The organism is Streptomyces sp. CB01635 (assembly GCF_002803065.1).
Taxonomy (GTDB): domain Bacteria; phylum Actinomycetota; class Actinomycetes; order Streptomycetales; family Streptomycetaceae; genus Streptomyces.
This window is the reverse complement of sequence record NZ_NNBL01000028.1, coordinates 56429-98242: the sequence shown is the minus strand read 5'-3', so window position 1 is coordinate 98242 and position 41814 is coordinate 56429. Positions and strand designations below refer to the sequence as shown.

General features: G+C 70.5%; 37 protein-coding genes. 24 read left to right on the top strand and 13 right to left on the bottom strand.

Translation table 11 applies throughout. From position 1 onward, the window contains the following. The first annotated feature begins 264 nt into the window (after positions 1-264). The 5 genes from CG723_RS38785 (at position 265) to hutH (ending at position 6355) form a co-directional block, all read left to right on the top strand. The gene (locus CG723_RS38785; RefSeq protein WP_100598251.1) at positions 265-1146 is read left to right on the top strand and encodes a biotin--[acetyl-CoA-carboxylase] ligase; all 882 of its coding nucleotides are present in this window, start codon (positions 265-267) and stop codon (positions 1144-1146) included. Between the two features lie 445 nt (positions 1147-1591). Next, the gene (locus tag CG723_RS38780; RefSeq protein WP_100598250.1) at positions 1592-2704 is read left to right on the top strand and encodes an adenylate/guanylate cyclase domain-containing protein; all 1113 of its coding nucleotides are present in this window, start codon (positions 1592-1594) and stop codon (positions 2702-2704) included. Between the two features lie 39 nt (positions 2705-2743). Next, a complete protein-coding gene (locus tag CG723_RS38775) occupies positions 2744-3535 on the top strand; it encodes an enoyl-CoA hydratase/isomerase family protein (RefSeq protein ID WP_100598249.1) in 792 nt (263 codons plus the stop codon). 65 nt (positions 3536-3600) lie between these two features. Continuing rightward, positions 3601-4752, top strand: a complete 1152-nt coding sequence (locus CG723_RS38770) for a GGDEF domain-containing protein (RefSeq protein ID WP_100598248.1) — start codon at positions 3601-3603, stop codon at positions 4750-4752. Between the two features lie 64 nt (positions 4753-4816). Beyond that, positions 4817-6355: a histidine ammonia-lyase gene (gene hutH, locus CG723_RS38765; RefSeq protein ID WP_100598247.1), complete on the top strand. Its 1539-nt coding sequence runs from the start codon at positions 4817-4819 to the stop codon at positions 6353-6355. Between the two features lie 58 nt (positions 6356-6413). Here hutH and CG723_RS38760 read toward each other — a convergent pair whose 3' ends face one another. Next, positions 6414-6698 carry a hypothetical protein gene (locus tag CG723_RS38760; protein WP_100598261.1) on the bottom strand — a complete coding sequence of 95 codons (285 nt, stop codon included), beginning with the start codon at positions 6696-6698 and terminating at the stop codon, positions 6414-6416. Positions 6699-6807: 109 nt separating this feature from the next. Here CG723_RS38760 and CG723_RS38755 point away from each other — a divergent pair, with 109 nt between their 5' ends. From CG723_RS38755 to CG723_RS38730, 6 genes are all read left to right on the top strand, one after another. Next, positions 6808-7152 (top strand): hypothetical protein, encoded by a 345-nt coding sequence (locus CG723_RS38755; RefSeq protein ID WP_199842068.1) that lies wholly within the window; start codon positions 6808-6810, stop codon positions 7150-7152. Positions 7153-7427: 275 nt separating this feature from the next. Next, complete coding sequence (locus CG723_RS38750) at positions 7428-8696, top strand: L,D-transpeptidase (RefSeq protein ID WP_100598246.1); 1269 nt, start codon at positions 7428-7430, stop codon at positions 8694-8696. Between the two features lie 138 nt (positions 8697-8834). Then, positions 8835-10292, top strand: coding sequence for an ABC transporter permease (locus tag CG723_RS38745; RefSeq protein WP_100598245.1), 1458 nt, complete (start codon positions 8835-8837; stop codon positions 10290-10292). A gap of 50 nt (positions 10293-10342) precedes the next feature. Then, on the top strand, positions 10343-11029 hold the full coding sequence (locus CG723_RS38740) for an ABC transporter ATP-binding protein (protein ID WP_100598244.1): 687 nt from the start codon (positions 10343-10345) through the stop codon (positions 11027-11029). A 152-nt stretch (positions 11030-11181) separates the two neighbouring features. After that, positions 11182-14487, top strand: coding sequence for a S8 family peptidase (locus tag CG723_RS38735; RefSeq protein WP_234374729.1), 3306 nt, complete (start codon positions 11182-11184; stop codon positions 14485-14487). A 137-nt stretch (positions 14488-14624) separates the two neighbouring features. After that, on the top strand, positions 14625-15395 hold the full coding sequence (locus CG723_RS38730; RefSeq protein WP_100598242.1) for a group II truncated hemoglobin: 771 nt from the start codon (positions 14625-14627) through the stop codon (positions 15393-15395). A gap of 6 nt (positions 15396-15401) precedes the next feature. Here the strand turns inward: CG723_RS38730 and CG723_RS38725 are convergent, their stop codons facing one another. Then, positions 15402-16325 carry a helix-turn-helix transcriptional regulator gene (locus CG723_RS38725; RefSeq protein ID WP_100598241.1) on the bottom strand — a complete coding sequence of 308 codons (924 nt, stop codon included), beginning with the start codon at positions 16323-16325 and terminating at the stop codon, positions 15402-15404. Positions 16326-16473: 148 nt separating this feature from the next. Here CG723_RS38725 and CG723_RS38720 point away from each other — a divergent pair, with 148 nt between their 5' ends. The 4 genes from CG723_RS38720 (at position 16474) to CG723_RS38705 (ending at position 19544) form a co-directional block, all read left to right on the top strand. Then, complete coding sequence (locus tag CG723_RS38720) at positions 16474-17514, top strand: NAD(P)-dependent alcohol dehydrogenase (protein WP_100598260.1); 1041 nt, start codon at positions 16474-16476, stop codon at positions 17512-17514. A 126-nt stretch (positions 17515-17640) separates the two neighbouring features. Then, the gene (locus CG723_RS38715; protein ID WP_100598240.1) at positions 17641-17994 is read left to right on the top strand and encodes a DUF1330 domain-containing protein; all 354 of its coding nucleotides are present in this window, start codon (positions 17641-17643) and stop codon (positions 17992-17994) included. 72 nt (positions 17995-18066) lie between these two features. After that, a complete protein-coding gene (locus CG723_RS38710; protein ID WP_100598259.1) occupies positions 18067-18462 on the top strand; it encodes a helix-turn-helix domain-containing protein in 396 nt (131 codons plus the stop codon). Between the two features lie 143 nt (positions 18463-18605). Next, the gene (locus CG723_RS38705; protein ID WP_100598239.1) at positions 18606-19544 is read left to right on the top strand and encodes a hypothetical protein; all 939 of its coding nucleotides are present in this window, start codon (positions 18606-18608) and stop codon (positions 19542-19544) included. Between the two features lie 211 nt (positions 19545-19755). On the opposite strand, the gene CG723_RS38700 is transcribed toward CG723_RS38705, so the two are convergent. After that, the gene (locus CG723_RS38700; protein ID WP_100598238.1) at positions 19756-20172 is read right to left on the bottom strand and encodes a hypothetical protein; all 417 of its coding nucleotides are present in this window, start codon (positions 20170-20172) and stop codon (positions 19756-19758) included. A 297-nt stretch (positions 20173-20469) separates the two neighbouring features. On the opposite strand from CG723_RS38700, the gene msrA reads away from it, so the two are divergent. Further along, positions 20470-20982 (top strand): peptide-methionine (S)-S-oxide reductase MsrA, encoded by a 513-nt coding sequence (gene msrA, locus CG723_RS38695; protein ID WP_100598237.1) that lies wholly within the window; start codon positions 20470-20472, stop codon positions 20980-20982. A 197-nt stretch (positions 20983-21179) separates the two neighbouring features. Here msrA and CG723_RS38690 read toward each other — a convergent pair whose 3' ends face one another. Continuing rightward, positions 21180-22289 carry a hypothetical protein gene (locus tag CG723_RS38690; protein WP_100598236.1) on the bottom strand — a complete coding sequence of 370 codons (1110 nt, stop codon included), beginning with the start codon at positions 22287-22289 and terminating at the stop codon, positions 21180-21182. A gap of 91 nt (positions 22290-22380) precedes the next feature. Between CG723_RS38690 and CG723_RS38685 the strand changes: the two genes are divergently transcribed. Continuing rightward, positions 22381-23553 carry a cystathionine gamma-synthase gene (locus CG723_RS38685; protein ID WP_100598235.1) on the top strand — a complete coding sequence of 391 codons (1173 nt, stop codon included), beginning with the start codon at positions 22381-22383 and terminating at the stop codon, positions 23551-23553. 33 nt (positions 23554-23586) lie between these two features. Here the strand turns inward: CG723_RS38685 and CG723_RS38680 are convergent, their stop codons facing one another. From CG723_RS38680 to CG723_RS38670, 3 genes are all read right to left on the bottom strand, one after another. Continuing rightward, on the bottom strand, positions 23587-23838 hold the full coding sequence (locus CG723_RS38680; protein ID WP_100598234.1) for a hypothetical protein: 252 nt from the start codon (positions 23836-23838) through the stop codon (positions 23587-23589). Continuing rightward, positions 23835-24326, bottom strand: coding sequence for a sigma factor-like helix-turn-helix DNA-binding protein (locus CG723_RS38675; protein WP_100598233.1), 492 nt, complete (start codon positions 24324-24326; stop codon positions 23835-23837). The genes CG723_RS38680 and CG723_RS38675 overlap by 4 nt, the downstream gene beginning before the upstream one ends. 106 nt (positions 24327-24432) lie before the next feature. Further along, on the bottom strand, positions 24433-24933 hold the full coding sequence (locus tag CG723_RS38670) for a MarR family winged helix-turn-helix transcriptional regulator (RefSeq protein WP_100598232.1): 501 nt from the start codon (positions 24931-24933) through the stop codon (positions 24433-24435). Between the two features lie 166 nt (positions 24934-25099). On the opposite strand from CG723_RS38670, the gene ilvA reads away from it, so the two are divergent. The 3 genes from ilvA (at position 25100) to CG723_RS38655 (ending at position 28347) form a co-directional block, all read left to right on the top strand. Beyond that, positions 25100-26329 (top strand): threonine ammonia-lyase, encoded by a 1230-nt coding sequence (gene ilvA, locus CG723_RS38665; RefSeq protein WP_100598231.1) that lies wholly within the window; start codon positions 25100-25102, stop codon positions 26327-26329. 165 nt (positions 26330-26494) lie between these two features. Then, positions 26495-27508, top strand: coding sequence for an ATP-binding cassette domain-containing protein (locus tag CG723_RS38660; protein ID WP_100598230.1), 1014 nt, complete (start codon positions 26495-26497; stop codon positions 27506-27508). After that, positions 27505-28347: an ABC transporter permease gene (locus tag CG723_RS38655; RefSeq protein WP_100598229.1), complete on the top strand. Its 843-nt coding sequence runs from the start codon at positions 27505-27507 to the stop codon at positions 28345-28347. The genes CG723_RS38660 and CG723_RS38655 overlap by 4 nt, the downstream gene beginning before the upstream one ends. A gap of 95 nt (positions 28348-28442) precedes the next feature. Here CG723_RS38655 and greA read toward each other — a convergent pair whose 3' ends face one another. Beyond that, positions 28443-28940, bottom strand: coding sequence for a transcription elongation factor GreA (gene greA, locus CG723_RS38650; protein WP_100598228.1), 498 nt, complete (start codon positions 28938-28940; stop codon positions 28443-28445). Positions 28941-29138: 198 nt separating this feature from the next. Continuing rightward, positions 29139-29543, bottom strand: coding sequence for a DUF4307 domain-containing protein (locus CG723_RS38645; RefSeq protein WP_100598227.1), 405 nt, complete (start codon positions 29541-29543; stop codon positions 29139-29141). 172 nt (positions 29544-29715) lie between these two features. Between CG723_RS38645 and mca the strand changes: the two genes are divergently transcribed. Then, a complete protein-coding gene (gene mca / locus CG723_RS38640) occupies positions 29716-30576 on the top strand; it encodes a mycothiol conjugate amidase Mca (RefSeq protein ID WP_199842069.1) in 861 nt (286 codons plus the stop codon). Continuing rightward, positions 30569-30814 carry a hypothetical protein gene (locus tag CG723_RS38635; RefSeq protein ID WP_199842066.1) on the top strand — a complete coding sequence of 82 codons (246 nt, stop codon included), beginning with the start codon at positions 30569-30571 and terminating at the stop codon, positions 30812-30814. Before mca ends, CG723_RS38635 begins: the two co-directional genes overlap by 8 nt. 434 nt (positions 30815-31248) lie before the next feature. On the opposite strand, the gene CG723_RS38630 is transcribed toward CG723_RS38635, so the two are convergent. Next, positions 31249-34452, bottom strand: coding sequence for a tetratricopeptide repeat protein (locus CG723_RS38630; RefSeq protein WP_100598224.1), 3204 nt, complete (start codon positions 34450-34452; stop codon positions 31249-31251). Positions 34453-34571: 119 nt separating this feature from the next. On the opposite strand from CG723_RS38630, the gene CG723_RS38625 reads away from it, so the two are divergent. Next, positions 34572-36590 carry a thioredoxin domain-containing protein gene (locus CG723_RS38625; protein WP_100598223.1) on the top strand — a complete coding sequence of 673 codons (2019 nt, stop codon included), beginning with the start codon at positions 34572-34574 and terminating at the stop codon, positions 36588-36590. A 33-nt stretch (positions 36591-36623) separates the two neighbouring features. Here the strand turns inward: CG723_RS38625 and CG723_RS38620 are convergent, their stop codons facing one another. The 3 genes from CG723_RS38620 to trhA form a co-directional block, all read right to left on the bottom strand. Continuing rightward, complete coding sequence (locus CG723_RS38620; RefSeq protein WP_100598222.1) at positions 36624-37241, bottom strand: TetR/AcrR family transcriptional regulator; 618 nt, start codon at positions 37239-37241, stop codon at positions 36624-36626. Positions 37242-37245: 4 nt separating this feature from the next. Then, on the bottom strand, positions 37246-38802 hold the full coding sequence (locus CG723_RS38615) for a DHA2 family efflux MFS transporter permease subunit (RefSeq protein WP_100598221.1): 1557 nt from the start codon (positions 38800-38802) through the stop codon (positions 37246-37248). Positions 38803-38919: 117 nt separating this feature from the next. Then, positions 38920-39600, bottom strand: coding sequence for a PAQR family membrane homeostasis protein TrhA (gene trhA / locus CG723_RS38610; RefSeq protein ID WP_100598220.1), 681 nt, complete (start codon positions 39598-39600; stop codon positions 38920-38922). Positions 39601-39841: 241 nt separating this feature from the next. On the opposite strand from trhA, the gene CG723_RS38605 reads away from it, so the two are divergent. Further along, positions 39842-41704 carry a phosphoenolpyruvate carboxykinase (GTP) gene (locus CG723_RS38605; RefSeq protein WP_100598219.1) on the top strand — a complete coding sequence of 621 codons (1863 nt, stop codon included), beginning with the start codon at positions 39842-39844 and terminating at the stop codon, positions 41702-41704. The last annotated feature ends 110 nt before the right edge of the window (positions 41705-41814 follow it).

The window sequence follows — 41814 nt, the reverse complement described above, 5'->3', positions numbered from 1 at the left end:
GGCCTCTTCGATCCGGCGCTGCAGGTCCGCGAGCTTTCCCGCGGTCGTGTGGATGTCGATGGCGCTGGACACGTTGGGCTCTTCCGGAACGGACATCGGGATGCGGCTCCCTGGCTGCTCAATGGGGACGTGAGGATGGGGCGGGGCGATGTGGCGCGGCGGTGAGGCGGGGGTTGGGGCCTGGCCCTGTAGCTACTGGCTCGTAGCGTAGTGGCGTGGATACCGTTCGGCAGTGCGGCGTTTACCACACCTAGGGTGGGTTGCATGACGCCCCGAAATGCTTCAGACGATCCCTCCGACGCGAACGACGGTCAGCAGTGGTCGGACCTGGACCGGCCGCCGCTGAACGCCGCCGCCCTGCGGCGCGCCCTCGTGCGTGGCGGGCTCTGGTCCTCCGTCGACGTTGTTCCCGCCACCGGGTCCACCAACTCCGATCTCGTTGCCCTCGCCCTGGCCGGCAAGGCCGAGGAAGGGGCTGTCCTCGTCGCCGAGTCGCAGAGTGCCGGGCGCGGGCGGCTCGACCGGCAGTGGACCGCTCCTGCGCGGTCCGGGCTCTTCTTCTCCGTCTTCCTGAAGCCCGGCGCCGATGTGCCCGTGGAGCGGTGGGGGTGGCTGCCGCTGCTCACCGGAGTGGCCGTCGCGACGGGGCTCGCGCGGGCCGCCGGGGTCGACACCGCCCTCAAGTGGCCCAACGACCTGCTGGTGAATGTCGGCGAAGAGGAGCGCAAGGCCGGGGGCATCCTCGCCGAGCGCGCCGGGGACGGTGTGGTCGTCGGGATCGGGCTCAACGTCTCGCTGCGCGCCGACGAGCTGCCTGTGCCGGGGGCCGGGTCGCTTGCCCTGGCCGGGGCCGTTTCCACTGACCGGGACCCGCTGCTGCGGGCCGTTCTCCGGTCGCTGGAGGAGCGGTTCGTCGAGTGGCGGGCCGCGGGTGGGGATCCTGCCGTGTCGCGGCTTCAGGAGACCTATGCGGCGGGGTGCGCGACGCTCGGGCGGAATGTGCGGGCCGAGCTTCCTGGGGGGCAGGAGCTTGTGGGGGAGGCAGTTGCCGTTGACGGGGACGGGCGGCTCGTCATCGCCTCTGCGGACGGGGTGCAGCAGCCTGTGGGGGCGGGGGACATCGTTCATCTGCGGGCGGGGGGCTGACGGGGCCCTTCCGGTGCGGGCTGCTGCGTTTCGGGTGCCGGCTCGGTGGGGGCTGCTCGGCTTCTTTGCCGGGTGCGGGCTCGGCAGGTGCGTTTTTGGGTGCGGGGCCGTGGGGGCATGTACGTGCTCGCTGTTCTATGGGTTTTCGTCAGCCGGCTGATTGCCTGTGCGTGGTGCTGGTGGCTGCGCGCACATGCCCCCACGTCCCCTTCCGTTTCGTACGCGGCTGTCCGCCCGGTGGGACTTCGCTGTCCCCGGCCTGTCTCGTACGCGGCTGATCGCCGGTGGGGGCTCCAGACATCCGGTCCGGTGGGGCGTGTCCTTTCGGTTTGTACTTGGGTGGGGGTCGGGACTCGTGTGTGCTGGGGGAGTGAGCTGCGGCACACCTGCCGTAAAGTTGAGGCCGGTCGATACATGACCGTGGCAGATCGGAAGGGCAGCAGGCGTGACCGTCGACGACTCGGGCTCCGGCGCGGGCACCCCATCCGACATCGAGTCTGTCGAGGACGGTGCCGGCGGTGAGGATCCGCTTGCCCTCCGGCTCGAGGGGCTCATTCTTGGTGCGGAGCGGCGGTATACGCCGTTTCAGGCCGCCCGCAGCGCCGGTGTTTCCATGGAGCTCGCCTCCCGGTTCTGGCGGGCCATGGGTTTTGCCGACATCGGGCAGGCCAAGGCGCTGACCGAGGCCGATGTGCTCGCCCTGCGGCGGCTTGCCGGTCTTGTCGAGGCAGGGCTGCTCAGCGAGGCCATGGCCGTGCAGGTCGCCCGGTCCACGGGACAGACCACCGCCCGGCTTGCCGAGTGGCAGATCGATTCCTTTTTGGAGGGGCTCACCGAGCCTCCCGAGCCTGGGATGACCCGTACCGAAGTCACGTATCCCCTGATGGAACTGCTCCTGCCCGAGCTGGAGGAGTTTCTCGTCTATGTGTGGCGGCGGCAGTTGGCCGCGGCCACGGGGCGTGTGGTGCAGGCCGCCGATGACGAGGAGATGGTGGACCGGCGGCTTGCCGTTGGGTTTGCCGACCTTGTCGGCTTTACGCGGCTCACTCGGCGTATGGAGGAAGAGGAGCTCGGGGAGCTCGTCGAGGCCTTCGAGACCACGGCCGCCGATCTTGTTGCCGCCAATGGCGGGCGGTTGATCAAGACCCTGGGCGATGAGGTGCTGTACGCCGCCGATGACGCGGGGATCGCGGCCGAGATCGCCCTGCGGCTCATCGAGACCATGGCCAATGACGAGACCATGCCCGAGGTGCGGGTGGGGATGGCCTTCGGGACCGTGACGACCCGGATGGGCGATGTCTTCGGGACGACCGTGAATCTGGCGAGTCGGCTCACCTCGATAGCTCCTCGGGATGCCGTGCTGGTCGACGGTGCGTTTGCGGAGGAGTTGCAGCGTGCCGGAGAGGCGCCCGTTTCCGAGGCGGAGACCGCCGCTCTTGCGGAGAAGGAGGGCGAGGACGCGCCCTCGTACCGCTTTGCTCTGCAGCCCATGTGGCAGCGGCCCGTGCGTGGGCTCGGTGTCATCGAGCCCTGGCTTCTGACGCGGCGGCCGCTCTAGGATTCTGCCGTTGTTAACTGTCGTTAACCGGGAGGGTCTGTGAGCGAGCGGTTCGGAGAGTTCGTCGAGGTGCGGCGGCACGGTTTTGTCGCCGAGCTCGTCCTCGATCGGCCCAAGGCGATGAACGCCGTGTCCACCGCCATGGCGGTGAGCGTGGGGGAGGCTTGCGCCTCTCTGGCGGGTGATGGTGGTGCTCGGGTTGTTGTTCTTTCGTCGTCTGCCGCCCGCGCCTTTTGCGTGGGGGCCGACCTGAAGGAGCGGAACTCCTTTTCCGATGCTGAGCTTCTTCGTCAGCGGCCTTTGACCCGCGGCGCCTACGGGGGCGTTCTTGAGCTTCCTATGCCCGTCATCGCCGCTGTGCACGGATTCGCCCTCGGTGGCGGGTTCGAGCTCGCTCTTGCCTGCGATCTCATCGTGGCCGACGAGACCGCCGTCGTGGGGCTGCCCGAGGTGTCTGTGGGGGTGATTCCCGGTGGGGGCGGTACGCAGTTGCTGCCCCGGCGGGTGGGGGCTGCGAGAGCTGCTGAGCTGATCTTTTCTGCGCGGCGCGTCGAGGCCCGGGAGGCCCTGGAGATCGGGCTTGTCGATCAGGTCGTGGGGGTGGGTGACGATCGTGAGGCTGCCCTTGAGCTGGCGGGGCGCATTGCCGCCAATTCGCCTGTGGGGCTTCGCGCTGCCAAGCGCGCCCTGAGGGTGGGGTACGGGCTCGATCTGCGGGCCGGCCTCGAGGTCGAGGATGCCGCCTGGCGGTCCGTGGCCTTCTCCGGCGACCGGGCTGAAGGAGTTGCCGCCTTCAATGAGAAGCGGGCGCCCCAGTGGCCCGGTGAATGACTATTCCTGGCCTCGTATGGGTCCTGAATGTATCGACCTGGGCTTTTCTTTCCTAATCTTGGCCTATGGGAGAGGAAGTCCGGTTGCGGGCCGTGGTCGCGATGGCGCAGGGGATGGCCGCGGCGCAGTCTCCGCGTGAGTCCTGGCGGGCCGCCGCCCTCGGGGCATGCCGCGCCCTGTCCGGCACCTTCGCGGCTCTGTCCGTGTGGGAGCGGGAGCGCGGGCGGCTGCGCGTCCTCGTGAACGTGGGGGAGTGCGCCGAGGGAGAGGTCGAGTTCCCCGAGGACGAGGCCTATCCCGTGCACCAGTTCCCCGAGATCACCGAGTTCCTGCACGAACAGTGGGTGGGCGGGGGCGCTCCGCGCGCCTGGGTCGAGACGGCCGCCGGGACCGTGGAGGGCGGCGGCTACTGCCATCAGCGCGTCGCCGCCCTGCGCCGGCGCGGGCGCGGGTGCTGCGTCGTCGCGCCGATCGTGCTCCACGGACGCGCCTGGGGCGAGTTGTACGTCGCCCGGCCCGTGGGCGCCGAGGTCTTCGGCGCCCACGATGCCGCCTTCGCCACCGTGCTCGCCGCTGTGGCCGCTGCGGGTATCGCCCAGACCGAGCGGCTCGAGGAGGCGCGGCGGCTCGCCTTCACGGATGCCCTGACCGGGCTCGCGAATCGGCGTGCCGTTGATATGCGGCTCGACGAGGCCATTGAGCGGCACCGGGTCGGGGGGGATGTCGTTTCTCTTGTCGTGTGTGATCTGAACGGGCTCAAGCGCGTCAATGACTCGTTGGGGCATGCGGTCGGGGATCGGTTGCTGGAGCGGTTCGGGTCCGTTCTCTCGTTGTGCGGCGCGATGTTGCCGGGGACCCTGGCCGCGCGGCTCGGGGGTGACGAGTTCTGTCTGGTGGCCGTGGGGCCCGACGCCGATGACGTGGTGCGGGCGGGCGAGGAACTGTGCTTGCGCGCCTCCGAGTTGGAGTTGGGTGAAGGGGTTGCCTGTGGGATTGCTTCCACCGGCGATCCGATTGGGGAGGTGCTCAGTGCGCGGCGGCTCTTCCGGCTTGCCGATGCAGCCCAGTACCGGGCCAAGGCGCTGCGGGCCGTGAAGCCGGTGGTGGCCGGGCGGGACGGTCCCGACGATCCCGTCGTGCGCCTCGCCGACTCTCCTCCGCCCGCCGTCGGTGACAGTGAGCGGCGCCGGCTCCGGGGGCGGGGCGCGGGGGCGTAAGGGGTCCATCCCGAACTCGGTCGTGACATTGAGCTCTTCACCTCGTACGCTCCTGAATATGGATATGCACACTGTGGTGGTGGGGACGTCCGGCGTCAGCGCGGCCGATGTAGTCGCCGTGGCGCGGGCGGATGCCCGGATCGAGCTCTCCGAAGAGGCGGTGGCCGCCCTCGCCTCGGCCCGCGCGATCGTGGACGCGCTGGCTGCGAAGCCCGAACCCGTGTACGGGGTCTCCACCGGGTTCGGCGCGCTCGCCACCCGGCACATCAGCCAGGACCTGCGGGCTCAGTTGCAGCGGAACATCGTCCGCTCGCACGCCGCGGGAATGGGCCCGCGCGTCGAGCGGGAAGTCGTACGGGCGCTGATGTTCCTGCGCCTGAAGACCGTCTGCTCCGGACACACCGGTGTGCGGCCCGAGGTCGCGCAGACCATGGCCGACGTGCTCAACGCCGGGATCACGCCCGTCGTGCACGAGTACGGGTCCCTCGGGTGCTCCGGCGACCTCGCGCCGCTCAGCCACTGTGCTCTCACGTTGATGGGGGAGGGTGACGCCGAAGGGCCCGACGGTGTTCTTGCCCCTGCCGGCGAGCTGCTCGCCGCCCACGGCATCGCGCCCGTCGAGCTGCGCGAGAAGGAGGGCCTCGCCCTTCTGAACGGCACCGACGGCATGCTCGGCATGCTCGTCATGGCGCTCGCCGATCTCGAGAGCCTGTACAAGTCCGCTGACATCACTGCCGCCTTGTCGCTCGAAGCGCTCCTCGGCACCGAGAAGGTCCTCGCCCCCGAGCTGCACGCCATCAGGCCGCACCCCGGGCAGGGCGCCAGCGCCGCCAACATGCTGGCCGTGCTGAAGGGTTCGGAGCTCACCGGGCACCACCAGGACGACGCGCCGCGCGTGCAGGACGCGTACTCCGTGCGCTGCGCCCCGCAGGTCGCCGGCGCCGGGCGGGACACCATGGCCCACGCGCGGCTCGTCGCCGAGCGCGAGCTGGCGTCCGCCGTGGACAACCCTGTCGTGCTGCCGGACGGGCGTGTGGAGTCCAACGGCAACTTCCATGGCGCGCCCGTCGCTTACGTGCTCGACTTCCTCGCCATCGCAGCCGCCGACCTCGGGTCCATCGCCGAGCGGCGCACCGACCGCCTGCTCGACAAGAACCGGTCCCACGGGCTGCCGCCGTTCCTCGCCGACGACGCGGGCGTCGACTCCGGCCTGATGATCGCCCAGTACACGCAGGCCGCCCTGGTCAGCGAGATGAAGCGGCTCGCCGTGCCCGCCTCCGCGGACTCCATCCCGTCCTCCGCCATGCAGGAGGACCACGTGTCCATGGGCTGGTCCGCCGCCCGCAAGCTGCGTACCGCGATCGACAACCTGACGCGGATCGTCGCCGTCGAGCTGTACGCGGCCACGCGCGGCATCGAGCTGCGGGAGGGCCTCACGCCCGCCCCCGCCTCGCGCGCCGTGATCGATGCCGTACGGGCCGCGGGAGTTCAGGGCCCCGGCCCCGACCGGTTCCTCGCGCCCGACCTCGCGGCCGCCGACGCCTTCGTGCGCGGCGGGCACCTCGTTGCCGCTGTGGAGCCCGTCACGGGGCCGCTGGCCTAGGAGTTACGGAATCACGAGCCGGGCCGCACCTTCGGGGTGCGGCCCGGCTCTGTTGTGCTCAGAAGGCGGCGGCGCGGCTCTTCCTGGCCGAGTACGTCAGGAAGCCGGCGCCGATCCCGAGGAACGTCGAGCCGCCGATCACGTACGGCGTCGTATCGACCGTTCCCGTGTCGGCCAGGCGCAGTTGGCCCTCGGCCTGTGTGTGTACCGCTGTCGCGGTCTGCTGCTGATCTGCCTCCGCTGTCTTCTCGGGCGTCGCGGTGGCGGACGGAACGAACCACAGAGCAGCCAGGAGTGTCCCGGCGGCAGTGGCGGTGAGCAGCGATCGTCGTGCGACGGACACGGAATCGATCCCCCTTGTGGAGCTGGCGAATTGGCCGTGTGAGGCGATGTTAGTGAAAGGTGCGGGTCACAGGAAAGTCACGGGTGGGGTGAGGCATACGCTCCGTCGTATGAGCACCCCTGAGACATCACGATTTGTTCGGCTCCGCGTGGAATTGGTCCTGGAGATCGAGGACTCCGCCGCCATCACCGGGGCTGCGTTGCAGCGCATCGCCGAGGACGACGACATGGCGGCCGACGAGCGGACCCACGCGGAGGCCGCCGTCAACGAGGACGAGGCGGAGGCACTCGCCTATCTGGTCGACCCGTTCGACCTGGTCAGCGAGGTGCCCGGGGCGGAGCTCGTGCAGGCCTCCTGGTCCAGCGAGCAGGTCGACTACGATCCCGATTCGCCCGACTGGGACCTCGACGTGGATGATGACGACTCCGGCGACGCTCTCGACGCGGACGACTAGGACGGGATGCGGGGCCGGGTAGGAGCACACGGACTCGGGAACCCCGGGTGGCAACCGCCGGCCGGGGTTTCCCCGTCCCACAGGGGGCACCAGGAGGGTTCCGTTACCACTGGTGCATGCCTGGTCACGGCAGTTCGGACGTGTCATCCCCCACATCGGGGACGGAATTGGAACGGGACGAACCGGTCATGGCGTTACATGGGCTCATGGGGATTCCCGCTTGGCGGGGATCGAGGGCCCGCAGGGCCTTCGGGGTTGTTGGGAAATCGGCGACGATGGAGATGCGTGTGATGACGGACAGTAAGCGGCGCAAGGGTCTGATGGCCGCGTCCGCTCTGGTCGGAGGAGTGCTGGTGCTCTCCGCGTGCAGCGGCGGTGGCAGCGAGGCCCGCGGTGCCGATGGCGGCGGCACGAAGTCACAGGCCGCCGTCGACGAAGCCGCTGCCAAGAAGACGTCGGAGGCGCTGATCAAGATCGCGCCGAAGAACGGCTCCGACAACGCCAGCATCAACAACGCCGCCGCCGTCACCGTGAGCAAGGGTTCGCTCACGAACGTGAAGATGACGACGGTCGAGGGCGCGGCGGTCCAGGGGCAGATATCCGCTGACAAGAAGAGCTGGAAGCCCGCGGGCCAGCTCCAGCGCGCCACTGTCTACAAGATCGCCGCCGAGGCCAAGGACTCCAGCGGCCGCGCGGCCCACGAGAACTCCACGTTCACGACGGTCTCGCAGGCCAACAGCTTCATCGGCAACTTCACGCCCGAGGACGGCTCCACCGTCGGCGTCGGCATGCCGGTCTCGATCAACTTCGACAAGGCGATCACGAACAAGGCCGATGTCCAGAAGGGCATCACCGTCTCCTCCAGCAGCGGCCAGGAGGTCGTCGGCCACTGGTTCGGCAACCAGCGCCTCGACCTGCGCCCCCAGGACTACTGGACCGGCGGCTCCACGGTCACGCTGAAGCTGAACCTCGACGGCGTCGAGGGTGCGAACGGCGTCTACGGCGTGCAGCAGAAGACGGTCACCTTCAAGATCGGCCGCAACCAGGTCTCGACCGTCGACGCGGCGACCAAGACCATGACGGTCACGCGGGACGGCAAGGTCGTCAAGACCATCCCGATCTCGGCCGGTTCGCCGGAGAACAAGACGTACCAGGGCCAGATGGTGATCTCCGAGAAGTTCAAGGAGACCCGCATGGACGGCTCGACGGTCGGCTTCAAGGACGACGACGGCAAGGGCGAGTACGACATCAAGGACGTGCCGCACGCGATGCGCCTGTCGAACTCCGGCACGTTCATCCACGGCAACTACTGGGGCGCCAAGTCGATCTTCGGTGGTGCCAACACGAGCCACGGCTGCGTCGGCCTGTCCGACGCCAAGGGTGCCAATGACCCGAACACGCCGGGTGCCTGGTTCTACGACAACTCCATGGTCGGTGACGTCGTCGTCGTGAAGAACACGGGCGACAAGACCATCCAGCCCGACAACGGCCTCAACGGCTGGAACCTGGACTGGGCGCAGTGGACGGCCGGTTCGGCCGCCTGACGGTCCTCCGTCCGACAGTCCTCGCAGAAGGCCCGCACCCCGGCGACGGGGTGCGGGCCTTCGGGCTTTCCGCGAGTTCTCATCGGTCTCTTATCCCCGGCTTATCCGAACATCACGGTGTGTCCCTAGCTTCACGGCATGTTCTTCACCTATCTGAGGCGCGAACTGCGCCGCCGCAGAAAGGCGGCGCTCGTCGTCGCCTCCGGGCTCGCGCTCGGCATCGCGCTGGTCATCGTGGTCAACTCCGTGTCCTCCGGCATGAACCAGGCCCAGGACAAGGTCCTCCAGTCCCTGTACGGCCTCGGCACCGACATGACCGTCACCAAGGCCGCCGAGGCGCCCAAGAGCGGGGAGACCGGGCGGCCGCGATTCGAGTTCGGCGCCAAGGACGACGGCGAGGAGCAGAGCAGCGACCGCGTCATGGTGCAGGGCTTCCAGACCCTGGCCTCGTCGACGGTCACCAAGGTCGCCGGGCAGAAGGGCGTCACCGACTCGGTGGGCGGCCTCAGCCTCCAGGTGATGAAGGTCAGCGGCGAGTTCAAGCGCGGCCAGTTCAAGCAGGACCAGAGCGGCGGCGCCACCCGCCAGGGCGGTCCGGGCGGCTCCGGCGGCGAGCCGCAGGGCCGGGTCGAGGGCGGCGGCGCCTCCTTCGACGTCAACTCCTACAGCGTGTACGGCACCGACGTGGCCAAGCAGGGCCTCGGCCCCCTCACCTCCTCCAAGGTCACCAAGGGCCGTACGTTCAAGACGTCCGAGACCGACGCCAAGGTCGCCGTGGCCGACACCTCGTACGCCAAGGAGAAGAAGCTCGCCCTCGGCGGCACCGTCAAGATCAAGGGCGTCAAGTACAAGCTCATCGGTATCGCGACACCCGACAGCGGTGACGCGGCCGCCAATCTGTACGTGCCGCTGAAGCAGGCGCAGACCCTCGCCGGCGCCAAGGACAAGATCACCACGGTCTATGTGAAGGCGACCGACTCGCAGCAGATCTCCGCGGTCAAGGCCACCATCCAGAAGAACATCTCCGGTACGACGGTGACCACTTCGGCCGATCTCGCCGACACCGTCTCCGGCTCCCTCTCCACCGCCTCCGACCTCGCGGCGAACGTCGGCAAGTGGCTCTCCATCGCCGTGCTCGTCGCCGCGTTCCTGGTCGCGGGGCTGCTCACCTCGTCGGCGGTCTCCCGCCGCGTACGGGAGTTCGGCACGCTCAAGGCGCTCGGCTGGAAGTCCGGACGGGTCACCCGCCAGGTCGTCGGCGAGGCCGTCGTCAACGGGCTCGTCGGTGGCGTGCTCGGCATAGCCGTCGGCCTCGCGGGCGCCTACGCCGTCACCGCGATCAGCCCCACCCTCACCGCCGAACTCGGCTCGGGCGCGGGCGGCGGCGCCAGGAGCGGCGGCCTGGCCATGGGCGGCCCCGGCATGCGCCAGGCGGCCGGCAAGACCCTCGACATCGCCCTCAGGGCGCCCGTCAGCGCCACCACCATCACGCTCGCCGTCGGCCTCGCCGTCGCCGGAGGCCTGATCGCCGGCGCCTTCGGCGGCTGGCGCGCCTCCCGCCTCCGCCCGGCCGACGCCCTGCGCCGCGTCGAGTAGCCGCACCGCGCGGCCTCCCGAACACCTCTACGTACCGCAGGAGTTGCACCATGTATCAGCTGAGAGGCGTCACCAAGCAGTACCGGCGCGGCAAGGACACCGTCGACGCGCTCGCCGGGGTGGACCTGACCATCGGCGACGGCGACCGGCTCGTCATCCAGGGCCCCACCGGCGGCGGCAAGTCCACCCTCCTCCAGATGCTCGGCGGGCTCGACCGGCCGACCGCGGGCAGCATCGAGCTCGACGGCGTCGACCTGGCGAAGCTCCCGGAGGCGCGGCTCACCAAGTTCCGCGCCGAGTCCATCGGGTTCGTCTTCCAGAGCTTCAACCTGATCCCGACGCTCAACGCCCAGGAGAACGTCGAGACGGCCCTCGTGCCGCTCGGCCTCAAGGCCGCAGACCGCCGCGAACGCGCCGCGCAGGCCCTGAACTCGGTCGGCCTCGGCGAACGGCTCGGCCATCTGCCCGGGGAGATGTCCGGCGGCCAGCAGCAGCGCGTCGCCATCGCCCGCGCCCTCGTCAAGAACCCCAAGGTGCTGCTCGCCGACGAGCCCACCGGCAACCTCGACGAGTCCATGCGCGACGAGATCATGGACGTGCTCGAGACCATGTGGAAGGAGCACGGGCTGACCTTCATCATGGTCACCCACGACTCGTCGATCGCCCGCAGGGCGCCCCGGCTCGCGACCATCCGCAAGGGCCGGATCACCATCACGGAAAACTCAAAAGCTGGCTGATTTCGATCGCTTCGGTGCACAACCGGTGACCCCCCTGCATCATCTCTTTGCAGGGGGGTCCGCCTGGGCCTCCCACCGGTGAACTACCGTCACCAGGGGGAAAGTTGCACAGACAGGCACGAATAACCTCGAAGAGACTGAGCGCCACGACTGTGGCCGCCGCAGCGGCCGTCGTCCTCACCGCGGGTCTGACCGCCCCGGCCGTGGCCGCCGCCCCCGTGGCGCAGTCCGGCGAGACGGCGAAGGCCTCGCCCGACCAGCACATCACGCTCATCACCGGCGACCGCGTCACCCTCGACGCGAAGGGGAAGCCGGTCGGCTACCAGCACGCCAAGGGCCGTGAGCACATCCCCGCGCAGACGCGCACCGTCGGCGGCCACACCCTCGTGGTGCCGGCCGACGCGCAGCGGCTGGTCGCGAGCGGCAAGCTCGACCAGCGGCTCTTCGACGTCACCGAGCTCTCCAAGTCGGCCAACCGCAAGGCGCAGAAGCACGGCCTCAAGGTGATCGTCGGCTACAAGGGCACCGCGACCGCAGCCCGAGCCGACGTGCGCGACGCCGGTGACACGACGGTCCGCAGGACCCTCAAGTCGCTGAACGCGGACGCCGTCACCACGCCCAAGCAGGACGCCACCCGCCTCTGGGACGCCGTCACGACCTCCCGGGGCTCTGCCGCCTCCGGCATCAGCCGCATCTGGCTCGACGGCGTGCGCAAGGCCAGCCTGGACAAGTCGGTCCCGCAGATCGGCGCCCCCAAGGCGTGGGCGGCCGGCTACGACGGCAAGGGCGTCAAGATCGCCGTCCTGGACACGGGCGTCGACGCGACCCACCCCGACCTCAAGGGCCAGGTCGTCGGCGAGAAGAACTTCTCCACCTCCGCCGACGCCGTGGACCGCTACGGCCACGGCACGCACGTCGCGTCCATCGCCGCCGGTACGGGCGCCAAGTCGGGCGGCAAGTTCAAGGGCGTAGCCCCTGGCGCCAAGCTGCTCAACGGCAAGGTCCTCAGCGACGACGGCTTCGGCGACGACTCCGGCATCCTCGCCGGCATGGAGTGGGCCGCCGACCAGGGTGCCGACGTCGTCAACCTCAGCCTCGGCGGCGGTGACACCCCCGAGGTCGACCCGCTCGAGGCCGAGGTCAACAAGCTGTCCGCCGAGAAGGGCATCCTGTTCGCCATCGCCGCGGGCAACGAGGGCGAGTTCGGCGACTCGACCGTCGGCTCCCCGGGCAGCGCGGACGCGGCCCTGACCGTCGGCGCGGTCGACGGCAACGACAAGCTGGCCGAGTTCTCCAGCCGCGGCCCGCGCATCGGCGACGGCGCCGTCAAGCCGGACGTCACCGCCCCCGGCGTCGACATCACGGCCGCCGCCGCCCCGGGCAGCGTCATCGACAGGGAAGTCGGCGAGAACCCCGCGGGCTACCTCACGATCTCCGGTACGTCGATGGCGACCCCGCACGTCGCGGGCGCCGCCGCGATCCTCAAGCAGGAGCACCCGGACTGGAAGTCCGCCCAGCTCAAGGGCGTCCTGACCGGCTCCACCAAGGGCGGCAAGTACACGCCCTTCGAGCAGGGTTCGGGCCGCATCCAGGTCGACAAGGCCATCGGGCAGACCGTGTTCGCCGAGCCCGTCTCGGTGAGCTTCGGTGTCGCTCAGTGGCCGCACACCGACGATGCCGCGATCACCAAGAAGGTGACGTACAGGAACACCGGTGACAAGGACGTCACCCTCGACCTGACGGCCACCGGCACCAACCCGAAGGGCCAGGCCGCCCCGGCCGGCTTCTTCAAGCTCGGCGCGGCGAAGGTGACCGTCCCCGCGGGCGGCACCGCCTCCGTGGACCTGACCGCGAACACGAAGCTCGGCGGCACGGTCGACGGCGCGTACTCCGCGTACGTCGTGGCGACGGGCGGCGGCCAGTCCGTGCGCACCGCGGCCGCCGTGCAGCGCGAGGTCGAGTCGTACGACGTGACGCTCAAGCACATCGGGCGCGACGGCAAGGACGCCCAGGGCTACGAGACGTCCCTGGCCGGCATCGGCACGGACGCGTACTTCAACGCCTACGACCCGGCCTCGGGCACCGTCAAGGTCCGTGTCCCCAAGGGCAGTTACATCCTCAACGAGTACCTGGTGGCCGACCCCGAGGACTTCTCCAAGGGCGCCGACTGGCTGGTGCAGCCGAAGCTGGACGTCACCCGGAACACGACGGTCACGCTCGACGCCCGTACCACCAAGCCCGTGTCCGTGACCGTCCCCGACGCCGCCGCCAAGGGCGTCCTCGCCGCGCCGGAGTTCACGGTCGACACCGCCGACTCCTCGTCCAGCTACGGCTGGCTCCTGGACTCGTACACCACCAACTTCCGCACCGCCGGCATCGGCCCGGAGCCGACCGGCATCAAGCTCCAGCAGCAGTGGACCGGCGTGTGGACGAAGGGCGCCGACACCGAGTACGACACCGTCTCCGGCGGCACCGTCAAGAAGCTCGCCACCGGCTACACCAAGCACTACACGGCGAACGACCTGGCCACGGTGAAGGTCGGCCTCGGCGGAGCGGCCAAGGACAAGACCGGCTCCATCGGCGCGATCGGCATGCTGCCCGTCAGCTCCGGCGGCTGGTCCGCCGCCGTCGACCAGAAGCTCCCCGGCACCCGCACCCTGCACCTGTCCACCGGCGACAAGGTGAAGTGGGGCCTGGAGTTCTCGCAGAACGGCCCCGAGGACAGCGACGGCTTCCCGACCCAGGAGGCCTCCTACACGCTGGGCACGCCCCAGTCGTTCCAGGGCGGCAAGGCGTACGAGAAGACGTTCAACACCGGCGTCTTCGGCCCCCGCATCGGCGGTGACTACGGCGTCTACCGCGACGGCAACGAGATCTACGGCAACCTGCCGATGTACGCCGACGGCAAGACCCACGCCGGCTACTCGCAGTACCTCTCGGTGAAGACCACGCTCTACAAGGGCAGCACCAAGGTCGGCGAGAACGACGACCCGCTGGTCGGCGAGAAGCCCTTCAAGGTCACCTCCGGCGACGCCGAGTACAAGCTGTCGACGTCCATCAAGCGCAGCGTCAAGATCGCCGCGGCCTCCACCCGCGTCGACGCCAGCTGGACGTTCCGCTCGAAGAAGCCGGCCTCCTCCGACGAGGCGGCCAGGCTGCCGCTGTCCACGGCCCGCTTCGACGCGGCCGTCGGCCTCGACAGCACCGCCCCCGCCGACAAGACCCAGTCGGTCCCCGTCACCGTCCAGGGCGCGGCCGCGGGCAGCAACCTCAAGTCGCTGTCCGTGTACGTCTCCTACGACTACGGCCAGACGTGGAAGAAGCTGGACGTCAAGAACGGCAAGGTCACCGTGAAGAACCCGGCCAAGGGCAAGGCCGTCTCCTTCCACGCCAAGATCGCCGACAAGAAGGGCAACAAGTCGACGATCTCGGTCTACAACGCGTACTACGGCAAGTAGCCGCGGTCGTGTGGCGTAGGCGCACTACGCCCGCCGGCGTAGTGACGGGCATGGCCCGTTACGCCCAGCGCTGACAGCCCGGGTGGCCCGTCCCGGCCTCATGGCCGGGGCGGGCCACCCGTGTTGTGATGACTGCCATGACGACGCAGACAGTCGAGTACATCCGCTACCGGATCCCCGAGAACCGGTCCGCAGAGTTCCTCGCGGCCTACACGCGCGCCGCCGTCCGGCTCGCCGCCGCGCCCCAGTGCGTGGACTACGAACTGGCGCGCTGCGAAGAGGACTTCGAGCACTTCATCCTGCGCATCACCTGGACCTCGACCGAGGACCACATCGAGGGCTTCCGCAAGTCCGAGCTCTTCCAGGACTTCCTCGCCGAGATCAGGCCGTACGTCGGGAACATCGACGAGATGCGCCACTACAAGCCCACGTCGGTGCGCGGCACCGGCGCGTCCGTCCCGAGCCTGTACGACTGGGCCGGCGGCGCCGACGCCTTCGCGCGGCTCACCGACGTGTTCTACGCCAAGGTCCTCAAGGACGACCTCCTCGGCCCTCTCTTCGCGGGCCTCCCGCCCGAGCACGCCGGGCACGTCGCCCTGTGGATCGGCGAGGTCTTCGGCGGCCCCGCCGCCTACTCCGAACAGCAGGGCGGTCACAGCCACATGGTCGCCAAGCACATCGGCAAACACATCACGGAGCCGCAGCGCCGCCGCTGGGTCAACCTGATGCAGGACGCGGCGGACGAGGCGGGCCTGCCGGCCGACGCCGAGTTCCGCTCCGCGTTCAGCGCCTACATCGAGTGGGGCACCCGGCTCGCCGTGTACTTCTCGGGCCCCGACGCGGCCCGGCCCGCCGAGCAGCCCGTACCGCTGTGGAACTGGGGGGCGGCGCCGCCCTACCAGCCGTAGAGCCGCTCAGTCCTTGGCCTGATCCTGGCCCTGGCCGGCCCGTACCGCGTCCGTGCCCCAGCTCGCGAGGAGGCGCAGCGCCTCGGCCGACGGGGAGCCCGGTTCCGCGTGGTACATGACCAGGAACTGCTCCTCGTCGTCCGGCAGGTGCAGCGTCTCGTACATCAGCGCCAGGTCACCGACGAGCGGATGCCGCATCTGCTTCACGCCGTGGCTCTTCTCCCTGACGTCGTGCGTCGCCCACAGCCGCCTGAACTCCTCGCTCTTGACGGAGAGCTCACCGACCAGTGCCGACAGCTCCGGGTCGTCCGGGTGGCATCCCGCATACAGGCGCAGATAGCTGACCATGTCGGACGCCTTGGAGTCCCACTCCAGGAACAGGTCGCGGTAGGCGGGGTCGAGGAAGACGAGCCGCGCCCAGTTCCGCTCGCGCGGCGGCAGCTCGCTCCAGTCACCGAAGAGCGCCGCCGCCATCCGGTTCCACGCGAGGATCTCCGAGCGCGGCCCGCCGATGTACGCCGGGACGCCGTCCAGGGTCTCCAGGAGCTGACTCAGCGCGACCCGCACCTGCTGGGGCCTCGCGGACCGCTTCGTCTTCTTGTGCTGCTTCGGCTTCGCGAGATGCGTCAGATGCGCGTGCTCGGCGTCCGTGAGGCGCAGGGCGCGCGCGATCGCGTCGAGCACCTCCGCCGACACGTTCCGCCCGTTCCCCTGCTCCAGGCGCGTGTAGTACGCCACCGACACGCCGGCCAGCTGCGCCAGCTCCTCGCGGCGCAGGCCCGGCACGCGCCGGTGCCGCCCGAAGTCCGGCAGCCCCACGTCCTGCGGCTTCAGCCGGGCCCGCCGGGTGCGCAGGAACTCGCTCAGCTCGGCACGCCGGTCCAGCGGCTCGCCGGCGGCCGGGGTGGCGCGGGTCCCGTCATCGTCCATGCCTCAAGTATCGCCGGGCAGCCACAGGCGTACGAAGGTGATCCTGACCCCGCCAGTAGTAGGACCAGTGGGCGTACGCAAAGCGGGGCAAGGCCCTGAGCTCGGAAGATGCCTCCGGCTGGGGCAGGCTTGACGCATGACCTCAGAGATCACCACCGTCAGCGCCTACGCCGCACCCTCCGCAAAGGCCCCGCTGGAGCGCACCACCATTCCGCGCCGCCCGGTGAGCGAGTTCGACGTCCTGATCGACATCAAGTTCGCGGGCATCTGCCACTCCGACATCCACCAGGCCCGCGACGGCTGGGGTGAGGGCATCTTCCCGATGGTCCCCGGCCACGAGATCGCCGGCATCGTCACCGAGGTGGGACCCGGCGTCACCAAGTTCGCCGTCGGCGACCGCGTCGGCGTCGGCTGCATGGTCGACTCCTGCCGCGAGTGCGACAACTGCAAGGCGGGCCTCGAGCAGTACTGCGCCAAGGGCAACGTCGGCACGTACAACGCCCTCGACAAGAACGGCGAGCCCACCTACGGCGGCTACTCCACCCACATCGTCGTCGACGAGAACTACACCGTCGGCATCCCCGAGGGCCTCGCCCTCGACGAGGCCGCGCCGCTGCTGTGCGCGGGCATCACCACGTACTCCCCGCTCAAGCACTGGAACGCGGGCCCCGGCAAGAAGGTCGCCGTCCTCGGCATGGGCGGCCTCGGCCACATGGGCGTCAAGATCGCGCACGCGCTCGGCGCCGAGGTGACCGTCCTGTCGCAGTCCCTGCGCAAGCAGGAGGACGGCCTCAAGCTGGGCGCCGACCACTACTACGCGACCAGCGACCCGAAGACCTTCGAGGAGCTGGCCGGCACCTTCGACATCATCCTGTCGACGGTCTCGGCCCCGCTCGACTTCGGCGCGTTCCTCTCGCTCCTGAAGACGGACGGCGCCCTGGTGAACGTGGGCGCCCCCGAGGAGCCCATCTCCATCAACCTGTTCTCCGTGATCGCGGGCCGCAAGTCCCTCGCGGGCTCCGGCATCGGCGGCATCCAGGAGACCCAGGAGATGCTCGACTTCTGCGCCGAGCACGGCCTGGGCGCCGAGATCGAACTGATCGAGGCGAGCCAGATCAACGAGGCGTACGAGCGCGTGCTCGCGAGCGACGTGCGGTACCGGTTCGTGATCGACGCGGCGACGATCTGATCCCTCGGGCGTTGTCCGGGGCCTTGTCCGGGGCATTGCCCAGGTCATTACCTCAGGCGTAATCGACGGTCCGTCCGTCCCCCGGCAGGATCGAGTCATCGAACCGATCCTGCCGGGGAGGACCCCATGACCGCCTACGCCATCGCCGCCCTGCGCAACACCACCGTGCCGAACGAAGAGGTCTTCGACTACATGGAGCGCATCCAGTCGACCCTCGACCCGTTCGGCGGCCGCTTCCTCGTGCACGGCGCCCGGCTGGAGGACATCGAGGGCTCGTGGCCGGGGGGCGTCGTCGTCATCTCGTTCCCGGACAAGGCCGCGGTCCACGGCTGGTACGAATCCGACGCCTACCAGGAGCTCATACCGCTGCGGACGCGGAACCTGGAGGGCGAGTTGATCTTCGTGGAGGGGGTTCCGGGGGACTACGACCCGTCGACCACGGCGGCGCGGATGCGGGCGGAGGCGGGACGGGGCCTATGACGTGGGGGCGTCGTTTTCTGCCGCGGGCAGAACGATGCGCCGCACGGCGTGCGCCGCTCCTACGCTGAACCCGTGAGCAGCCACGTGTCGAACCAGGCCCGCGTCATCCCTCTGCGCCCGGCCCTGCGCCCGGTCCCGGCGGAGCCCGCCGGGGTGCCGCCCAAGGAGCCGCTCTGGCGCGACATCGTGGGTGATGTCCTGCGCCGCGAGCGCCTCGCCCAGGAACGCACGCTGAAGGACGTCGCCGACGCGGCCCGGATCTCCCTCCCGTACCTCTCCGAGATCGAGCGCGGCCTCAAGGAGGCGTCGTCCGAGGTCCTGGCGGCCGCGGCCCACGCCCTGGGCCTCGGTCTCGCCGACGTCCTGGCCCTCGGCCGGTCCGAACTGCTCCGCCTCGCGACGCCGCCCGCCGGCCACACCGTCCGCCGGGCCGCCCCGCGCCAGGGCGAGGTACGCCTCGCGGCCTGAGGACGCCGCCTCGGACACTCGCGTACGAGGAGCCCGTTGTCAGTGGTCGCGCCTACGCTGCGAGAGCGGCTGTGACGGCTGCCGGGCGTACGGGCATCTGACGTGCGGCGATGGGGAGTCGGGGAGCGGGGGCGGGGAGCGCGATGTGGGTTGCGGTCATCGGGGTCGTCGGGGCAGTCGTGGCGGCGGCCGTCGGCGCGGTCATCGCGGCGTGGGCGACGCTGCGGGCCAGGCGTAGGCAGGACGGGGTGATCAGCGTCTTCGACGTCACGGTCATGGACGCGGAGACGGTGCTCGCGGAGCGGGACGCGGACGCGCACGTCCTGGGCGAACTGGTCCCGGAGCGCCCGGTCCTGGACATCGTCGTACGTAACGGGGGCGACCTGGACGGCGTCGTGCGACGCGTGCAGGTGGACGTGGAGGGCCTGCTCCACGTCCCCCCGATCGATCTGCCCTTCGTGCTCGTCCTGCCCGGGGCGACGATCACGGCGCCCCTGCCGGCGCAGCAGCGAAGCATGGGCCCGAGCGCCGCGTATGCCGTCAACTTCCCTCTCAGGGAGGGGAGTTATCGCCACTCCATCAACCAGCTGATCCCCGCGGGCACTGCGGACAGATTCGTCGTGTCCCTGGTCGCGGCGGAGGCGGAGCGGGGCAGGGACTTCTACGGGGTGAGCCTGACGCTCGACTGCGGCAGGTCGAAGAAGGGCCGGGCGACGACGGCATGGGAATCCGTCCGGGTACTGGCCTACGGGCCTCCGGTCTGGGAGAGCCCCGACGAGATCAGGCAACGCCTGTCCCGGATGGCAGACCGCGTGCGCGAACTGGCGCCGTCCGGCGGCGACAGCGTCGGCGTGCTCTTCAACTCCACGGTCCATCCGGCCCGCACGGCGATGGACGACTACGTCACGGTCTACGAGAACAAGCTCAAGGTCCTTGTAGCGGCGCTCGGCGAGTGCCAGAAGTACGCCGCGGACGAGACCCGGATACGGACCTGGCTGACCGAACTGGAGCGCGCCACAGAGGAGATCGAGCCTCTGCGCCACCACGCGACGGCACTGCGCGCCTCGGGCGGCCACTCCTGACCCCGCCCGCCCACCGATGCGGCGAGCGCCACCCCGCCTACGCCTGCATCGCCCGCCGCGCCTCTGCCTAGGAAAGGGCACATCCCGCTATGCCACCCGCCGCCGGGACCGCATGCTGAACGCATGCGGCGCCTTGGCCGTGACCTGGCCAGCCTTGGACCACCCGATGACCGGGACGGCGACGGAGGAGGGGGTTCGGGAACGGGTGCCGTCATTTGATGATCACATCTGGGACCAGAGCGGCCAGGCCTGAAATGAAGCTGCCCACGCCGGCCAGCGTGACGATCGCCGCCTTGCCGTCCGAGAACAGACCGGAGCAGAACGCGCGCACCTGTCGCCGCAAGATCAGCATCTTGAGTTTCTGCCACCGGTGCTGGTGAATGTGGCAGCCCAGCAGTAGTCCCGAGGCGTTGTTGCGGCAGCCGTCCGCTCGTCCTCGCACAGGCGCGCCACACGTCACGGGGGCTTGGAAGAAGCACCATACGAGTACGGCCGCGGACAGCGTGATGATGACCGTCGGACCAGCGGCGGAGTTGATCCAGGCTGCGATCAGAAGAGCGCCGGCCAGGACGCCCCACCACTGGTCCAGTCCGCCGAATCGCCCGCTCTTTGCCCCCGAAGTCGCCATGAGGGAAATCGTGGCAACGGAGCGGCGCTGTCATGCGGCCCAGGAGAACCTTGACCGAAAGTGATCACCTATCGGCTGACAGGTGTTGTCAGCCCTCAGCCCTCGCCACGCCGATCGGGCAAGGGACGCCAGTGCCGGCGAGCCTGTGCCGCCATGTGACCCATCCGGGCAGCGACGGTTGGAGTGGCGCGGAATCGCTTGGAGCCCTCGCGCGTTGACGAAGTGGGCGTGGGTTGCCGGCGGTGTGCGAGCCGAGTACCCCGAGTGACCGAGCTGACAGATATTGGAGGGGCCGAAATGGCTGCGCAGACGCAGAGGGCCGTGCTGGCGGGCGGATGCTTCTGGGGGATGGAGGACCTGATCCGCCGACTCCCGGGTGTGACGGCGACCCGGGTGGGATACACCGGGGGTGACGTGCCGAACGCGACGTACCGTGACCATGGCACTCACGCGGAGGCCATCGAGATCCTTTTCGACCCCGAGGGGACCGACTTCCGCGCGATCCTGGAGCTCTTCTTCCAGATCCACGACCCGAGCACCAAGAACCGCCAGGGCAACGACATCGGTCTCAGCTACCGCTCGGCGATCTACTACGTGGATGACGAGCAGAAGCGGATCGCCGAGGACACGATCGCGGATGTGGACGCCTCCGGGCTGTGGCCGGGCAAAGTCGTCACCGAGGTAGAGCCGGTCGGCCCCTTCTGGGAGGCCGAGCCCGAGCATCAGGACTATCTGCAGCGTTACCCGGACGGCTACACCTGCCACTTCCCGCGCCCGGGATGGCGGCTGCCCGCCCGCGCGGAGGGCTGACCGCGAGGCGGCCCGGCGGAAGGCGGAGGCTGGCTGGCCGAGGCTCCGCAGCCGGGCCGTGCTCGCGCTGGCGGGGTTTGGGGGCGCCCCGCTGTGGACGAAGGGTGCCGGCGGCGGGAGACATTCGGGGAATGCCGGGCCGAGAGCAGAACCTCTGGTCGAGACGCAGCAGTTGAGCGTCGGGCCGCGTAGAGCGGTCAGTGGCGCAGCGTCGCCGGGCTCCCGCCGTTCGCCTCGTAGCCCGCGACCGCGAGCGCCCGGTACACCGCGTAGTCCGCCGCCGGGTCCGAGCCCGTCGTCCAGGGCAGCGCGCCCACGTGGCCGTCGACGTGGAGCAGCTGCTCCATCGCCTCGGCCCAGCGCTCGCAGCGGACCAGGAAGAACACCAGGAGGTGGCGGACGTGGGCGAGCATCGGGTCGTCCGGGCGGGCGGCCTGGACGGCGAAGAGCGCGCCGTGGATCGACTTGGTGACGACCTCGCTCTGGTAGAAGCTGCGCACCAGATTGACGTCGGGCAGGTGCTCGTAGAGCGCGAAGAGGGGGAGCGCGGCGAGGAGCGAGCCGCGCGGGGCGCGCGCGGCGGCGGCCTCGGCGAAGGAGAAGGCGAGCTCGCGCGAGCCGTGCCACTTCTCGCACCAGTACCGCAGGCCCGCCAGGTGGGCGCCCATGTGGCCGGGCGCCGTGTCGAGGATCTTGAGCCAGAGCTGCTCGAAGTCGTGCTGGGAGTACCCGAGGCCGCGGGCCACGGCGAGATGTGTGATGTGGGGGACCGGGTCGCCGGGGGCCAGGAGCGCCGCGTCCTCGCAGGCCGACCTGGCCTCCTCCAGGATGATCCGCCGCTCGTCGGCCTGCGCTTCACCGCCCGCGTTCCGCCAGGCCTGCTGGACGAGGAACTCCGCGAACACCTGTGCCCCGCCCGGGTCCTTAAGGTCCTGGGCACGCCACGCGTGGAGCCACCCGGCACCGAGCCGCGGAGTCTGCGCGAGCTCCAGGGCGGCGGCGCCGGCGATCGCCTGCACGCGCTCCCAGCGCTGCTCGCTCTCCTTGCCCGTGCCGGCGAGGAGCTGCTTGGCGGCGGTGAAGTCCTGGTTGCGCTGGACCACCGACATCACGTTCAACAGGTCCTGGTCGGGGCCCGGGAGCCGCACGTCCAGGTCCTCCTGACGCATGAAGCCGTACTCCGCGGGGTCCGCCGCGTCCGGCGAACCGGGCGCGACCTGGCGTATGCCGCCGCGCCTGCGCAGCAGGTACGGGCCAAGCACCGCCCCCAACATGACCACTGCCATCAGGACCCAGAGAATTCCCATGCGTACAAGCGAACCAGAAGGGTCGGACAATTGGCGAATGAGGCCCGGTAGGGCCGCCGCGCGGCCCGTGCGCGCACTACGCTCTGGCCGCATGAGCGACACGCACAACAGCCAGAACACCCACGGAGGTCACGGGTTCGAGACCGTGGCCATTCACGCGGGCAACACGGCCGACCCCCTGACCGGCGCCGTTGTCCCCCCGATCTACCAGGTCTCCACGTACAAGCAGGACGGCGTGGGCGGGCTGCGCGGCGGCTACGAGTACAGCCGCAGCGCCAACCCGACCAGGACCGCCCTGGAGGAGAACCTCGCCGCCCTCGAAGGCGGCCGCCGCGGCCTCGCGTTCGCCTCCGGGCTCGCCGCCGAGGACTGCCTTCTCCGGACGCTGCTCAGCCCCGGCGATCACGTGGTGATCCCGAACGACGCGTACGGCGGCACGTTCCGTCTGTTCGCGAAGGTCGTCTCGCGGTGGGGCGTGGAGTGGTCGGTCGCCGACACCAGCGACCCGGCCTCCGTGCGCGCGGCACTCACGCCGAAGACCAAGGTCATCTGGGTCGAGACGCCGTCCAACCCGCTGCTCGGGATCACCGACATCGCCGCCGTCGCGCAGGTCGCGCGGGAGGCGGGGGCGCGGCTCGTCGTCGACAACACCTTCGCGAGCCCGTACCTCCAGCAGCCGCTGGCGCTCGGCGCGGACGTCGTCGTGCACTCCCTGACGAAGTACATGGGCGGTCACTCGGACGTCGTCGGCGGTGCGCTGATCGTCGCCGACCCGGCGCTCGGCGAGGAGCTGGCGTACCACCAGAACGCGATGGGCGCCGTCGCCGGGCCGATGGACGCGTGGCTGGTGCTGCGCGGCATCAAGACGCTGCCCGTGCGCATGGACCGGCACAGTGAGAACGCGACGAGGGTCGCCGACATGCTCTCCCGGCACGCGCGCGTGACGCGTGTTCTGTACCCGGGCCTCCCGGAGCACCCCGGTCACGAGGTCGCCGCCAAGCAGATGAAGGCGTTCGGCGGCATGGTGTCGTTCCAGGTCGAGGGCGGCGAGGAGGCCGCGGTCGCGGTCTGCGACCGGGCGAAGCTGTTCACCCTGGGCGAGTCCCTGGGCGGTGTGGAGTCCCTGATCGAGCACCCGGGACGCATGACGCACGCCTCGGTCGCGGGCTCGGCGCTCGAAGTGCCCAGCGATCTCGTACGTCTCTCCGTGGGCATCGAGTCGGCCGACGACCTGCTTGCCGACCTCCAGCAGGCGCTCGGCTGATACCGAGGATGGCCGCCGCGAGGAGGCGCGCGGTCACCAGCCCGTGAGTGGTGGAGTCGTCCCGGACGGCGGCTCCACCCAGGGCCTGGCCAGCAGGGCCCATACGAAGAACGCGGTCATCGCCAGGCACAGCGCCAGCCACATCAGGCGGCGCAGCACCCTCCTGCGGCGCAGGATCCGCCCGCCCCGGCGTACCGCCTCGGTGTGGATCCCGGGCGGCAGCGCTCCCTGAGCGGCCTCCAGGATCGCGCGGACCTCGCGTTCCGTGCGGGCCTGTGCGTTCATGACGGCACCTCCTCCAGGGACGGCGCGTTCTCAAGGGCCGGGGCGGGCCCGCGCGGCGGGTGCAGGACGAGTGCCATGGCGCGCGCGTGGATCACGTGTACGCGCTCCATGGGGAGCCCGAGCAGCGCGGCCACCTGCTCCTCGCCGACCCCCTCGTAGAGGCGCAGCACGAGGATCAGGCGAGCCTGCGGGCCGAGGTGTCGCAGTACGCCGCCGTACCCGCGGTGCTGGTGCCAGGCCGCGCGGGCGAAGCGCAGGGCGAGCTCCTTGCGGGCACGGTCGTAGGGGTCCTCACCGCGCAGCCGGTCCCAGGAGGCGTACGTCTGCGCGAGCGCCGCGACGAGCAGCTTCCGCGCGCGCGGGTTGCCGTCGGCCGGCTCCGTGGTGAGCAGGGTCGCGGCATGGAGCAGCCGCCCTGCCGCGCCCGCGACGAACGCCTCGAACTCCCGGGCCCGGCGGGCGTCCTGGAACGCGCGCCGTTCTCGCACCGCACCTCCAGCCGGGCCGCTCGGCGGCCGGTCGCTGGGACGGGACGGGCCCCGGCCGCGTACGACAGGGGCCCGGTCTCATATGAGGGCAGGTGCGGGCCCGGGGTCAAGAGCCGGGAGCGGCTTCCCCGGACGGGGCGGGCCCGCCCGCCTGCCGCGCGGACAGCGCGGTGTTGAAGCGCGTGAGGAGCGCGCAGAACTGTTCGCGCTCCTGCGGGGTCCACTCCTGCGTCAACTCGGCCATCAGGGACTGCCTGGACGTGCGTACCTCGTCGAGCCGGGCGAGGCCGCGCGGCGACAGCTGGAGGACGACCGCGCGTCCGTCCTCCGGGTGGGACGTCCGCTTGACGAGGCCCGTGTCGACGAGCGGCGCGACCTGACGCGTCACCGTGGACGAGTCGATGCCCATGCTCGCGGCGAGTGCCTTGACGCCCATCGGGCCTTCCTTGTCCAGGCGGTTGAGCAGCAGATACGCGGCTCGGTCCATCGAGTTGCGCACCTGCCCGACCCCGCCGAGCCGGGTCTGTTCGGCACGGCGGGCGAAGACCGCCACCTCGTGCTGGAGCGTTTCGAGGAGGCCGGTGTCGCCGGCGGTCGTCATGTCCATCGTTTCCGGTGGTGTGGGCATGGCCGGGGGCTCACTTCATGCGGGGGTGGTGGGTTGGGGGACAGGGTACGCGGCCGGAAGGCGGGTCGTACCGACGCTGCGCAAACCAGTCTCGGACCGTGGTCACACCAGGAGCCGTACGGCGTGAGCTGCGAGACTTGCCGTCATGAGCTACAGCACGGCTGACTCCTTGCCGACGGTGACCCTGGACGATGTGCGCGGCGCGCAGAAGATGCTCTCGGGGGTCGCGCGGATGACGGCGATGGAGGGCAGCCGGTACCTCTCCGGGCTGGTCGGGGCGCCGGTGCACCTCAAGTGCGAGAACCTCCAGCGGACCGGCTCCTTCAAGCTGCGCGGCGCGTACGTCAGGATCGCGGGCCTGCTTCCCGAGGAGCGCGCCGCGGGCGTGGTCGCCGCGAGTGCCGGAAACCATGCGCAGGGTGTAGCGCACGCGTCTTCTCTCCTCGGCGTACGCTCCACGGTCTTCATGCCGGTCGGCGCGCCCCTGCCGAAGGTCGCGGCGACCCGTGACTACGGCGCGGAGGTGCGGCTGCACGGGCAGGTCGTCGACGAGACGCTGGCGGCGGCGCAGGAGTACGCGCGCGAGACGGGCGCCGTGTTCATCCACCCCTTCGACCACCCGGACATCATCGCCGGACAGGGCACGGTCGGCCTCGAAATCCTGGAGCAGTGCCCCGAGGTGCGCACGATCGTCGTGGGCATCGGCGGCGGCGGGCTCGCCGCGGGCGTCGCGGTGGCGGTCAAGGCGATGCGCCCCGATGTGAAGGTGATCGGCGTGCAGGCGGCGGGCGCGGCGGCGTACCCGCCCTCACTGGAGGCCGGGCGGCCGGTGTCGATCCCCCATCCGGCGACGATGGCCGACGGCATCAGGGTGGGGCGGCCCGGTGACGTGCCGTTCCAGCTGGTCCAGGAGCTGGTCGACGAGGTCCGTACGGTCTCCGAGGACGAGCTGTCGAGCGCGCTGCTGCTCTGCCTGGAGCGGGCCAAGCTGGTCGTCGAACCGGCCGGGGCGAGCCCGGTCGCGGCGCTCCTGAGCGACCCGCACTCCTTCGAGGGCCCGGTCGTGGCGCTGCTGTCGGGCGGCAACGTCGACCCGCTCCTGATGCAGCGGATCCTGCGCCACGGCATGGCCGCCGCCGGACGTTATCTGTCGCTGCGGCTGCGTCTGACGGACCGTCCCGGCGCCCTGGCCACGCTTCTCGGCGTGCTGTCGGTGATCGACGCCAACGTCCTCGACGTGAGCCATGTACGGACCGATCCCCGGCTCGGGCTCACGGAGGCCGAGGTCGAGCTTCACCTGGAGACGAAGGGGCCGGTGCACTGCGCCGAGGTGGGCGCGGCGCTGCGGGACGCGGGTTACCTCGTCATCGACTGACCGGCGGAGCCGGGAGATTACGGAAAACCAGTTGATGAGACGCGATGTATCGCGATACCTTGTGGTGCACGTCACCAATCCGTCGGGCGTGCCCAGGCGGACATACCTAAGCTTTCCTGAGCAAGGCAACCAAACAGGTCACCCACAACCCATGGGGGAAGCCACATGCCAGGCGCCATCTACGCCGAAGGTCTGGTGAAGACCTTCGGCGACGTCAAGGCTCTGGACGGCGTCGATCTCGATGTCCCGGAGGGCACGGTCCTCGGCCTGCTCGGTCCGAACGGGGCGGGGAAGACCACTGCCGTGCGCTGTCTGACGACGCTGCTCACGCCGGACAGCGGCAAGGCCGTCGTCGCGGGCATCGACGTTCTCAAGCATCCGAACGAGGTGCGGCGCTCGATCGGACTCTCCGGCCAGTTCGCCGCGGTCGACGAGTATCTGACGGGTCGTGAAAACCTGCAAATGGTCGGCCAGTTGTACCAGATGAAGGCCAAGGAGGCGAAGGCGCGCGCCTCCGAGCTGCTCGAGCGGTTCAACCTCACCGACGCCGCCGACCGGACCTCGAAGACGTACTCCGGAGGCATGCGCCGCCGGCTCGACCTGGCCGCCGCACTCGTCGTCTCGCCGCCCGTGATGTTCATGGACGAGCCGACGACGGGACTCGACCCGCGCAACAGGCTGCAGCTGTGGGAGGTCATCCAGGAGCTGGTCGCCGGCGGCACGACGCTGCTGCTCACCACCCAGTACCTCGAAGAGGCCGACCACCTGGCGCACGACATCTGCGTGATCGACCACGGCCGCGTCATCGCGCGCGGCACGTCCGACCAGCTCAAGGCCCAGACCGGCGGCGAGCGGGTCGAGCTCGTGGTCCACGAGCGGGAGCACATGACGCCCGCCGCGGAGGTCCTCGCCGGGTTCGGCAAGGGCGAGACCACCGTCGAGCAGCACACCCGCAAGCTCACCGTCCCCGTCTCCGGCGGCGCCAAGCTCCTCGCCGAGGTCATCAGGGAGTTGGACACCCGCGGCATCGAGATCGACGACATCGGTCTGCGCCGGCCCACGCTCGACGACGTCTTCATCTCCCTGACCGGCCACGTGGCCGAGGAGAAGGAGGACGAGAACGGCTCGGGGGCGGGCGCCGCCAGGCAGTCCAAGCGGAAGAAGGAGGCCGTCAAGTGAGCGCCGTCACCCAGACCCTCGCCCCCCGCCCCGCGGGCGGCCCCGTGCAGTCCGCCAGGGACTCCCTCGTCGTCGCCAAGCGCAATCTGATCCGGATGACGCGGATCCCCGAGGTCGTCATCTTCGGGCTGATCCAGCCGATCATGTTCGTGGTGCTGTTCAGCTACGTGTTCGGCGGCTCGATGAACATCGGGGGCACCACCGACCCCGCGGTCTACCGCGAGTTCCTGATGGCCGGCATCTTCGCCCAGACCGTCACGTTCGCCACGGCGGGCGCCGGCGCGGGCATCGCCGACGACATGCACAAGGGCCTCATCGACCGCTTCAGGTCGCTGCCGATGTCCCGTGGCGCCGTCCTCACCGGACGCACCCTCGCGGACCTCGTGCAGACGGCCCTGACCCTGCTCGTCCTCGCGATCGTCGCGCTCCTGGTGGGCTGGCGCATCCACGAGGGCCTCCCGAAGGCCCTCGGCGCCTTCGGCCTGCTGCTCCTCCTCGGATACGCGTTCACGTGGATCGGCGCCCTCATCGGCCTGTCCGTACGCACCCCCGAGGCGGCCACGTCGGGCGGGCTGGTCTGGCTCTTCCCGGTGACGTTCATCTCGAACGCGTTCGTGGACTCCAGCCAGATGACGCCCTGGCTGCGCCACATCGCCGACTGGAACCCGTTCAGCGCCACGGTGCAGGCCTGCCGCGAGCTGTTCGGCAACCCGGGCGTCTCCGACTCCCCCGCCTGGCCCATGCAGCACCCCGTGTGGGCCTCGCTGCTCTGGTCCGTCGTGATCATCGTCGCCTTCCGGACGCTCTCGGTCCGCAAGTACCGCAACGCGACGGCCTGACGGACACGGCCCCGAGCGCGAACGCACGAAGGCCCCCGGCGCAGCACGCGCCGGGGGCCTTCGCCATACGGTCGGTTCAGCCGTTGTGCGGTTTCTCAGCCGTTGTAGGGCTTCGCCGCGAGGATCTTCACCGAGGCGAGCTTGCCGTTCGGCAGCTCGTACTGGGCGTCCTCGCCGATCTTCTTGCCGTTCACACCGGAGCCCAGCGGGGACTGCGGCGAGTACGTCTCGATGTCGGCGCTCGCGTACTCACGCGAGGCGAGCAGGAACGTCATGGTGTCGTCCTCGTCGCCGTCGAAGGCGATCGTGACGACCATGCCGGGTGCGGCGACGCCGGCCGCGGAAGGCGCCTCGCCGACCTTGGCCTTCTCCAGGAGCTGGGTCAGCTGGCGGATGCGGAGCTCTTGCTTGCCCTGCTCCTCCTTGGCCGCGTGGTACCCGCCGTTCTCGCGCAGGTCGCCCTCCTCGCGTGCCGCCGCGATCTTCACGGTGATCTCGGCGCGCGCGGGACCAGACAGGTACTCCAGCTCGTCCTTGAGCTTGGTGTACGCCTCCTGCGTGAGCCAGGTGACGTCTTCGCTGGTCTGGGTCACAGGTGCTCCTCGTAGGTACTGGGAATACAAAGCATCGCCCTACCCAGAAGCATGTGCCTTCACGGGTGGGCGAAACCACGAGCCTAACAATTCAGGCGCCGAAGGGGGAGGACATATGCCATCAAGAATTCGTCACCGCAGGTCAGGCGTCGAAACCCGTACGGCTGCAGTACGGCCGAACGTACGGCCGCCGTGCGGTCACCCCGTGTGGCAGCCGAGCAGCTCCGCGCTGGTGCCGCGGGCCGTGGTGCGCAGCGTCACGACCTTGTCGATCCGGCTGTCGCGCTGGTCGAAGCGGAAGTCCGCGCGGCCCACCTCGGCGCCGTCGGCGGACTGCGACCGGATGGTGCAGTAACCCTTGGCGTCGCTGTCCTTGCGGACCTCGAGGTGCACCTTGACCGCCACGTCGGAGGTCTTGAAGGTGATGACCTCGGCGCTGATCTTCGTACCGAAGACGTAGTGGTAGCCGAACCAGCCGATCAGGGCGACGAGCAGGGCGCCGAGCGCGGCGCCGACGATCTTCAGGGTGCGGTCCGCTCGTTCGTCGGCGGAGCGGGAGCGGCCGTAGCGGCCGTCCGGGAGCTGCTCACTCACCGCACTCATGATCGTTCCTCTCGCGCGGGGCGGGTCGAGGACCGGCCCCGGACAGACTGCCGGAATTTTCCGCCCCCCGGTTCCGTCACTATAGAAGCCGCCCAATGCGCTGTATGACCGAGGGCGCCTTATCACCGAGTCATTCACTGAGGATCTTGCCTTGACTGAGCAGCTGCGACTGATGGCCGTTCACGCCCACCCCGACGACGAGTCGTCGAAGGGCGCGGCCACCATGGCCAAGTACGTGTCCGAGGGGGTGGCCGTCCTTGTCGTGACCTGCACGGGCGGGGAACGCGGCTCCATCCTCAACCCGAAGCTTCAGGGGGACACGTACATCGAGGAGAACATCCACGAGGTACGCAAGAAGGAGATGGACGAGGCGCGCGCGATCCTGGGCGTCGACCAGGAGTGGCTGGGCTTCGTCGACTCGGGCCTGCCCGAGGGTGACCCGCTGCCGCCGCTGCCCGAGGGCTGCTTCGCGCTCGAGGACGTCGACAAGGCGGCGGGCGAGCTGGTCAGGCAGATCCGCTCGTTCCGTCCGCAGGTCGTCACGACGTACGACGAGAACGGGGGCTACCCGCACCCCGACCACATCATGACCCACAAGATCTCGATGGTGGCTTTCGAGGGCGCGGCGGACACCGAGAAGTACCCGGAGTCCGAGTACGGCCCGGCCTATCAGCCGCAGAAGCTCTACTACAACCAGGGCTTCAACCGGCCGCGCACCGAGGCGCTGCACCAGGCGATGCTCGACCGCGGCCTGGAGTCGCCCTACGCGGAGTGGCTCAAGCGGTGGGACGAGTTCGAGCGGGTCGAGCGGACGCTGACCACGCACATTCCGTGCGCCGACTTCTATGAGATCCGCGACAAGGCCCTGATCGCGCACGCCACGCAGATCGACCCCGACGGCGGCTGGTTCCGGGTCCCGATGGAACTCCAGCGGGCGGTGTGGCCGACCGAGGAGTACGAGCTCGCGAAGTCTCTCGTCGATACCTCCCTCCCCGAGGACGACCTCTTTGCGGGCATCCGCGACAATGCCTGACATGAGCGCAAGCGCAAGCCTGGCAATGACGCATCTCGTCCCCCTCGCCAAGGAGGTCGACGAGAACAAGGTGACCCCGGGTGTCCTCGGTTTCATCGTCTTCGCGGTGATGGCCCTCGCCGTCTGGGGCCTGATGAAGTCGATGAACCGCCACATGGGCAAGGTCGACTTCAAGGAGAAGACGGACGCCGCCGCGGACCCCGCGGCCGGCTCCCCGGCCTCGCCCGCCAAGGGCTGACGCCCCGCTGAACGGAACGCGCTCGGCACGGCAGTGAGCCGCGCCGAGCGGTTTCGCGCTGCGCCGGTACGCTCACGCGCCCGCAGCACCCTCGTATCCGGCGCCTCGTCCCCGGCACCTCCCGCCACGCAGCGGGCTCGTGCTCACGGGCCCGAAGCGCCGCACCGTGAGCGACCCCGGGCCGCCGTGAGCGCCCTGGTGCCGCGCAGCACCTCGCGCCCTGATCGACCTCGCGCCGCGCCCTGAGCGCTCTTGTGCCGCGCAGTGCCTCGTGCCCTGAGCGCCCGGTCATGCAGCGCCGTCGTGCACCCGGCGCCGCGTGCCCTGAGCGCCTCGCGTCATGCGGCGCCCCGGACACGCGGCGCTCGCAGCGCCTCGTGCTGAGCAGCCTCGCGTCACGCACCCCCCGCGCCGCCCCCGCAGGGCCTCGACCCTCACCGCCCCGCCCCCACCTCCACGCCCATCACGTCGCGGGCGTGGCGCTTGGGGACCATGCCGAGGCGCCAGGCCTGCCAGCCTGCTTCCAGGTCCGCGCCGCGTTCCAGGAGGAGCTGGTAGGCCTCCACGTAGTCGTCGAGCTTGGCGTCCCGGCCGGCGTGGGTGGCGCGGGCGAGCTGGGACAGCTCTTCCTGCGCCACGGCCGTGCCGATCTCCGAGCCGCCCGGGGACGCGTACGGCAGCAGCGTGCAGCGCAGGAAGTGCGCCCAGTCCTCGCCGCGGCGGTCGCCGTAAGACGCGAACAGCGCCGCCGCCTCCTCGCACAGAGCCAGGGCCTGGGCCGCGCGCCCGTTGCCCGCGTCCACCACCGCCAGCTCCAGGCACGTCCACCCCTCGCCGTGCGCGACGCCGATGCGCTGGAAGTCGGCGCGGGCGTCGACCAGGAGCTGGCGCGCGAAGCCGGAGTTGCGCAGCGAGCCCGTCTGCGCGGCCCGCTGGTCACGCGTGACCCGGGCCGAGTGGTGGCGGGCGCAGGCGAGCCCGTACACGTCGCGCATCCGCGAGAACATCGTGCGGGAGCGCTCCAGCTCGCGTACCGCCTGGTCGAGGTTGCCGCTCTCCTCCAGGGCCTGGCCCAGGTAGTAGAGCGTCCAGGCCTCGCCGCGCGCGTCCTCGTTGTCGCGGTGGCGCGAGGCGGCCTGGCGCAGTCCGTCGACGGCCGCCGACGCATCGCCGTCCACCAGGCGCACCCGCGCCAGCTGCGTGAGCGCCCACGCCTCGCCGCGGCTGTCGCGCGTACGGCTGTACAGGTCGAGGGCGGCGCGCAGCTCACGCTCCGCGCCCGGCACGTCGCCCATCCGCAGGCACAGCTGCCCCAGCTGGAAGTGCGCCCACGCCTCGCCGTGCACGGACTCGTTCTCGCGGTGCAGGGCCAGCGCCGAGGTCAGCAGATCGAGCGCCTCCTTCACGTTGGCCCGGTCTCGCTCCACCGCGGCGAGCGCATGCAGCGTCCAGCCCCGGTCGCCCGCCGTCTCCTCCGTGATCTGGAGGTCGAGGGCCTCGCGGAGCTTCGCCGCCGCCTCCTTGAGCTGGCCCTGGTGGTGCAGCGTGATGCCCAGCGAACACAGGGCGCGGGCCGCGCCCGCGTTGTGGTGCGCCTCGAAGTAGAGGTCCACCACGGACGCCAGCGTCGTACGCGCCTTGTCGAGCTCGCCGAGCTGGCGCGCCGCGATACCCGTACGCCACTGGACCGAGCGCACGAGAAGCCCCTGGTCGACGGCCTGGGTGAGCTCGCTGATCTCGCCGAGTCGGTAGAGGTCGCCGCGCAGCAGGCAGTAGTCGCACAGCGCGCCGAGCAGATTGAGTACGGCCGCCTGGTCGACGCCCTCCGCGCCACGCAGCGTCGCCGTGATGAAGCTGGACTCGTCGTCGAGCCAGCGCAGCGCGGCTTCCAGCGAAGTGAAGCCGTGCGGGCCGACCTGGCCGGCGCGCGTCGACATCTTGCCGTCGACGAGCCGGATCACCGAGTCCGCGAGCTCCGCGTAGTTCTGGATGAGGCGTTCCTGCGCGGCCGTCCGCTCGGCCGGTTCCTCCTCGTCGAGGAGGCGGGCCTGCGCGAAGGAGCGGACGAGGTCGTGCAGCCGGTACCGGCTTCCCCGCACATGGTCGATCAGCCCGGCGCGTGACAGCGCCGTCAGATGGCGGGTGGCCTCCGACTCGTCCGTCGCGAGGAGCGCGGCCGCCGCGGCCGCACCGAGCGAGGCCCGTCCGGCCAGCGCGAGCCGCCGCAGCAGCCGCCGGGCCGCCTCCGGCTGGTCGGTGTAGCGCAGCCACAGCACCCGCTCGACCGGCTCCACGGGCCCGTACGCACCCAGGTCGGACGCCAGTGCGCGGGTCGTACGCGGCCCGATCGCGGAGCCCGCGATGCGCAGCGCCAGCGGCAGGCCACCGCACAACTCCCTTACGGTGTCCGACGATTCGGAGTCGTAGGGCCCTGAGTCGTCCTCCGCGGACTCGCGCAGCAGTTCCTCCGAGCCCGCCGCGTCCAGCGCGTCCACCGGCACCTGGTGCACCCACGCCGGGACGTCCGCCGCCAGGTCGAGCGGCTTGCGCGCCGTCACCAGGACGAGGCTGTCGGACCGCTCGGGGATCAGCGTGCGCACCTGCTCCGCGTCGTTCGCGTCGTCCAGGACGATCGTGACCGGAAGCCCTGTCAGATGCTGGTGGTACAGCTCGCTGAGGCGCCGCACCTGCTGCTCCTGCGAGGAACGCTCCCGGAAGAGCAGCTGCTCGCGCGGCGCGCCGAGCCGGTTCAGCAGATGGAGCAGCGCGTCCCGGGTCGACAGCGGGGCCTCGGGCGCGTCGCCCCGCAGGTCCACGACGCACGCGCCGCGGAACTGGTCGCGCAGCCCGTGCGCCGCCCGCACCGCGAGCGTCGTGCGGCCGGAGCCGGGCGCGCCGTGCAGCACGACGACGGTGGGCCGGGTCTCGGTGCTCGCGCGCGCCGCGTGCACCCACTGCGCGATGCGCTGCATCTGCGCCCTGCGGCCCGCGAACGGGCCCTCCGGCTCCGGGAGTTGGCCGAACGACTGCTCCAGTACGTTGCGCCGCCTGGCGGCCGCGCTCTTGTCGGTACGGCGCAACTGCGGCGTCGGCTTCTTCGCGCCGGTCCCCGCGGTCGCGGCGAGGACGCGCTGCTGATCGAGGAACGGCCGGATCCCCCGCACGTCGAGCGCCGTCAGCCACTGCAGTCTCAGCTGTTCGGGCCCGCCCGGCTGGCTCCTCGCGCCGGCGCGGCGGCTCGCGGCGGGCACATGAGAGGCCGTCACCTTCGCGACGGTCGTGGCGGCGCCCAGCACGGCGACGGCCGCGCCCGCACCGACCGCGGTCCCCGCGTCCGTACCGAGCAGCAGGTCGGCCAGGCAGGCGCCCATCGCGGCAACGGCCGTGACCAGCAGAGGAGTCGATCCCCGCTCCTGGGTGAAGCGCTGCCCGAACGACATCTGCCCGGCCTCGGCCTCGTCCAGGGCGTGTGTGAACTGCGTGTACTCCTCGGCGGCGGTCTCCGCCATGGCGTCGAGCGCACCGCGCGCACGGGACAGCAGTACCCCGCCGTCCGTGCGCCCGCCCGAACGCCGTACTTCCTCCTCCACGGCCCGGGCCAACAGCCCCTCGGCTTCCGCCCGATGGCTGTCTCGCATTTCAGGTCCCCCTCCGGCGGCAACGGTTCCGCGTCAAGTGTGCTGCGTATGGGGTCACGGCGCGAGAGGCCGGGGATCAAAGGGCCGATCGGCGACCGGCGTGCGCGAGGATGGGGCGCATGCCGAACCGACTGGCCCATGAGACGTCCCCCTACCTTCTCCAGCATGCCGACAACCCCGTCGACTGGTGGCCCTGGTCGGCCGACGCCTTCGAGGAGGCGCGGCGGCGCGGGGTCCCGGTGCTGCTCAGCGTCGGATACTCCAGCTGCCACTGGTGCCACGTCATGGCGCACGAGTCCTTCGAGGACGAGACGACCGCCGCCCTCATGAACGACCGCTTCGTCAACATCAAGGTCGACCGCGAGGAGCGCCCCGACGTCGACGCCGTCTACATGGAGGCCGTGCAGGCCGCCACCGGCCAGGGCGGCTGGCCCATGACCGTGTTCCTCACGCCCGAGGCCGAGCCGTTCTACTTCGGCACCTACTTCCCGCCCGAGCCGCGGCACGGGATGGCGTCCTTCCCGCAGATCCTGGGGGGCGTGGCGCAGGCGTGGGCCGAGCGCAAGGACGAGGTCGCCGAGGTCGCCGCGAAGATCGTGGGCGATCTGGCCGGGCGCGAGCTGCCGTACGGGGACACGCAGATCCCCGGCGAGGGCGAGCTCGCGCAGGCGCTGCTCGGCCTGACCCGCGAGTACGACGAGGCGAACGGCGGATTCGGCGGCGCCCCCAAGTTCCCGCCGTCGATGGTGATCGAGTTCCTGCTGCGCCACTACGCCCGCACCGGCGCCGAGGGCGCGCTCCAGATGGCCGGCGACACCTGCGAGCGGATGGCGCGCGGCGGGATCTACGACCAGCTGGGCGGCGGCTTCGCGCGCTACTCCGTCGACCGCGAATGGGTCGTGCCCCACTTCGAGAAGATGCTCTACGACAACGCGCTGTTGTGCCGCGCCTACGCGCATCTGTGGCGGGCCACCGGTTCGGAGACGGCCAGGCGCGTCGCGCTGGAGACCGCGGACTTCATGGTGCGGGAGCTGCGGACGAACGAGGGCGGGTTCGCGTCCGCGCTGGACGCGGACAGCGAGGACGCCGAGGGCCGCCACGTCGAGGGGGCGTTCTATGTGTGGACGCCCGGGCAGCTGCGCGAGGTGCTCGGCGACGCGGACGCCGAGCTGGCCGCCGAGTACTTCGGCGTGACGCAGCAGGGCACCTTCGAGGAGGGCGCCTCCGTCCTCCAACTCCCGCAACAAGAAACCGAGTTCGATGCCGCGCGGGTCGAGGACGTCCGGCGCAGGCTGTTCGCCGCGCGCGCCGAGCGGCCGGCCCCCGGGCGGGACGACAAGGTCGTCGCCGCGTGGAACGGCCTGGCGATCGCCGCGCTCGCGGAGACCGGCGCGTACTTCGACCGGCCGGACCTGGTGCAGGCCGCACTCGCCGCCGCCGACCTGCTCGTACGGCTTCACATGGACGCGCGGGCGCGCATCGCCCGTACCAGCAAGGACGGCCGGGCCGGCGCGAACGCCGGGGTCCTCGAGGACTACGCGGATGTGGCCGAGGGCTTCCTCACGCTGGCGTCCGTGACGGGCGAGGGTGTCTGGCTGGAGTTCGCCGGGTTCCTCCTCGACCACGTCCTCGACCAGTTCACCGACGCGGAGTCCGGCGCCCTGTACGACACGGCGGCGGACGCGGAGCAGCTGATCCGCAGGCCGCAGGACCCGACCGACAACGCCACGCCCTCGGGCTGGAGCGCGGCGGCGGGCGCACTGCTCTCGTACGCGGCTCAGACCGGCTCGGAGCCCCATCGCACCGCCGCCGAGCGGGCGCTGGGGGTGGTGCGGGCGCTCGGGCCGCGGGCCCCGCGCTTCATCGGGCACGGGCTCGCAGTGGCTGAGGCGCTGCTCGACGGGCCGAAGGAGGTCGCCGTCGTAGGCGAGGTCGGCGGCGAACTTCACCGCACGGCGCTGCTCGGCACGGCGCCGGGCGCGGTTGTCGCGGTGGGCGAAGTGGGCTCCGGTGAACTGCCGTTGCTGGCGGACCGGCCACTCGTCGACGGCCGCCCGGCCGCTTACGTGTGCCGCAACTTCACCTGCGACGCCCCCGTCACCGACGCCCAGGAGCTCGCGGTGAAGCTGCAGGACTGAAGCGAGCCGGACGCCGCCGGACCCCGCCGGGCGCTAGAGACCGTTCCTGAACGTCTCCAGCGTGCGGTCCATCAGGTCGCGCAGCTCTTCCTGGTGGCCGTGCTCGGCCCAGTACAGCGTGGTCTCCATGAGCGCGCCGACCAGCGCCATCGCGTAGACGCGGACCTCAAGCCCGTCCGCGTCGCGGCCGGTGCGCTCGCCGATCACCCGGCACAGCAGCTGCCCGGTGACGGACATGGACTCCATCATCCGGGAGCGCACCGCGGGCACCTCGACCTGGAGCCTGGTCCGCAGCCGTGACACCTCGGGATCGTCGTCGAACCCGAGGTACACGGCCTGCGCGATCACATGCTTCAACGAGTCGACGATCGACTCGTCCGCGGGCCGCGCCCGCAGCTCGGCCTCCAGCATCGCGTCGTACTCGTCCGTGATGACGATGTCTTCCTTGGTGGGGAAGTACCGGAACACCGTGGACGGCGACACCTCGGCGGCCTCTGCGATCTGCTCGACCGTCGTCGCGTCGTACCCCTGCTCGGTGATCAGGCGGTACGTCGCGTCCCTGATCGCCACGCGGGTCTTGAGCTTCTTGCGTTCGCGAAGGCCCATCCCGGGGCGGTCGGCGGCGGAGGTGGAGCGTGCGGAGGGGGCCATGGGCTCATTCTCGGGCATCACCGGGGACCGGGGCCACGCCCGTGGCCGGCGCGGTACGGGGGAGCAGGGCGGCCGCCAGCAGGGCGGTGACCAGCGACGCGACGCCCACGACGAGCAGCACCACGCTCATCCCGTGGACGTACGCGGTGTTCGCCGACGAGGCGAGGGCGTGGTCCCCGAGCTTCGTGGCCACGGCGTGGGCGGCCACCACGGAGTCCTTGGCGGTGTCCGCCGCCGGGCCGGGCAGGCCGCCGGTGTCGAGGCGGCTGCCGTACGCCCCGGCGAGGAGCGCGCCGAGCAGGGCGATGCCGAGCGCGCCGCCCACCTGCCGCACCGTCATCAGGAGGCCCGAGCCGCTGCCCGCCCGGTCCGCGGGCAGCGCCGACAGCGCGGCGCCCATGGCGGGGACGAGCGCGAAGGAGAAGCCGACCCCGGCGATGCCCAGCCACAGCGCGGTGAACCCGTACCCGGAGTCGGCCGTGGTGCGGCTGCCGAGGAACGCGGCGAAGGCCAGGACAGTGAGCGCCCCGCTGATCACCGCGGGCGGCCCGAACCTGGCGACCAGCGGCTGCGCGCACTTCGCGGCCACCAGCATCCCGGCCATCATCGGCAGCAGCCGTACGCCGGTGCCGAGCGCGTCGTTGCCGAGGACGGCCTGGAGGTACTGCGGCAGCACGAACATCAGGCCCGACAGGACGAACATGCCGAGGGTGGCCGCGAGCGTGTTCAGCAGGAAGCCGCGGCGGGCCAGCAGGGCGAGGTCGAGCAGCGGCCGCTCGCTGCGCCGCTCACGCAGGACGAGGGCGGTGACCAGGGCGACGGAGGCCGCGCACAGGACCAGCACCACCGGATCGGTCCAGCCGCGGTGCGGCGCCTCGATGATCGCGTAGATCAGGGCGCCGAGGCCGGCCGCGGTGAGCGCCGTGGAGACGGCGTCGACCCGCGGTGAGGCGGGGTCGCGGGTTTCCGGCAGCAGGAACAGGCAGGCCGTGATGCCTATGGCGACCATCGGGATGTTGATCAGGAAGACCGAGCCCCACCAGAAGTGGTCGAGGAGCCAGCCGCCGAGGATCGGGCCGAGCGGCATGCCGACCGCCGAGGCCGCGGAGATGATGCCGACGGCCTTGGTGCGCTCGTCGGGGGCGAAGAGCGAGGGCAGCACGGACAGGGCCAGCGGCATGACGAGCGCGGCGCCGACGCCCATCAGCGCGCGGGCGCCGACGACCCAGCCGACGTCACTCGCGAGCGCCCCCACGAGCGAGCCCGCGAGGAAGACACCGAGCCCGGCGATGAGCATCCGGCGCCGCCCGAACCGGTCGCCGAGCAGCCCGGCCGGAAGCATCAGGGCGGCGAAGACGACGACGTACGAGTCCGCCATCCACTGCTGCTGACCGGTGTCCGCGCCGAGGTCGGCGGCGATCGTCGGCAGCGCCACGTTGAGGATCGTCATGTCGAAGCCGAGCACGAGCATGCTCGCGACCAGGGCGCCGAGCGCCCACCAGCGGCGCGGGTCGCGCTGCACGCTGTCCTGCGGTGAGTCCTGCTTGGTGACAGTAACCATAAAATGAGAGTAACTCTCAAAAGGTAGTCGCTGTCAATCTCTGTCCGGGTGCAAGGGATCGGGGCACAAAAAACGGCCGCGGCTGGGAAGCCGCGGCCAGGAGGGTGAAAGGCGAGGTCAGGCGTGCTGGTACGCCACCAGCGAGATGCCGACGTAGTGCACGACGAACGCCGCGAGCGTGAGCGAGTGGAAGACCTCGTGGAAGCCGAACCAGCGCGGTGACGGGTTCGGGCGCTTGATCCCGTAGATCACGCCGCCCGCGCTGTAGAGAAGCCCGCCGACGATCACGCAGACGAGCACGGCCGTGCCGCCCGCGTGCAGGAAGTCGGGCAGGAAGAAGACGGCCGCCCAGCCCATCGCGATGTAGCAGGGGGTGTAGAGCCAGCGCGGGGCGCCGACCCAGAAGACGCGGAAGACGATACCGGCCGCGGCGGCGGCCCAGATGCCCCACAGCAGCCACTGGCCCTTGGCCTCGGGGAGCAGCAGCATCGTGAGCGGCGTGTAGGTGCCCGCGATGATCAGGAAGATGTTCGCGTGGTCGAGGCGCCGCAGTACGCCGTCCGCGCGCGGGCCCCAGTTGCCCCGGTGGTAGAGCGCGCTCACGCCGAAGAGCAGGCAGGCCGTGAGGACGTAGATACCGCAGGCGATCCGGCCACGGGTGGAGTCCGCGAGCGCGGTCAGCACCAGGCCGGAGACGACGACCGCGGGGAACATCCCTGCGTGCAGCCAGCCGCGCAGCCGGGGTTTCACCGGAACGGACTCTGTCGCGGTCACTTCGGATGGCGTGGCGGCAGTCATGTGCCGCATCGTACCTACGGGGCCGTAAGTAACGAATACGAGTGACGATTCAGTGACGCATACGAGTGGCGATCCTCACTTCGCTCAGCTGTGGGGCCCTCTGGACATATGGGCGCCCGCGTCGGATGATCATATGAGTGCGGTCGGCACCGGATGAGCGCCAGAGGGATCAACACGTGAAGCATCCGGGTCGCAGCCCCCAAGGGGCAACAACACAAAAACCCCTCATTTAGGAGCAATCGTGGCGCGCGACATCGCGGCTCCCGTTTCCTTGGGCACTGTCCCCACCAAGCACCAGGAACTGATCTCGTGGGTCAACGAGATCGCCGAACTGACGCAGCCGGCCCGTGTGGTCTGGTGCGACGGGTCCGAGGCTGAGTACGACCGCCTCGCCGAGGAGCTGGTCGACAAGGGAACGTTCAAGAAGCTCGACCCGATCAAGCGCCCGAACTCGTACTACGCCGCCTCCGACCCGACCGACGTCGCACGCGTCGAGGACCGGACCTTCATCTGCTCCGAGAAGGAGCAGGACGCCGGCCCCACCAACCACTGGAAAGCCCCCGCGGAGATGCGGGCCATCTTCACGGGAGAAGGAAACGGTCTCCGGGGCGACGAGGGTGACGGCGGCATCTTCCGCGGCTCGATGAAGGGCCGGACGATGTACGTCGTCCCGTTCTGCATGGGCCCGCTCGGCTCGGACCTCTCCGCCATCGGCGTCGAGATCACCGACTCCGCGTACGTCGCCGTCTCCATGCGCACCATGACGCGCATGGGTCAGCCCGTCCTGGACGAGCTCGGCACCGACGGCTTCTTCGTGAAGGCCGTCCACACCCTGGGCGCGCCGCTGGAGGAGGGCCAGCAGGACGTGCCGTGGCCCTGCAACTCCACGAAGTACATCTCGCACTTCCCGGAGACCCGCGAGATCTGGTCCTACGGCTCCGGCTACGGCGGCAACGCCCTGCTCGGCAAGAAGTGCTACGCCCTGCGCATCGCGTCCGTGATGGCCCGCGACGAGGGCTGGCTCGCCGAGCACATGCTCATCCTCAAGCTGACCCCGCCGCACGGCGAGTCGAAGTACGTCGCCGCCGCCTTCCCGAGCGCGTGCGGCAAGACCAACCTCGCCATGCTGGAGCCCACGATCTCCGGCTGGACCGTCGAGACCATCGGTGACGACATCGCCTGGATGCGGTTCGGCGAGGACGGCCGCCTCTACGCGATCAACCCCGAGGCCGGCTTCTTCGGCGTCGCGCCCGGCACCGGCGAGCACACCAACGCCAACGCCATGAAGACGCTGTGGGGCAACTCCGTCTTCACGAACGTCGCGCTCACGGATGACAACGACATCTGGTGGGAGGGCATGACGGAGGAGACTCCGGCGCACCTCACCGACTGGAAGGGCAACGACTGGACCCCCGAGTCCGGCGTCCCGGCCGCCCACCCGAACGCGCGCTTCACCACCCCCGCCTCGCAGTGTCCGATCATCGCGCCCGAGTGGGAGGACCCGAAGGGCGTGCCGATCTCGGCGATCCTCTTCGGCGGCCGCCGCGCCTCCGCGGTGCCGCTGGTGACCGAGTCCTTCGACTGGAACCACGGCGTGTTCCTCGGAGCGAACGTCGCCTCCGAGAAGACCGCCGCCGCCGAGGGCAAGGTCGGCGAGCTGCGCCGCGACCCCTTCGCGATGCTCCCGTTCTGCGGCTACAACATGGGCGACTACATGGCCCACTGGGTCGACGTGGCCAAGGACAAGGACCAGGCGAAGCTGCCGAAGATCTACTACGTGAACTGGTTCCGCAAGAACGACGCGGGCAAGTTCGTGTGGCCCGGCTTCGGCGAGAACAGCCGTGTCCTGAAGTGGATCGTCGAGCGCCTGGAGGGCAAGGCCGAGGGCGTCGAGTCGCCGATCGGCATCCTGCCGACGCGTGACTCCCTCGACACGGACGGCCTCGAACTGGCCGACTCCGATCTCGACTTCCTGCTGACGGTCGACAAGGAGGTGTGGCGCGACGAGGCCTCCCTGGTGCCCGAGCACCTCAACACCTTCGGTGACCACACGCCCAAGGAGCTGTGGGACGAGTACCGCGCGCTGGTGAAGCGCCTGGGCTGACGCCCCTGGGAGCAAGACATGTGACAGGGCCCCGCACAATGGCGTGCGGGGCCCTGTCACATGTGTGTGCCGTTGGTGGGCGGTTGACGCGCGGCCTCGAGGGTGGCGCG

Coding starts and splice junctions, on each gene's coding strand:
- CG723_RS38785 (WP_100598251.1), top strand. CDS start 265: ATGACGCCCCGAAATGCTTCAGACGATCCCTCCGACGCGAACGACGGT.
- CG723_RS38770 (WP_100598248.1), top strand. CDS start 3,601: ATGGGAGAGGAAGTCCGGTTGCGGGCCGTGGTCGCGATGGCGCAGGGG.
- hutH (WP_100598247.1), top strand. CDS start 4,817: ATGCACACTGTGGTGGTGGGGACGTCCGGCGTCAGCGCGGCCGATGTA.
- CG723_RS38755 (WP_199842068.1), top strand. CDS start 6,808: ATGAGCACCCCTGAGACATCACGATTTGTTCGGCTCCGCGTGGAATTG.
- CG723_RS38750 (WP_100598246.1), top strand. CDS start 7,428: ATGGAGATGCGTGTGATGACGGACAGTAAGCGGCGCAAGGGTCTGATG.
- CG723_RS38745 (WP_100598245.1), top strand. CDS start 8,835: ATGTTCTTCACCTATCTGAGGCGCGAACTGCGCCGCCGCAGAAAGGCG.
- CG723_RS38740 (WP_100598244.1), top strand. CDS start 10,343: ATGTATCAGCTGAGAGGCGTCACCAAGCAGTACCGGCGCGGCAAGGAC.
- CG723_RS38730 (WP_100598242.1), top strand. CDS start 14,625: ATGACGACGCAGACAGTCGAGTACATCCGCTACCGGATCCCCGAGAAC.
- CG723_RS38725 (WP_100598241.1), bottom strand. CDS start 16,325: ATGGACGATGACGGGACCCGCGCCACCCCGGCCGCCGGCGAGCCGCTG.
- CG723_RS38715 (WP_100598240.1), top strand. CDS start 17,641: ATGACCGCCTACGCCATCGCCGCCCTGCGCAACACCACCGTGCCGAAC.
- CG723_RS38705 (WP_100598239.1), top strand. CDS start 18,606: ATGTGGGTTGCGGTCATCGGGGTCGTCGGGGCAGTCGTGGCGGCGGCC.
- CG723_RS38700 (WP_100598238.1), bottom strand. CDS start 20,172: ATGGCGACTTCGGGGGCAAAGAGCGGGCGATTCGGCGGACTGGACCAG.
- msrA (WP_100598237.1), top strand. CDS start 20,470: ATGGCTGCGCAGACGCAGAGGGCCGTGCTGGCGGGCGGATGCTTCTGG.
- CG723_RS38690 (WP_100598236.1), bottom strand. CDS start 22,289: ATGGGAATTCTCTGGGTCCTGATGGCAGTGGTCATGTTGGGGGCGGTG.
- CG723_RS38685 (WP_100598235.1), top strand. CDS start 22,381: ATGAGCGACACGCACAACAGCCAGAACACCCACGGAGGTCACGGGTTC.
- CG723_RS38680 (WP_100598234.1), bottom strand. CDS start 23,838: ATGAACGCACAGGCCCGCACGGAACGCGAGGTCCGCGCGATCCTGGAG.
- CG723_RS38670 (WP_100598232.1), bottom strand. CDS start 24,933: ATGGACATGACGACCGCCGGCGACACCGGCCTCCTCGAAACGCTCCAG.
- ilvA (WP_100598231.1), top strand. CDS start 25,100: ATGAGCTACAGCACGGCTGACTCCTTGCCGACGGTGACCCTGGACGAT.
- CG723_RS38660 (WP_100598230.1), top strand. CDS start 26,495: ATGCCAGGCGCCATCTACGCCGAAGGTCTGGTGAAGACCTTCGGCGAC.
- CG723_RS38645 (WP_100598227.1), bottom strand. CDS start 29,543: ATGAGTGCGGTGAGTGAGCAGCTCCCGGACGGCCGCTACGGCCGCTCC.
- mca (WP_199842069.1), top strand. CDS start 29,716: ATGGCCGTTCACGCCCACCCCGACGACGAGTCGTCGAAGGGCGCGGCC.
- CG723_RS38635 (WP_199842066.1), top strand. CDS start 30,569: ATGCCTGACATGAGCGCAAGCGCAAGCCTGGCAATGACGCATCTCGTC.
- CG723_RS38630 (WP_100598224.1), bottom strand. CDS start 34,452: ATGCGAGACAGCCATCGGGCGGAAGCCGAGGGGCTGTTGGCCCGGGCC.
- CG723_RS38625 (WP_100598223.1), top strand. CDS start 34,572: ATGCCGAACCGACTGGCCCATGAGACGTCCCCCTACCTTCTCCAGCAT.
- CG723_RS38620 (WP_100598222.1), bottom strand. CDS start 37,241: ATGGCCCCCTCCGCACGCTCCACCTCCGCCGCCGACCGCCCCGGGATG.
- CG723_RS38615 (WP_100598221.1), bottom strand. CDS start 38,802: ATGGTTACTGTCACCAAGCAGGACTCACCGCAGGACAGCGTGCAGCGC.
- trhA (WP_100598220.1), bottom strand. CDS start 39,600: ATGACTGCCGCCACGCCATCCGAAGTGACCGCGACAGAGTCCGTTCCG.